This window comes from Paractinoplanes globisporus DSM 43857, from assembly GCF_000379645.1.
Lineage (GTDB): Bacteria > Actinomycetota > Actinomycetes > Mycobacteriales > Micromonosporaceae > Actinoplanes > Actinoplanes globisporus.
In genome coordinates this window covers 54,655-109,344 of the sequence record NZ_KB903309.1, presented here as the reverse complement: position 1 = coordinate 109,344, position 54,690 = coordinate 54,655, and the positions used below count along the sequence as shown (strand labels likewise).

Annotated in this window: 66 protein-coding genes, 1 tRNA gene, 1 pseudogene and 1 riboswitch (2 of these 69 cut by a window edge); of the genes and pseudogenes, 4 read left to right on the top strand and 64 right to left on the bottom strand. The window is 68.9% G+C overall.

What is annotated here, in order from left to right; all coding sequences use genetic code 11:
• The 3 genes in view from A3CQ_RS0124695 to A3CQ_RS0124685 are tightly spaced (at most 32 nt apart) and all read right to left on the bottom strand, a layout consistent with a single transcriptional unit that may run on beyond the window.
• On the bottom strand, positions 1-288 hold the 5' portion of the coding sequence (locus tag A3CQ_RS0124695; protein WP_020513631.1) for a DUF742 domain-containing protein. It extends 75 nt beyond the left edge of the window; the window shows 288 of its 363 coding nt (coding positions 1-288); the start codon lies at positions 286-288; its stop codon lies off the left edge, out of view.
• 32 nt (positions 289-320) lie between these two features.
• Positions 321-728, bottom strand: coding sequence for a roadblock/LC7 domain-containing protein (locus tag A3CQ_RS0124690; RefSeq protein WP_063713601.1), 408 nt, complete (start codon positions 726-728; stop codon positions 321-323).
• On the bottom strand, positions 725-3,625 hold the full coding sequence (locus A3CQ_RS0124685; RefSeq protein WP_020513629.1) for a sensor histidine kinase: 2,901 nt from the start codon (positions 3,623-3,625) through the stop codon (positions 725-727). Before A3CQ_RS0124685 ends, A3CQ_RS0124690 begins: the two co-directional genes overlap by 4 nt.
• A 411-nt stretch (positions 3,626-4,036) precedes the next feature.
• Here A3CQ_RS0124685 and A3CQ_RS0124680 point away from each other — a divergent pair, with 411 nt between their 5' ends.
• From A3CQ_RS0124680 to A3CQ_RS0124670, 3 genes are all read left to right on the top strand, one after another.
• Positions 4,037-5,203 carry an ABC transporter substrate-binding protein gene (locus A3CQ_RS0124680; RefSeq protein WP_026206142.1) on the top strand — a complete coding sequence of 389 codons (1,167 nt, stop codon included), beginning with the start codon at positions 4,037-4,039 and terminating at the stop codon, positions 5,201-5,203.
• A gap of 88 nt (positions 5,204-5,291) precedes the next feature.
• Positions 5,292-6,470 (top strand): hypothetical protein, encoded by a 1,179-nt coding sequence (locus tag A3CQ_RS53880; protein ID WP_051115339.1) that lies wholly within the window; start codon positions 5,292-5,294, stop codon positions 6,468-6,470.
• 98 nt (positions 6,471-6,568) lie between these two features.
• Positions 6,569-7,009, top strand: coding sequence for a ribonuclease domain-containing protein (locus A3CQ_RS0124670; protein WP_020513627.1), 441 nt, complete (start codon positions 6,569-6,571; stop codon positions 7,007-7,009).
• On the opposite strand, the gene thiC is transcribed toward A3CQ_RS0124670, so the two are convergent.
• The 9 genes and pseudogenes from thiC to A3CQ_RS0124625 form a co-directional block, all read right to left on the bottom strand.
• Positions 6,997-8,553, bottom strand: a complete 1,557-nt coding sequence (gene thiC, locus A3CQ_RS53875) for a phosphomethylpyrimidine synthase ThiC (protein WP_020513626.1) — start codon at positions 8,551-8,553, stop codon at positions 6,997-6,999. The genes A3CQ_RS0124670 and thiC overlap by 13 nt on opposite strands.
• A 72-nt stretch (positions 8,554-8,625) precedes the next feature.
• The gene (thiD, locus tag A3CQ_RS0124660) at positions 8,626-9,384 is read right to left on the bottom strand and encodes a bifunctional hydroxymethylpyrimidine kinase/phosphomethylpyrimidine kinase (RefSeq protein ID WP_020513625.1); all 759 of its coding nucleotides are present in this window, start codon (positions 9,382-9,384) and stop codon (positions 8,626-8,628) included.
• A gap of 295 nt (positions 9,385-9,679) precedes the next feature.
• Positions 9,680-10,303: pseudogene (locus A3CQ_RS53870) on the bottom strand (thiamine phosphate synthase); the annotation flags it as partial.
• The gene (locus A3CQ_RS0124650; protein ID WP_020513623.1) at positions 10,297-11,046 is read right to left on the bottom strand and encodes a thiazole synthase; all 750 of its coding nucleotides are present in this window, start codon (positions 11,044-11,046) and stop codon (positions 10,297-10,299) included. The gene A3CQ_RS0124650 and the pseudogene A3CQ_RS53870, both read right to left, overlap by 7 nt.
• On the bottom strand, positions 11,043-11,246 hold the full coding sequence (gene thiS, locus A3CQ_RS0124645) for a sulfur carrier protein ThiS (RefSeq protein ID WP_020513622.1): 204 nt from the start codon (positions 11,244-11,246) through the stop codon (positions 11,043-11,045). The genes A3CQ_RS0124650 and thiS overlap by 4 nt, the downstream gene beginning before the upstream one ends.
• The gene (thiO, locus tag A3CQ_RS0124640) at positions 11,246-12,250 is read right to left on the bottom strand and encodes a glycine oxidase ThiO (RefSeq protein WP_020513621.1); all 1,005 of its coding nucleotides are present in this window, start codon (positions 12,248-12,250) and stop codon (positions 11,246-11,248) included. The genes thiS and thiO overlap by 1 nt, the downstream gene beginning before the upstream one ends.
• Entirely contained in the window at positions 12,247-12,849 is a 603-nt protein-coding gene (locus A3CQ_RS0124635; protein WP_040432770.1) for a thiamine phosphate synthase, read from the bottom strand. The genes thiO and A3CQ_RS0124635 overlap by 4 nt, the downstream gene beginning before the upstream one ends.
• Positions 12,843-12,954: riboswitch (TPP riboswitch) on the bottom strand. It overlaps the preceding gene by 7 nt.
• A 34-nt stretch (positions 12,955-12,988) precedes the next feature.
• Entirely contained in the window at positions 12,989-14,635 is a 1,647-nt protein-coding gene (locus tag A3CQ_RS0124630; protein WP_020513619.1) for an ABC-F family ATP-binding cassette domain-containing protein, read from the bottom strand.
• Between the two features lie 33 nt (positions 14,636-14,668).
• Positions 14,669-15,280, bottom strand: coding sequence for a class I SAM-dependent methyltransferase (locus A3CQ_RS0124625; protein WP_026206141.1), 612 nt, complete (start codon positions 15,278-15,280; stop codon positions 14,669-14,671).
• A gap of 96 nt (positions 15,281-15,376) precedes the next feature.
• Here A3CQ_RS0124625 and A3CQ_RS57680 point away from each other — a divergent pair, with 96 nt between their 5' ends.
• The gene (locus A3CQ_RS57680; RefSeq protein ID WP_157296267.1) at positions 15,377-16,198 is read left to right on the top strand and encodes a hypothetical protein; all 822 of its coding nucleotides are present in this window, start codon (positions 15,377-15,379) and stop codon (positions 16,196-16,198) included.
• Between the two features lie 6 nt (positions 16,199-16,204).
• Here A3CQ_RS57680 and truA read toward each other — a convergent pair whose 3' ends face one another.
• The 52 genes from truA to A3CQ_RS0124355 all read right to left on the bottom strand — a co-directional run.
• Positions 16,205-17,017, bottom strand: a complete 813-nt coding sequence (gene truA, locus A3CQ_RS0124615; RefSeq protein WP_026206140.1) for a tRNA pseudouridine(38-40) synthase TruA — start codon at positions 17,015-17,017, stop codon at positions 16,205-16,207.
• Positions 17,018-17,108: 91 nt separating this feature from the next.
• Positions 17,109-17,627, bottom strand: coding sequence for a 50S ribosomal protein L17 (gene rplQ / locus A3CQ_RS0124610; RefSeq protein ID WP_020513616.1), 519 nt, complete (start codon positions 17,625-17,627; stop codon positions 17,109-17,111).
• Positions 17,628-17,663: 36 nt separating this feature from the next.
• A complete protein-coding gene (locus A3CQ_RS0124600) occupies positions 17,664-18,686 on the bottom strand; it encodes a DNA-directed RNA polymerase subunit alpha (protein ID WP_020513615.1) in 1,023 nt (340 codons plus the stop codon).
• 84 nt (positions 18,687-18,770) lie between these two features.
• The gene (rpsD, locus tag A3CQ_RS0124595) at positions 18,771-19,397 is read right to left on the bottom strand and encodes a 30S ribosomal protein S4 (RefSeq protein ID WP_020513614.1); all 627 of its coding nucleotides are present in this window, start codon (positions 19,395-19,397) and stop codon (positions 18,771-18,773) included.
• A gap of 16 nt (positions 19,398-19,413) precedes the next feature.
• Positions 19,414-19,821, bottom strand: coding sequence for a 30S ribosomal protein S11 (gene rpsK, locus A3CQ_RS0124590; protein ID WP_020513613.1), 408 nt, complete (start codon positions 19,819-19,821; stop codon positions 19,414-19,416).
• Between the two features lie 17 nt (positions 19,822-19,838).
• A complete protein-coding gene (gene rpsM / locus A3CQ_RS0124585) occupies positions 19,839-20,219 on the bottom strand; it encodes a 30S ribosomal protein S13 (RefSeq protein WP_020513612.1) in 381 nt (126 codons plus the stop codon).
• Between the two features lie 149 nt (positions 20,220-20,368).
• The gene (gene rpmJ, locus A3CQ_RS0124580; protein ID WP_020513611.1) at positions 20,369-20,485 is read right to left on the bottom strand and encodes a 50S ribosomal protein L36; all 117 of its coding nucleotides are present in this window, start codon (positions 20,483-20,485) and stop codon (positions 20,369-20,371) included.
• Between the two features lie 45 nt (positions 20,486-20,530).
• Positions 20,531-20,752 carry a translation initiation factor IF-1 gene (infA, locus tag A3CQ_RS0124575; protein ID WP_007073013.1) on the bottom strand — a complete coding sequence of 74 codons (222 nt, stop codon included), beginning with the start codon at positions 20,750-20,752 and terminating at the stop codon, positions 20,531-20,533.
• 240 nt (positions 20,753-20,992) lie between these two features.
• The gene (locus A3CQ_RS53860; protein WP_020513609.1) at positions 20,993-21,634 is read right to left on the bottom strand and encodes a DUF1707 SHOCT-like domain-containing protein; all 642 of its coding nucleotides are present in this window, start codon (positions 21,632-21,634) and stop codon (positions 20,993-20,995) included.
• Positions 21,635-21,645: 11 nt separating this feature from the next.
• Positions 21,646-22,107 (bottom strand): DUF1707 SHOCT-like domain-containing protein, encoded by a 462-nt coding sequence (locus tag A3CQ_RS0124565; RefSeq protein ID WP_026206139.1) that lies wholly within the window; start codon positions 22,105-22,107, stop codon positions 21,646-21,648.
• A gap of 52 nt (positions 22,108-22,159) precedes the next feature.
• A complete protein-coding gene (gene map, locus A3CQ_RS0124560; protein WP_020513607.1) occupies positions 22,160-22,993 on the bottom strand; it encodes a type I methionyl aminopeptidase in 834 nt (277 codons plus the stop codon).
• 1 nt (position 22,994) lies between these two features.
• Positions 22,995-23,648 carry an adenylate kinase gene (locus tag A3CQ_RS0124555; RefSeq protein WP_020513606.1) on the bottom strand — a complete coding sequence of 218 codons (654 nt, stop codon included), beginning with the start codon at positions 23,646-23,648 and terminating at the stop codon, positions 22,995-22,997.
• A 65-nt stretch (positions 23,649-23,713) separates the two neighbouring features.
• A complete protein-coding gene (gene secY, locus A3CQ_RS0124550; protein WP_026206138.1) occupies positions 23,714-25,060 on the bottom strand; it encodes a preprotein translocase subunit SecY in 1,347 nt (448 codons plus the stop codon).
• Between the two features lie 242 nt (positions 25,061-25,302).
• Positions 25,303-25,746, bottom strand: a complete 444-nt coding sequence (gene rplO / locus A3CQ_RS0124545) for a 50S ribosomal protein L15 (RefSeq protein WP_020513604.1) — start codon at positions 25,744-25,746, stop codon at positions 25,303-25,305.
• Positions 25,746-25,928: a 50S ribosomal protein L30 gene (gene rpmD, locus A3CQ_RS0124540; protein WP_026206137.1), complete on the bottom strand. Its 183-nt coding sequence runs from the start codon at positions 25,926-25,928 to the stop codon at positions 25,746-25,748. Before rpmD ends, rplO begins: the two co-directional genes overlap by 1 nt.
• Positions 25,928-26,551, bottom strand: a complete 624-nt coding sequence (rpsE, locus tag A3CQ_RS0124535) for a 30S ribosomal protein S5 (protein ID WP_020513602.1) — start codon at positions 26,549-26,551, stop codon at positions 25,928-25,930. Before rpsE ends, rpmD begins: the two co-directional genes overlap by 1 nt.
• 13 nt (positions 26,552-26,564) lie before the next feature.
• Positions 26,565-26,960 carry a 50S ribosomal protein L18 gene (gene rplR, locus A3CQ_RS0124530; protein WP_020513601.1) on the bottom strand — a complete coding sequence of 132 codons (396 nt, stop codon included), beginning with the start codon at positions 26,958-26,960 and terminating at the stop codon, positions 26,565-26,567.
• Positions 26,957-27,496 (bottom strand): 50S ribosomal protein L6, encoded by a 540-nt coding sequence (gene rplF / locus A3CQ_RS0124525; RefSeq protein WP_020513600.1) that lies wholly within the window; start codon positions 27,494-27,496, stop codon positions 26,957-26,959. Before rplF ends, rplR begins: the two co-directional genes overlap by 4 nt.
• A 14-nt stretch (positions 27,497-27,510) precedes the next feature.
• Positions 27,511-27,918: a 30S ribosomal protein S8 gene (rpsH, locus tag A3CQ_RS0124520; protein WP_020513599.1), complete on the bottom strand. Its 408-nt coding sequence runs from the start codon at positions 27,916-27,918 to the stop codon at positions 27,511-27,513.
• A gap of 80 nt (positions 27,919-27,998) precedes the next feature.
• Positions 27,999-28,184: a type Z 30S ribosomal protein S14 gene (locus A3CQ_RS0124515; RefSeq protein ID WP_020513598.1), complete on the bottom strand. Its 186-nt coding sequence runs from the start codon at positions 28,182-28,184 to the stop codon at positions 27,999-28,001.
• 2 nt (positions 28,185-28,186) lie between these two features.
• Positions 28,187-28,756, bottom strand: coding sequence for a 50S ribosomal protein L5 (gene rplE, locus A3CQ_RS0124510; RefSeq protein ID WP_020513597.1), 570 nt, complete (start codon positions 28,754-28,756; stop codon positions 28,187-28,189).
• A complete protein-coding gene (rplX, locus tag A3CQ_RS0124505) occupies positions 28,756-29,076 on the bottom strand; it encodes a 50S ribosomal protein L24 (RefSeq protein ID WP_026206136.1) in 321 nt (106 codons plus the stop codon). Before rplX ends, rplE begins: the two co-directional genes overlap by 1 nt.
• Positions 29,073-29,441 carry a 50S ribosomal protein L14 gene (gene rplN / locus A3CQ_RS0124500; RefSeq protein WP_014687766.1) on the bottom strand — a complete coding sequence of 123 codons (369 nt, stop codon included), beginning with the start codon at positions 29,439-29,441 and terminating at the stop codon, positions 29,073-29,075. Before rplN ends, rplX begins: the two co-directional genes overlap by 4 nt.
• A 91-nt stretch (positions 29,442-29,532) precedes the next feature.
• Positions 29,533-29,805: a 30S ribosomal protein S17 gene (gene rpsQ, locus A3CQ_RS0124495; RefSeq protein ID WP_020513595.1), complete on the bottom strand. Its 273-nt coding sequence runs from the start codon at positions 29,803-29,805 to the stop codon at positions 29,533-29,535.
• Positions 29,802-30,035, bottom strand: coding sequence for a 50S ribosomal protein L29 (rpmC, locus tag A3CQ_RS0124490; protein WP_020513594.1), 234 nt, complete (start codon positions 30,033-30,035; stop codon positions 29,802-29,804). Before rpmC ends, rpsQ begins: the two co-directional genes overlap by 4 nt.
• Positions 30,035-30,460 carry a 50S ribosomal protein L16 gene (gene rplP, locus A3CQ_RS0124485; RefSeq protein WP_020513593.1) on the bottom strand — a complete coding sequence of 142 codons (426 nt, stop codon included), beginning with the start codon at positions 30,458-30,460 and terminating at the stop codon, positions 30,035-30,037. The genes rpmC and rplP overlap by 1 nt, the downstream gene beginning before the upstream one ends.
• 3 nt (positions 30,461-30,463) lie before the next feature.
• Positions 30,464-31,294, bottom strand: coding sequence for a 30S ribosomal protein S3 (gene rpsC / locus A3CQ_RS0124480; protein ID WP_020513592.1), 831 nt, complete (start codon positions 31,292-31,294; stop codon positions 30,464-30,466).
• The gene (rplV, locus tag A3CQ_RS0124475) at positions 31,294-31,758 is read right to left on the bottom strand and encodes a 50S ribosomal protein L22 (protein WP_020513591.1); all 465 of its coding nucleotides are present in this window, start codon (positions 31,756-31,758) and stop codon (positions 31,294-31,296) included. The genes rpsC and rplV overlap by 1 nt, the downstream gene beginning before the upstream one ends.
• Positions 31,759-31,794: 36 nt before the next feature.
• Positions 31,795-32,076 carry a 30S ribosomal protein S19 gene (rpsS, locus tag A3CQ_RS0124470; RefSeq protein ID WP_020513590.1) on the bottom strand — a complete coding sequence of 94 codons (282 nt, stop codon included), beginning with the start codon at positions 32,074-32,076 and terminating at the stop codon, positions 31,795-31,797.
• 15 nt (positions 32,077-32,091) lie between these two features.
• Complete coding sequence (gene rplB / locus A3CQ_RS0124465) at positions 32,092-32,931, bottom strand: 50S ribosomal protein L2 (protein ID WP_020513589.1); 840 nt, start codon at positions 32,929-32,931, stop codon at positions 32,092-32,094.
• A 14-nt stretch (positions 32,932-32,945) separates the two neighbouring features.
• Positions 32,946-33,248 (bottom strand): 50S ribosomal protein L23, encoded by a 303-nt coding sequence (rplW, locus tag A3CQ_RS0124460; protein WP_020513588.1) that lies wholly within the window; start codon positions 33,246-33,248, stop codon positions 32,946-32,948.
• Positions 33,245-33,895, bottom strand: a complete 651-nt coding sequence (gene rplD / locus A3CQ_RS0124455; protein ID WP_020513587.1) for a 50S ribosomal protein L4 — start codon at positions 33,893-33,895, stop codon at positions 33,245-33,247. The genes rplW and rplD overlap by 4 nt, the downstream gene beginning before the upstream one ends.
• The gene (rplC, locus tag A3CQ_RS0124450) at positions 33,892-34,542 is read right to left on the bottom strand and encodes a 50S ribosomal protein L3 (protein ID WP_020513586.1); all 651 of its coding nucleotides are present in this window, start codon (positions 34,540-34,542) and stop codon (positions 33,892-33,894) included. The genes rplD and rplC overlap by 4 nt, the downstream gene beginning before the upstream one ends.
• A 13-nt stretch (positions 34,543-34,555) precedes the next feature.
• Positions 34,556-34,864: a 30S ribosomal protein S10 gene (rpsJ, locus tag A3CQ_RS0124445; RefSeq protein WP_007073037.1), complete on the bottom strand. Its 309-nt coding sequence runs from the start codon at positions 34,862-34,864 to the stop codon at positions 34,556-34,558.
• Between the two features lie 303 nt (positions 34,865-35,167).
• Positions 35,168-36,361 (bottom strand): elongation factor Tu, encoded by a 1,194-nt coding sequence (tuf, locus tag A3CQ_RS0124440; protein WP_020513585.1) that lies wholly within the window; start codon positions 36,359-36,361, stop codon positions 35,168-35,170.
• Positions 36,362-36,489: 128 nt separating this feature from the next.
• Positions 36,490-38,586 carry an elongation factor G gene (gene fusA, locus A3CQ_RS0124435; protein WP_020513584.1) on the bottom strand — a complete coding sequence of 699 codons (2,097 nt, stop codon included), beginning with the start codon at positions 38,584-38,586 and terminating at the stop codon, positions 36,490-36,492.
• An 87-nt stretch (positions 38,587-38,673) separates the two neighbouring features.
• Positions 38,674-39,144 (bottom strand): 30S ribosomal protein S7, encoded by a 471-nt coding sequence (gene rpsG, locus A3CQ_RS0124430; protein ID WP_020513583.1) that lies wholly within the window; start codon positions 39,142-39,144, stop codon positions 38,674-38,676.
• Between the two features lies 1 nt (position 39,145).
• Entirely contained in the window at positions 39,146-39,520 is a 375-nt protein-coding gene (rpsL, locus tag A3CQ_RS0124425) for a 30S ribosomal protein S12 (protein ID WP_014440718.1), read from the bottom strand.
• A 398-nt stretch (positions 39,521-39,918) separates the two neighbouring features.
• Positions 39,919-40,389 carry a DUF4190 domain-containing protein gene (locus A3CQ_RS0124420; protein WP_020513582.1) on the bottom strand — a complete coding sequence of 157 codons (471 nt, stop codon included), beginning with the start codon at positions 40,387-40,389 and terminating at the stop codon, positions 39,919-39,921.
• Between the two features lie 43 nt (positions 40,390-40,432).
• On the bottom strand, positions 40,433-40,789 hold the full coding sequence (locus A3CQ_RS0124415) for a hypothetical protein (protein ID WP_020513581.1): 357 nt from the start codon (positions 40,787-40,789) through the stop codon (positions 40,433-40,435).
• 76 nt (positions 40,790-40,865) lie between these two features.
• A complete protein-coding gene (locus A3CQ_RS0124410) occupies positions 40,866-44,756 on the bottom strand; it encodes a DNA-directed RNA polymerase subunit beta' (protein WP_020513580.1) in 3,891 nt (1,296 codons plus the stop codon).
• Between the two features lie 84 nt (positions 44,757-44,840).
• Entirely contained in the window at positions 44,841-48,281 is a 3,441-nt protein-coding gene (gene rpoB / locus A3CQ_RS0124405; protein WP_026206134.1) for a DNA-directed RNA polymerase subunit beta, read from the bottom strand.
• A 629-nt stretch (positions 48,282-48,910) separates the two neighbouring features.
• On the bottom strand, positions 48,911-49,297 hold the full coding sequence (gene rplL / locus A3CQ_RS0124400) for a 50S ribosomal protein L7/L12 (protein ID WP_020513578.1): 387 nt from the start codon (positions 49,295-49,297) through the stop codon (positions 48,911-48,913).
• A 55-nt stretch (positions 49,298-49,352) separates the two neighbouring features.
• Positions 49,353-49,898, bottom strand: coding sequence for a 50S ribosomal protein L10 (rplJ, locus tag A3CQ_RS0124395; protein WP_020513577.1), 546 nt, complete (start codon positions 49,896-49,898; stop codon positions 49,353-49,355).
• Positions 49,899-50,485: 587 nt separating this feature from the next.
• Entirely contained in the window at positions 50,486-51,166 is a 681-nt protein-coding gene (locus A3CQ_RS0124390) for a hypothetical protein (RefSeq protein WP_020513576.1), read from the bottom strand.
• Positions 51,163-51,903 (bottom strand): ATP-binding cassette domain-containing protein, encoded by a 741-nt coding sequence (locus A3CQ_RS53855; RefSeq protein ID WP_020513575.1) that lies wholly within the window; start codon positions 51,901-51,903, stop codon positions 51,163-51,165. The genes A3CQ_RS0124390 and A3CQ_RS53855 overlap by 4 nt, the downstream gene beginning before the upstream one ends.
• Before the next feature lie 61 nt (positions 51,904-51,964).
• Entirely contained in the window at positions 51,965-52,672 is a 708-nt protein-coding gene (gene rplA, locus A3CQ_RS0124380; RefSeq protein WP_020513574.1) for a 50S ribosomal protein L1, read from the bottom strand.
• 61 nt (positions 52,673-52,733) lie between these two features.
• Positions 52,734-53,456: a transcription termination/antitermination protein NusG gene (nusG, locus tag A3CQ_RS0124375; protein WP_020513573.1), complete on the bottom strand. Its 723-nt coding sequence runs from the start codon at positions 53,454-53,456 to the stop codon at positions 52,734-52,736.
• A gap of 29 nt (positions 53,457-53,485) precedes the next feature.
• Entirely contained in the window at positions 53,486-53,869 is a 384-nt protein-coding gene (gene secE, locus A3CQ_RS0124370) for a preprotein translocase subunit SecE (protein WP_020513572.1), read from the bottom strand.
• A gap of 108 nt (positions 53,870-53,977) precedes the next feature.
• Positions 53,978-54,050 (bottom strand) — tRNA-Trp (locus tag A3CQ_RS0124365).
• Between the two features lie 103 nt (positions 54,051-54,153).
• A complete protein-coding gene (locus A3CQ_RS0124360; protein ID WP_020513571.1) occupies positions 54,154-54,543 on the bottom strand; it encodes a MaoC family dehydratase in 390 nt (129 codons plus the stop codon).
• A 3-nt stretch (positions 54,544-54,546) separates the two neighbouring features.
• On the bottom strand, positions 54,547-54,690 hold the 3' portion of the coding sequence (locus A3CQ_RS0124355) for a MaoC family dehydratase N-terminal domain-containing protein (RefSeq protein ID WP_020513570.1). 306 nt of this gene lie beyond the right edge of the window; the window shows 144 of its 450 coding nt (coding positions 307-450); its start codon lies beyond the right edge, outside the window — the gene reads right to left on this strand; it ends in the stop codon at positions 54,547-54,549.

Here is a 54,690-nt window from a genome sequence, read left to right as displayed (position 1 = left end):
GCTGTGCAACGACAGCAGTCCGTCGGCGACCATGTCCGCGACCAGCACCCGGGCCACACCCAGCGGCAGCCGGGTGAGGGCCGAGAGCTCGGCCAGGGACTGCGCCTTCGTCTCGCAAAGCATGGCGATGCGGTACTTGTCATGCCCGGCGAACCGGGCCTCTTGCACGGCGGCCTGGCTGGCTACCAGGACCGCCTCGATCGGAATGTCACGGCGTGGCTCGGTCCGTCCGCGGGTGACCGCGTACGGGCGCACCAGGTTGCCCCGAGGGTCCTGCGGCTGCCCCATGACACGATCACCCCCTCTCGGTCGTACGCCGGCTAATGGCTCACGGCCTCACGCGGCGCGGGCGTGAGCGAGGCGCCCACCCGTTCGACCAGCAAGGCCATCTCGTAGCCGACCTGACCGACGTCGCAGCTGCGTGCGGCGAGCACGGCCATCGACGAGCCGTCGCTGACCGACATGAGGAAGAGGTAACCGCTGTCCATCTCGATGATCGTCTGCTGGACGGCGCCGGCGTTGAACATCCGCGACGCGCCCTCGGTGAGGCTGACCACGCCGGAGGAGATCGCGGCGAGCTGGTCGGCCCGATCGGTCGGCAGGTCGCGGGACGAGGCCAGCAGCAGTCCGTCCGCCGACACCGCCACCACATGCGCGATCCCGGCGACGCTGTTGGCGAAGTTGTTGAGCAGCCAGCCCATGTCCTGCATGGTGGGGGGCCTGGTCACTGGTCGTTCTCCTTAGCCTGGAAGGCGGCGGCCTCGGCAGTGCCGTCCGTGCGCCCTCGTTGCACACCGCGGTGGTACGCGGACAGGAGTCCACGGACCTCGTCGGGGCTGCGACGGTTCTGGTTGCGCGGTCCGGCCTGCACACCGCCGGGCACGAGCTGTGCCTGCGGTACACGCTTGGGCAGCCCGGACCGAGTGGTGCCGGCGTCGACCGGTTCCGACGCCGCCATCGCTCGCTTCCATCCGTCGTCGGCCGCCGTCTTCCACCGGTCCTCCGCGGCCGAGCGTGGCCGCGGAACCGATGATCCATTGTGCCCGGTCGCCTCCGGAGCGGGGGCGGGCGGGGGTGGTGGCGGCGGTGGCGGCGCCGCTTCTCGAGCGGGAGCGGGTTCCGGCGCCTGAGCCGGAGCCTGAGTCTGAGTTTGCGTCTGAGCTTGCGTCTGAGTCTGCTTCCCGGCTCCCGAGTTCGGCGGCGGGGCGTACCCGGCGGTCGGCATCCCCCACTCCTCGGTCGCCGCCGTGTCGTGGTTCCGGAACCAGCTCTGCTGCATCTGCACGAAGATCGGCGCCTCGGTGCGCTCCTCGGTCGGAGCGGCCTGCGGCGGCGCGGGCACCGGCGGCATGGCGGCGAGGGCGGCGCCCCAGCTGCCCGAGTCCGGCTGGGCCGGCGCCGGGGTTGGCGCCATCGGGGTCGGCGTGAAGCCGTTCATCGAGGCACTGACCGGCTTGGTGACCCGGGTGGGCAGCGGCGGCCGGTTGGGCGTCGGCGTCGCGGCCGGCCGCTGCGAGGGGAAGGCCGGCAGCTGCGGATGCGACGGCTGATCCTGCCAGGAATCGGGCGAGGAGAGGGCCGGCAGCGTAGCGGTCGCCGCTCGCGTCGCGGACCCGGAATCCCAGCCGCCCGGCGCCGCGCCGAGCTCCGGCGTGTACCCCGGACCGGGCAGAGCGCCGCCGCCGCGGTGCGGGAGGATCACGATGCTGTTCGGCAGGATCACCTGGGCGACGGTGCCGCCCTCGATGTTGGCGCGCAGCTCGACCCGGATCCCGTACCGGCTGGCGAGCCGGCTGACCACGGCCAGACCCATCAGCCGGAACGCGGCCACGTCCACATCGGGCGTCTCGGAGAGCCGGCGGTTGAGCTGGTCCATCTGCTGCTCGGACATGCCCAGGCCGCGGTCCTCCACCTGGATCACCACATAGTCGCGGATGCGGCGGGCGTCGGCGACCACGGTCGTGGTGGGCGGGGAGAACCGGGTCGCGTTGTCGAGCAGCTCGGCGACCAGCCGGACGACGTCGTTGACGGCCAGCGCCGCGATCGCGACGTCGGTGTCGACCGTGCCGAACTCGATCCGGTTGTAGAGCTCGACCTCGGACTGGCTGGCCCGCAGCGCGTCGACCAGCAGCGCGTCCTCGCGGCGCGGGGCGCTGGAGTCGGCGCCGGCCAGCACCAGCAGGTTCTCGTCGTTGCGGCGCATCCGGGTGGCGAGGTGGTCGAGCTCGAAGAGCCGGGCGAGACGCTTCGGGTCCTCCTCGGTGCGCTCGATGCTGTCCAGCTCGCCGATCATCCGGTCGACCAGGGACTGCGAGCGGCGGGCCAGGTTGAGGAACATCGCCGAGACGCTGGTCCGCAGCGCGGCCTGCTCGGCGGCGATGCGGACCGCCTCCCGGTGCACCACGTTGAACGCCTGGGCGACCTGGCCGATCTCGTCCTTGTTGGTGAGCCGGATCGGGTCGCGCAGCTGGCCGACGATCTCGTCGGCGCCGCTCTCGCCGAGCGTCCGGGCGTCGCGCAGCCGCGCCACGGCATCGGGCAGGTCGCGGTTGGCCACCGCGAGCGCGCCCTCCCGGAGGCGGCGCAGCGAGAGGTTGAGCGAGCGGGCCAGGATCACCGCGAGGGCGACCGCGACCACGAGCACGAGCAGCACGAGCGTGGCCTCGAGCGCGGCCTGGCGTACGACCGAGTTCTGCTCGTCGCCGGCGAGCTTGACGTTCTGGGCCTCGAGCTCCTGCTCGGCCCAGCGCATCAGGTCGACGACGGCGCCGAAGGTGTTGATGACCTCGGCGGGCGCGACGGTCACGCCACGGCCGAGCTGGATCGAGACCTGGTCGGCAAGGTTGACCGCGTCGCCCGTGACCACGTTGTCCACGAGGGACTGCTGCGCGGGCGTGGCGAACGAGGCGAAGGTGAGCAGGCCCTCCTGCTGGCTGGTCTGCGCCGCGATGAACGAGGACCGCTGCTCGGTGCTGAGGTCGTTGGAGACCAGCGCCGAGTACGAGATGGACTCGAGCTCGGCGGCGCCGGCCTTGGCCTTGGCGAACGCGCTGGTGGCCCGCAGGCTGTCGCCGACCTTGTCGTCGCCCGCGTACTGGCTGACGGCGTCGCCGTAGCCGAGCAGGTCGCCGAGGACGACGCTGTAGCGGGACATCGTCTCGGCCACGCCGAGACTGTCCCGCTTGCTCACCTGGTTGCGGGTGGCGTCCAGCGTGTTGAGGTCGTCGTCGATCTCGACGAGGCGGCCCTGCACGGCGGCCGGCGGGTCCTCGAGCGCCTGGCGATGAGCCTGGTACGTCTCGATCTGCCCGTCGGTCTTCTTGACGGCGGCATTGAAGGCGTCCGGCTTGCCGTTCGGCACGGCGAGGAACGCGGCAGCCTGCATCCGTTCGTTGTGCAGTAGCTGAGTGAGTGTGGAGACGTCGGTACCGAGCTGGGTGAGCTTCTCGACCTGGCCGGCCGCGGTGGCCTGCTGACTCACGTCGACCAGACGGGCGGTCGCGAGCACGATCACGGCGGCTAGCGGGACGAAGAGAATGAGGGCCAGTTTTGCCCGAATCCTCGCGTCCCGCAGCCGCGGGAAGACACCACGGCGCGTCACCTGGGTCGAAGATCCGGTGCTCACGACTTCTCCTCCGTGGTCATCCCCGTATCTTTCGCCCGCCAGAGGCTGCGGCCCGGCGATTTCATCAGAGACTGTTGCCCTTTGGGAAGTCTGAGTGTGCCCGGAAACAAACTTGTTGTCCGATCAGTAACTACCCTTTCGGTTCCACATTCGACACCATCAGCGCGTTGACGTGCACGAATGTCCCACCGATTACCGAATGTAGTTTTCCGGTTACGGAACACCGTCAAGATTCCAACCAATATGTGAGACGGCCGTCCCGCGGTACCGATCGCGGCCAGCTTGACCAGCCGCCTTCACGTTGGCAAGGTTTGGCGCGATCAGACGGACATGTTGTCCGTATCGGCGCGCCCGTGGACGGTCACCGTTACCGCCCGTGTTCCGCGTTTCGCCCCTCGAGGAGGCACCGCAGTGAGGCTCCCCCGCCTCGCCACGGCATCCGTCGTGGCCTCGACGCTTCTGGTTGCCGGGCTGGCCGGCTGCACATCGGACGACGAGGCCTCGGGCGGTGGCGGCGGCACCATCGTGATCGGCGCCGACCTCGACAACTCGTCCACTGTGGACATCGCTTACGGCCGCGCGCTGCAACTGCGGATCGAGCAACTGAACGCCTCCGGCCGGCTGGGCAAGAAGAAGCTGGTCCTGCGCACCCAGGACAACAAATCCGACTCGACCACGTCGATCCGCAACATCAGCACGTTCGCGAACGACCCGTCGGTCGCCGCGGTGGTGACCGGCTCGTGCGACAAGTGCGTGGTGGACGCGGTCAAGACGATCAACGACAAGAAGCTGCCGACGATCGCCCTGGCTGCCTCCGACGAGGTCACCCAGCCGATCGCCGACCGGCAGTTCGTCTTCAAGCTCGGCCCCAACTCGGCCGACAGCGCCGCCGCGATGGTCGCCGAGCTGCGCCGGGTCAAGGTGAAGAACGTCGGGATCATCTTCTCGGACGACTACTACGGCAACGGCGCCCAGAAGGCCGTGGCCGCCGAGCTCAGCAAGGCCAAGATCGCGTTGCTGTCCTCCCACGACGTGAAGCCCACCGCCACCGACATCTCCCAGGCGGTCGGCACGATCACCGACACCGAGCCCGGCGCGCTGCTCGTGCTGACCGGCCCCGATCAGGCCGCGCTCGCCGCCGAGAGCGCCAGGTCCGCGGGCTTCAAGGGCCACGTGTACTTCGACGCGGCGGCCGCGAGCGACATGTTCATCCCGAGCGCGGCGGCCGCGGCCACGAACAACGCCACGATGGTGTTCACCCAGATCCTGGCGATCGACGACGTGATCGCGACGACACCGGCGAAAGCCTCGCGCAAGCAGTGGTTCCGCGACTACATCTCCCGGTACGGCAGCTACTCCGGGGTGGCCTCGTTCGCGGCCGACGCGGCCGACCTGATCGGCGCCGCGGTCGCCCGGGTGGGTGGCAACCGCGAGCAGATCCGCGCCATCCTCGAGACTTCGCAGACCGACGGCATCTCCGGCCCGATCCGCCTCACCCCGGCCAACCACTCCGGCCTCATGCCGCAGGCCCTGACGTTGCTGGTGGCACGGGCCGGCCGGTGGCGCCTGGCCTCGTAGAAGCTACCAAGAGTGATCGGCCAAAAGGTTTCTTAAGAAACGGGCCCGGAGTGGCGTTGCGGGCACAGGATTCCGTAACGTGCGCGGCATGGCTTTCCGGACCTCCGTCAAACTGGTGGGAGTCGCGCTCGGCGTTGCCGCGCTGGCCGGCGCCAGCCAGCTCGGCCTGGCTTACGGCCTCGGCATAATGTCGCTCACGCGCGCCCTTGACATCACCATGCGTGACCATTGGACCGCCCAATTGGCCTGGGTCGCCTGGTTCGCGATGTCCGCCGCGGTGGTGGGTGGCATGGCCGCCCGCCGCCACCTGCCGAGGGGGTCCGGCGCCGGCACCCGGCTCGTGACGGCGGTCGCCGCCGCCATCGGCTCGGCGGCGATCGTGCCGCTGACCATGCAGCCGGCTCGCAACACCCACGTCGACGGCGTGCAGCCGGTCGTCGTGATCGGCATCTGCGCCGCGCTGGGCGCGGCGGCCGGCATCTTCGCCGCCTACGCGGCTCTGAGCCGGGCCGTCGCCCGCTGGAGCTTCGGCACGGTGGGCATAGCCGTGTGGGTGGTCGCGCTGGTCTCGGTCGCGCCGGCCCTGGCCCCGGGCAAGATCAATCCCTCCGTACGCCTCGGCGTGTTCGAGCCCGACTTCCTCTCCGCCGAGGTCGTCAAGAAGACCGCGCTGTTCACGATGCCGGTCCTGGCCCTGATCTGCGGGATCGCGGTCGGCCTGACGGCGCGCCGCCGCGGCCTGGGCACGCTGGCCATCGCGCTGGCCGGCCTCGCCGGTCCGGCGCTGCTCACGGCGGCCTACCTGATCGCCGGCCCCGGCGCGTCCGGCCAGCAGTACCAGACGGTCCCCTACTGGGCGGCGATGACCGCGGCCGGCGCCGGCGTGCTCGGCTCGGTGCTGGCGGCCGTCCTGCGCCGCACCCCGGCCGGCTCGGCGCCGACTCCGGACCGCCCCGCCCTGCCCAAGCGGGACGCCCAGCCCGACTCGGCGATCGCCCAGGCGGCGGCCTCGGCCGCGCAGCGCCCCGACGACCAGCTCCGCCCGTCGGACACCGGCGTCTTCTCGATGAAGGACCTGCCCTCGTTCGACGGCTTCACCCCGGCGCAGTCGCCGCAGGCCGCCCCGCCGCAGGCCGCCCCGCCGCAGGTCGTGCCGCCGCAGGTCGCCCGCGGCCGGGCCCGCACCCCGCGCCAGCAGCAGCCCCACCAGCAGCAACAACAGTCCGACAACGTGGCCGAGTGGGTCAGCGGGCTGGGTAACGGATAGACGAACATAGATGGAATGACCCGTCGGGTATGTACCGGCGGAGGGGTAATCCGGTCGAGGATGGCGTCACCCAACCCCGACGGCATCGGAGTCCGATCATGACCGTTGACCGGCAACCCCGCACCCGCCTCGGCCGGTTCCTCGCCGGCCTCGCCCTCGTCCTCGGCATCGCCGGCACCGGCCTCGTCGCGCCGGCCGTGGTGGCGCCGACGCACACCGACGCCGCCCAGGCCGCGGTCTACTCGAGCTGCACGATCTCCCGCTGCTCCGCGGCCCGCACGGCGCGTACCGGCTGGTCCTCGCTCGGCTGGCCGACCAGCGCCGGGTGGTACTCGTGGCCGTACGGCCAGTACAACTACACCGGCGGCACCTTCCAGAACCGGGAGGGCGAGCTTCCGCCGGGCGCGAGCTACAACGAGTACGACGTCTACCCGCGCGCCCGCGGCGCCTCGCGCGACGCGTACCGGATCGTGGTGAACCGGTCCACCAAGGAGACCTGGTTCACCCCCGACCACTACGTCACGTTCTACAAGCTCTGAGAAGGGACAGGTGGGGCCTCCGCACGAGGCCCCACCTCGACGTAGACCTTGCCGCCGGAGGCGAGGAACTCGTCCGATTTGTCGGCCATCCCCTTCGCCCGGATCTCGTGCGAGATCTTCATCGAGCAGAACTTCGGCCCGCACATCGAACAGAAGTGCGCGGTCTTGGCGGGCGCCGCGGGCAGCGTCTCGTCGTGATAAGCCCGGGCGGTCCCCGGATCGAGCGCCAGCTCGAACTGGTCCTCCCAGCGGAACTCGAAACGCGCCTTCGACAGCGCGTCGTCCCACTCCTGCGCTCCCCGATGGCCCTTCGCCAGGTCGGCCGCGTGCGCCGCGATCTTGTAGGCGATCATCCCGGCCTTCACGTCGTCCCGGTTCGGCAGCCCGAGGTGCTCCTTGGGCGTCACGTAGCAGAGCATCGCCGTCCCGAACATGCCGATCATCGCGGCCCCGATCGCCGAGGTGATGTGGTCGTACGCCGGAGCGATGTCCGTGGTCAGCGGCCCGAGCGTGTAGAACGGCGCCCCACCGCACAGCGAGACCTGCAGGTCCACGTTCTCCTTGATCTTGTGCATCGGCACGTGGCCCGGCCCCTCGACCATCACCTGCACGTCGTGCTCCCAGGCGAGGTGGGTCAACTCCCCCAGCGTGCGCAGCTCGGCGAACTGCGCCTCGTCGTTGGCGTCCGCGATCGACCCCGGCCGCAGCCCGTCCCCCAGCGAGAACGTGATGTCATATTCCGCAAATATCCGGCAGAGCTCCTCGAAGTTCTCGTAGAGGAAGTTCTCCCGGTGGTACGCGAGGCACCAGGCCGCCATGATCGACCCACCCCGCGACACGATCCCCGTCACGCGAGAGGCGGTCAGCGGCACGTACGGCAGCAAAACCCCCGCGTGGATGGTCATGTAGTCGACGCCCTGCTCGGCCTGCTCGAGGACGGTCTCGCGGAACACCTCCCACGACAACCGCAGCGGATCACCGTTGACCTTCTCCAGGGCCTGGTAGATCGGCACGGTCCCGATCGGCACCGGCGAGTTCCGGATGATCGCCTCCCGGGTCTCGTGGATCCGCGGCCCGGTCGACAGGTCCATGACCGTGTCGGCGCCCCACCGCGTCGCCCAGGTCAGCTTCTCCACCTCCTCGGCGACCGACGAGGTGACCGCCGACGTGCCGATGTTCGCGTTGACCTTCACGAGGAACCGCGACCCGATCACCATCGGCTCGGACTCCGGGTGATTGCGGTTGACCGGCAGCACCGCCCGCCCCGCCGCGATCTCGTCCCGCACCAGCGAGGCGTCGACCCCCTCCCGAATCGCCGCGAACTCCATCTCCGGCGTGATCGCTCCCCCGCGAGCGGCCGCCAGTTGCGTCGAGAACGAACCGTGCCAAGGCGTCCGCAGCGGCGGCAGCCCGACCGCCGGATCGCTGCCCGGCCCCGACGTGTCGTACAGCCGCACGGGCTCGTTCCCGTCACTCAGCACGACCTCGTTGAACGGCACGCGCAGGTCCGGACGGGACCCTTCGACGTAGACCTTCCGTCTCATCTTTCCTCCCCAATCGGTATATAACGGGCGTCCATTGGCGACACGTGTCCCCGGCACCGGACCCGGTCGAGATCAGGCGAAGTGGTTCAGCGGCCCGGGCCCGGCACCCAGCCGCCAGTCACGACCACCTCGCAGCGCGGTCGTCACGTACTTCTTGGCGGCGGCCGCCGCCTCCGGCACCGAGTCGCCGAACGCCAGCCGCACCGCCAGCGCCGACGAGAAGGTGCATCCCGAACCGTGGTTGTTCCTGGTGTCCAGCGGCTCGCCCTCGAGCAGGGTGATCACCCCGTCGTGCCACAGCACATCCACCGCGAGCTCACTGCCGGTCACCACGACCGCGCGCGCTCCACCCGCGGCGAGCCGCACGGCCGCCGAAACCATTTCCTCGGCCGTTTCCACCGAGCTCTCCGTGAGGGCGCCGGCTTCCTGCCGGTTCGGCGTCAAGATGCATCCGTACGAGGTCAGTGGCGCCACAGAAGCAGCGGCCGCGAGCCGGGCTCCCGAGGTGGCCACCAGCACCGGATCGACCACCAGGTTGGGCAGCCGCGCCCCACGTTCCCGAATCAACTCGGCCACCGCCCGCTCCCCGATCATCCCCACCTTGACCGCCGCCACGTCAAAGTCGGAAAGCACCGCATCCAACTGCGCCGCCACCATCTCCACCGGCACCGGATGAACGGCCGTGACCCCCCGAGTGTTCTGCGCCGTGATCGCCGTGATGACCGAAGTCCCATAGGCCCCGAGCGCCGCAAACGTCTTGAGATCCGCCTGAATCCCCGCTCCCCCACCGGAATCCGACCCCGCGATCGTGAGCACCACCGGCGGCGTCATCGCACCCACCCCAACCCACCGCGGTCCCGCTCACGCCGCCCAGCCACCGCGCTCCCCACGGACCCGGTCATCGCCCGCCCGCCGATCCGGCCAGTCATCGCGGGCCCGCCGATCCGCCCGGATGGCGCTCACCCGGCGGCCCCGCGGGTCGCGCCGCGCCCGCCGGCCGCGCCGACCCGATCGGCCGCGCCGACCCGGCCGCACCGGCCGCGACGACCGCACTTGTCCGGCTTGCTGCATTGACTTGACTGCATGGAGTTGACGAATTGACTGCATCAACATTGACGGTCAACGTGTCCGGTCCCGACCCCGAGCCCGAACCCGCCTCGCCGGCGGCGCCGCGGGCGGACCGGGCCGCGCCGAACGCGGTGGCCAGCTCGCGGGCCACCCGCTCGGGATCGGCGGCCCGCATGATCGCACCCATCACCGCTATCCCCTCCGCCCCGGCCGTGGCGCAGGCGCCGGCCCGCGCCCGGGTGTCGATTCCGCCGAGCGCCAGCCACGGCACGCTCCCCGCCAGCTCGGCCGCCGCGGCCGGGGCCAACGCCGGCCCATATCCCGGCTTGGACTCGGTCGGGTAGACCGGCGACAGCGTCACATAGTCCTCGATGGACAGTAGCGGCGTGTCGTGACATGAGCGCCCGACCAGCGCCACCCCGGCCGCGGGCAACGGATCGGCCTCGGCCAGGTGCACGGCGTCCGCGCCCAGCGGGTCCGGCCCCGCCACGATCAACCGCCCAGGAGGCAGCAGGTCCCGCAACGAGACGGCAAGCGCTCTTCTCTCCGCGTACGGCAGATCGCGCTCACGGAGAATGACCCACGCGACGCCGCCGCGGACCGCCGCCGCAACCACCGGAAGGAGCGAGCCGGAGGCGAGCCGCCGGTCCGTGAGCAGCACCAGACCGCTCGGCGTCACCACTGGGCCCGGCCCTCGTCCGATGTGGACGCGAGCGCGTGATGCCGCCGCGGAATCCGCCCCGACGTGTAGGCGAGACGCCCGGCCAGCACGGCATGCCGCATCGCCGACGCCATGCCGCCCGGATCGTCGGCCCGGGTGATCGCGCTCGCGATCAGCACCGCGTCGCACCCCAGCTCCATGGCCAGCGCCGCGTCCGAGGCGGTCCCGATGCCCGCGTCCAGCACCACCGGCACCTCCACCGACTGACGGATCAGCCGGATGTGGTGCGGGTTCGAGATGCCCAGCCCCGAGCCGATCGGCGACCCGGCCGGCATCACCGCGGCGCAGCCCACGTCGGCCAGCCGGCGGGCCAGGATCGGGTCGTCGCTGGTGTACGGAAGCACCGTGAAACCGTCGCCGGCCAGCGTTTCCGCCGCCCGCAGCAGCTCGACGCCGTCGGGCAGCAGGGTGCGCTCGTCGCCGATCACCTCCAGCTTGATCAGATCGGTCTCGAAGGCGTCGCGGGCCAGGTGCGCGGTCTTGATCGCGTCCCCGGCCGTGTAGCAGCCGGCCGTGTTCGGCAGCACCCGCACGCCGAGCCGGTCGAGCATCGGCAGCAGGCCCGGACCGGCCGCGTCGACTCGCCGCAGCGCGACGGTGACCAGCTCCGTACCCGATGCCGTGATCGCCTCCTCGAGCGCGGCGAGACTGTTCGCGCCGCCCGTGCCGAGGACGAGCCGGGACTCCCCGAAGAACATCGTCATCCCCCCTGCGTCGCGGTGAGCACCTCGACCGCGTCCCCGTCGGCGAGCCGGCTCGTCTCCCACGTCGACCGCGGCACCACCGCCCCGTTGACCGCGACCGCCACTCCGCGCCGCGCCTCGGTCAGCCGCGCGACCAGCGCCGCGACCGAGAGCATCTCCCCGCTCTCGACGTGCTCCCGGCCGTTGACCGTCAACCGCATCAGAACCTCCCCGGCCTGAAGTGCTCGAGCAGCGGATCTTGGAAACCGGCGGCCAGCCCGGCGATGAGATCCGCGGTGATCGGGGTGAGCAGCACACCGTTGCGGTGGTGGCCGGCCGCCACGATCACCCGCGAGTCGTCGTCGAGGCGGCCGAGCAGCGGCGCGTTGTCCGGAGTGCCCGGCCGGTGCCCCACGGTCGTCTCGGTCAGCTCCAACTCGGCCAGCCCCGGCACCAGCTCGAGCGCCGCGTGCAGCAGGTCGTGCACGCCGCCCGCGGTGACCGTCGCGTCGGTCCGCTCCTCCTGGGTCGCGCCCACCACGATCTCGCCGTCGGCGCGCGGCACGAGATAGACGTGCCGGCCGTCCACGGTCGCGGCGAGAACGTGCCGCAGCAGGCCCGGCTCGCCGCGCAGCCGCAGCACCTGGCCCTTCACCGGTCGCACCGGCAGCCCGGTCAGCGCCGCCGTGCCGCAGCCGGCCGCGACCACCACGGTCTCGGCGTCCACCTCGGACAGACTCTCGACGCGCTTGACCACGATCCGCCCGGCGAGCCGCTCGCGCAGCGCCGCCACCACCTTCCGCGGGTCGACCTGCCGCTCGGCCGGCGCGTGGACCCCGGCCCGCACCCGCGGCGACAGCGCCGGCTCGCGCTCGCGCAGCTCCGACGGCCGCAGCAGGGGAAGCTTCTGCCTGGTCCAGACCCGCGCCGCGTCGGCGAGGTCGTCCGCGGTCAGCGCGAGGCCGAGCGTGCCGGCGTCGTCGAAGCCCACGTCCACCCCGAGCTCGGCCGCGAAGGCCGGCCAGCGGTCGTTCGACTCCTCCAGCAGACGGGTCAGCGCCGACTGCTCGAAGGCCGACTCGCCGGCCGGCGCGAGCATCCCCGCGGCGACGTGCCAGGCGCCCGGCTCGCCGCTGTCCAGCACGGTGACGTCGATGCCGCGCTCCCGAAGCCGCCACGCGACGGCGAGCCCGATGATCCCGGCGCCGACCACCGCGACGGTCATCGCAGCTCCTCGAGATCGCCGCGCGACGCGAGTGCCTTGAGCAGCGCGATCGTCCCCGCGGCCGGGTCACGGGCGATCGCCGAGATCGCCGCGACGCCATATCCGGGCAGCTCGGGAGCCCGATCGGCGGTGATCCCGCCGATCGCGATCACCGGCGTCCCCGGCACCGCGTCGACCACGGCCCCGATCCCGTCCGGCCCGAGCGGCGGCGGCAGTCCGTCCTTGCTGGACGTGGCGAACGCCGGCCCGACCCCGAGATAGCCGGCGCCGTCGGCGACCGCGGCCCGCCCGCCCTCCGGGGTTCGGCAGGTGGCCCCGACGACCGCACTCGGCCCGAGCACCCGCCGCACCGCCGCGACCGGCAGGTCCTCGGCCCCGACGTGGACGCCGTCGGCTCCGGCGGCCAGCGCCACGCCCACCCGGTCGTCGACCAGGCAGAGCGCACCCGCCGGGCGGCACAGCGCGAGGGCCGCCACGGTCAGCTCGTACGCCGTCCGATCGGAGGTTTTGACTCGCACCTGGATGGCGACCGGCCCGTGCCCGACCGCAGCCCGCACGACATCGAGGGAATCGGTGACGATGTGCAAACGAGGAAACAACGAACGCTCCTCCCTGCGCCGGCATGATCCGGATCAGGTTCGACGGTCGGGGGCCGCATCAGCCCCCCTCTCAGCCCGGTGCACCGGACTCCCGTGGGGTTGTCTTCTCCCGGACCATAACCCGGCCCGGAACAGAAAACTAGCGAACGTCCCAGACCGGCTCCGGGGTCTCGATCACTTCACCGTCGCTCTGGAACAGCACGAAGCGGTCGAAGGATCGGGTGAACCAGCGGTCGTGCGTGACCGCTATCACCGTCCCCTCGAACTGCCGGAGCCCCTCCTCCAGCGCCTCGGCCGAGGCCAGGTCCAAGTTGTCGGTTGGCTCGTCCAGCAGCAGAACCGTCGCCCCGGACAGCTCCAGCAGCAGCACCAGGAACCGCGCCTGCTGCCCGCCGGAGAGCGTCCCGAACCGCTGATCGCCCTGCCCCGCCAGCTCGTACCGGTTGAGGGCCTTCATCGCCCCGGCCCGGTCCATCCCGGACCGATGGTCGTCGCCCCGCCAGAGGATCTCCACCAGCGTCCGCTCGAGCAGTTCGGGCCGGTCGTGCGTCTGCGAGAAGTGCCCCGGCCGCACCCGAGCCCCGAGCCGCGCCACCCCGGTGTGCTTGACGTGCGCGAGCGGCGCCCCGTCGACCGGCTTGTTGTCCGGCTCGGGATCGCTGCCACCGGCCGCCAGCAACCGCAGGAAGTGCGACTTGCCCGTCCCGTTGGCGCCCAGCACGGCGACCCGGTCGCCGTACCAGATCTCCAGGTCGAAGGGGAAGGTCAGGTCCTCCATCTCGAGCTGCTCGCAGATCACCGCCCGCTTGCCGGTGCGCCCGCCGCGCAGGTTCATCCGCAGCGACTGCTCGCGGGGCGGCAGCGGCGGCGGACCCGCCTCCTCGAACTTGCGCAGCCGGGTCTGCGCGGACTGATACCGCGAGGCCATATCGGAGTTGTAGGCGGCCTTCTGCTTGTACATCAGCATGAGCTCGCGCAGCTTCTGGTGCTCCTCGTCCCAGCGCCGGCGGTTCTCCTCGAGCTTCTCGTGCCGGTGCACCCGGGCCTCGTGCCAGGAGGCGAACCCGCCCGGATGCGTCCAGGCGCTGCCACCCTCGACGGCGACCACCCGGTCGGCGGTCTGGGCCAGCAGTTCCCGGTCGTGCGAGACGTAGAGCACCGATTTCGGCGACTCGCGCAGCCGCGCCTCCAGCCAGCGCTTGCCGGGCACGTCGAGGAAGTTGTCGGGCTCGTCGAGCAGCAGCACCTCGTCGCGGCCGCGCAGCAGCAGGTCGAGCGCGAACCGTTTCTGCTGTCCACCGGAGAGGGTGCGTACCGGGCGGTGGCGCACCTCCTCCCAGGTCTTGTCGAGGATGGACACGGCCACGGTGTCGAAGAGCACCTCGGCGTCGTAGCCGCCCACCTCGCCCCAGTGCGCGAGGGCGTTCGCGTAGGCGAGCTGGGTGCGCTCGGTCTCGTCCAGGCCCGCCCCGGCCGCGGCCAGTCGCTCACCGGCCGCGCGCAGGGCCGGTTCGACCAGGGAAAGTGCAAGATTTTCCAGCGTACGGTCGTCGCCGATCATGCCGATGAACTGGCGCATGACGCCGAGACCGCCGGAACGCGCGATGACACCGGTGGGTGTCGGCAGGTCGCCGGCGACCATCCGCAGCAGCGTGGTCTTGCCCGCGCCGTTCGGCCCGACCAGCGCGACCTTGGCGCCCTCGCCGACCCGGAACGACACGTCGGCGAACAGCTCCCGGCCGTCGGGCAGCACGTATCCCACCCCGGCGACATCCACGTAACCCATGGGCCAGCATTCTCCTTGGCGGGAGCCCGGCGGTCAGCCGGTTTTCCGGCTCACCCGCAACACGCGGAACCCTTTCTGACTCGCTATCCGCTCGACCTGCCAGCCCCCAGCGACCAGCCACGCGTGCAGCGAGTCGCCGCCGAGATGCCGGTTGATCACCAGCCAGGCCGTGCCGTCCGGGGCAAGCCGGGGCAGCCAGCGCTCCATCAGCGTGTGCAGCTCGGCCTTGCCCACGTGGGTGGGCGGATTGCTCCAGATCTCGTCGAAGACGACATCGCCGGGCACCTCGTCGGGCGCCGCCACCGTGAGGTTCGCCAGGCCGAGCGTTTCCGCGTTCTCGGCGGTGAGCTCGCGGGCGCGGGAGTTCACGTCGACGGCCCACACGGCCGCCTTGGGCGCCTCACTGGCCAGCACCGCGGCGATCGGGCCGTACCCGCAGCCGAGGTCGAGGAAGACCCCGGCCGCCATGGCCGTGGGCAGGTCACCCTTGCGCAGCAGTACGGCGGTGCCGGGGTCGAGGCGGCCGGCCGAGAAGACGCCGGACGCCACGGCCAGCCGGTAGTCGCGGCCCGCGACGTTGAACTCGATCTCGCCGCGCTGGGCGGGCGTGCTGGGCTCGGCGCTGAAGTAATGCTCGGCGGTCACCCTGCCAGTCTGCCGCCGCCGGAGCGCCGGCCGCGCGCCGGGGTGCCGCACAGTCAGTACGTCCATCGACCACCGTGCGCTTCTAACGTGAAATTCATGCTGTACGGGACCCCTCCCCGCCGCGAGCACCGCACGTCCAGCGGCGCCCTCGCACTGTCCGGCGCCGCCTGGTCGGCCGGACGGCGCGGCGCGGGCGCCGGGCAGCACCGATCCCGCCGGCGCACGGTCCGCGAGCCGCAGCAGACCGCGCAGCTGCTGGTGCGGGGGCTGGCCGCGCTGATCCTGCTGGGCCTGGTCGCGACGACCGCCTTCTTCGTCGTCGCGGGCGAGCAGCACGGCGGCGCGGCCGAAACCGGCCCGGACCTGATCGCGGCCGGCATGCTCGCCTCGCGCACGGTCGACGCCGCGCCGCTGACGGTCGAGGAGGTCTTCCCGGACCGCGGCGCGGTGCAGCCGGCCGCCGCCCGGCCGTACCGGATCACGATGACCCACATCGACAGCGACTGCGGCACGGCGACCACCGGCGAGCTGGGCCTTCTGCTCACCGCGCACGGCTGCAACCAGGTGGTGCGCGCCGGGCTGGACGCACCGTACGGCGACTATCAAGTGACTGCCGGCGTGTTCAACCTGGCCGACGCGGCGGGCGCGGAGGACGTCGACGGCCGGCTGCGGCAGCTGGTGGAGACCGCCGACGGCAGCTTCGCGACCCTGCCCGCGGGCCGCGGCGACCCCGACGATCCGCCCACCTCCCAGGTGGGCTGGCGCACCCGCGGCCACTACCTGCTCTACTGCGTGATCACACGGCCCGGCGGCGAGCTGGTCACGGCCGACGACCCGTACGCGGCCCGGATCACCGACGACCTCGTCGACAGCTACCTGGGCACGACGGTCCTGGGCCGGAGAGCGGCCGGGGTCTAGGCCTCGCTAGGCCCGGAGCCGGCGGGTGGCCTCGGCCCGGAAGGCGTACTCCGCCTCCTCCGGGTAACCCACCGCCACCAGGGTCAGCCCGTGCGCGGGCGCCACGGTCACCTCGCTCGAGCGCTCCCGCAGCGTCAGCAGCGTTCGCGGCCACGACGGCTCGCGCCGCCCGTCCCCCACGGTCAGCATCGCCCCCACCAGGCTGCGCACCATCGACTGGCAGAACGCGTCGGCCTGCACGGTCGCCACGCACACTCCGTCCGGATCCCGCCGCCAGTCGAGCCGGGTGATCGCCCGTACGGTCGTGGCGTGCTCTTTCCGTTTGCAGTAGGCGGCGTAGTCGTGCTCCCCCACCAGCCCCGCTGCCGCGGCGTTGAGCCGGTCCAGGTCGAGCGGCCGCACCCAGCCCAGCGTGTCGTGCCGGCGCAACGGCTCCGGCCCCCACGGCGTGTCCGCGACCCGGTACTCGTACCGCCGGAAGGTCGCCGAGAACCGCGCGTCGAAGCTCGCCGGCACCGGCGTGATCGCCCGCACCCGGGCGTCCGGCGGCATCAGCGCGGCGAGCCTGCGCAGCAGGGACCCCTCCAGATCGGCCCACGCGTCCGCCTGGAGGTCGACGTGGCAGACCTGGCCGGTCGCGTGCACGCCCGCATCGGTCCGGCCCGCGACGGTCAGCCCGAGCGGCGTCCCGGCCCCGACCAGACGTTCAAAAGCCTCGGCCAGTACGCCCGCGACGGTGCGCCGGGCCGGCTGTGCCGCCCAGCCGGAGAAGTCCGCGCCGTCGTACGAGACGTCCAGCCGCAAGCGAACGGATTCCATTCAGTCCTCCCCCTTCGAGCCCCGTCGCGCACGAGAAAGGCCCGGCACCCACAACGGGGCGCCGGGCCTCACCCAGCCGATTCGCGCGGAATCAGGCCTTGTCGTCCTCGACCTTGTCGTCCTCGACGGCCTCGGGCTCGTCGGACTTCGCGGCCGGAGCCTCGTCCTCGCGGGCCAGCGCCTCGACCTTGTCCTGCTGAGCCGCGGCCTTGCGGGCGGCCTTCTTGGCCGGCGCCGTGGTCGCCGCGACCTGCAGCTCCTCGACCAGCTCGATGACGGCCATCGGAGCGGCGTCACCCTTGCGCGGGCCGGTCTTGGTGATGCGGGTGTAGCCGCCCGGCCGGTTGCCGTACCGCGGAGCGATCTGCTCGAACAGGGCGTACACGACGTCCTTGTCCCGCACGACGGTCAGGACCCGGCGACGGGAGTGCAGGTCGCCGCGCTTGGCCTTCGTGATGAGCTGCTCAGCCAGCGGGCGCAGCCGCTTGGCCTTCGTCTCGGTGGTCTTGATCTTCCCGTGCCGGAAGAGCTCCGTGGCCAGGTTGGCCAGGATCAGCTTCTCGTGCGCCGGGCTGCCGCCGAGGCGGGGACCCTTCGTGGGCGTGGGCATTTCCGATGCTCCTTGTGAATGGCAAGGTGGCCGAGCTTACAGCTGCTCGGTCTCGCGGTAGTCGTCGGTGTCGTAGTCCACGTCGCCGAACGAATCCACGACGTGCGCCGGGTCGAAGGACGGCGCGCTGTCCTTGAGGCCCAGGCCCATTCCGGCGAGCTTCATCTTGACCTCGTCGATGGACTTCTGGCCGAAATTCCTTATATCGAGAAGATCGGCTTCCGTACGCCCTATCAACTCGCCCACGCTGTTGATGCCCTCGCGCTTGAGGCAGTTGTACGAGCGGACGGTGAGGTCCAGCTCCTCGATCGGCAGGGCGAGATCGGCAGCGAGCTGCGCGTCCTGCGGCGAGGGGCCGATGTCGATGCCCTCGGCGGTCTCGTCCAGCTCGCGGCAGAGGCCGAACAGCTCGACGAGGGTCGAACCGGCCGACGCCAGCGCGGTGCGGGGCGAGATGGACGCCTTCGACTCGACGTCGATGATCAGGCGGTCGAAGTCGGTGCGCTGCTCGACACGGGTCGCCTCGACGCGGTAGGTCACCTTCATGACCGGCGAGTAGATCGAGTCGACCGGGATACGGCCGATCTCGGCGCCGGTGTTCTTGTTCTGCGCCGCCGTGACGTAGCCACGGCCCCGCTCGACGGTGAGCTCCATGTCGAGCCGGCCCTTGCTGTTGAGCGTGGCCAGCTTCAGGTCGGGGTTGTGCACGGAGACGCCGGCCGGGGGCTGGATGTCACCGGCGGTGACGTCTCCCGGGCCCTGCTTGCGCAGGTACATGCTGACCGGCTCGTCGTGCTCGGAGCTGACGGTGAGCTCCTTGACGTTCATGACCAGCTCGACCACGTCCTCCTTGACACCGGGGATCGTGGTGAACTCGTGCAGGACGCCGTCGATCTTGATGCTGGTCACCGCCGCGCCCGGGATGGACGACAGCAGAGTCCGGCGGAGCGAGTTGCCGAGGGTGTAGCCGAAGCCCGGCTCCAGAGGCTCGATGGTGAACCGGGAGCGGGTCTCGCTGAGCGACTCCTCCGAGAGAGTCGGCCGCTGGCTGATGAGCACGCAATTCTTCTTTCTGTCGGGCCACCCACTATTTGATGGCCGTCCTGAGGCCCGGCGCTTATCAAAAGCGCCGGGCCAAGAGCCTTACTTGGAGTAAAGCTCGACGATCAGCTGCTCCTGGACCTGCGTGTCGATGACAGCGCGGGCCGGGAGCGAGTGAACGAGAATCTTCATCTCGCTCGGGATGGGCTCGAGCCACGCCGGCACCGGCCGCTGACCGGCCTGAGCCTGGGCGACGACGAAGGGGGTCATCTCCTTCGACTTCTCCCGCGTGGTGACGATGTCGTGCTCCTTGACGCGGTAGGACGGAATGTCCACCTTCACGCCGTTGACCAGGAAGTGGCCGTGCTTGACCAGCTGCCGGGCCATGTCCCGGGACTGCGCGAGGCCGGCCCGGTAGACGACGTTGTCGAGACGCGACTCGAGGATCTGCAGCAGCACCTCACCGGTCTTGCCGGGCTTGGTGACAGCCTCCTCGTAGTAACCGCGGAACTGCTTCTCGAGCACGCCGTAGACGCGGCGGGCCTTCTGCTTCTCGCGGTGCTGGAGCAGGTACTCGGTCTCCTTGGTCCGACCGCGGCCGTGCTGGCCGGGCGGGAAGGGACGCGACTCGAACGGGCACTTGGGCCCGTCGCACTTGCTGCCCTTGAGGAACAGCTTCATCTTCTCGCGGCGGCAGCGCTTGCAGTCCGCACCTGTGTAACGAGCCATTGCTTCTAGATCTCCCTCAGACCCGGCGGCGCTTCGGCGGACGGCAACCGTTGTGCGGCTGCGGAGTGACGTCGGCGATCTGCCCGACCTCGAGGCCGGCGGCCTGGAGCGAGCGGATCGCGGTCTCGCGGCCGGAGCCGGGACCCTTCACGAAGACGTCGACCTTGCGCATGCCGTGCTCCATCGCCCGGCGAGCGGCGGCCTCGGCGGCCAGCTGCGCGGCGAACGGGGTCGACTTGCGGGAGCCCTTGAAGCCCACCTGGCCGGACGAGGCCCAGGAGATGACCGCACCGGTCGGGTCGGTGATCGACACGATGGTGTTGTTGAAGGTGCTCTTGATGTGCGCCTGCCCGTGGGCGACGTTCTTGCGTTCCTTGCGCCGGACCTTCTTTACTGCGGCCCCAGCGCGTGCCTTCGGTGGCATAAGTCAGTGCGCTCCTATTACTTCCGACCCGGCTTCTTCTTACCAGCGACCGTGCGCTTCGGACCCTTGCGCGTACGCGCGTTGGTCCGGGTGCGCTGGCCCCGCACGGGGAGGCCCCGGCGGTGGCGGATGCCGGCGTAGCAGCCGATTTCGACCTTGCGTCGGATGTCCGCGGCGACCTCGCGGCGAAGGTCACCTTCAACCTTGAAATTGGCCTCGATGTAGTCGCGGAGCTGAACCAGCTCCTCGTCCGAGAGGTCCTTGGCGCGCTTGTTCAGGTCAATTTCGGTAGCGGTCAGTGCCTCGACGGCACGGGTGCGACCGATCCCGTAGATGTAGGTGAGCGCGATCTCCATCCGCTTGTCGCGGGGCAGATCAACGCCAACGAGTCGTGCCATAAGTGGGCGTACTCCTCGGTTCGTTCGGAGGTCTGTGCCCTTCCCACCCCGTCTGCCCGGACGGGCCCCGGCCTCCGACCGGGGGAAAGCCACTCACGTGGCTGGGACGAGCTTTGTTCGGTGCCGGATCTGGCAGCGAAACCCGGGACTCAGCCCTGGCGCTGCTTGTGGCGCGCGTCGGTCTTGCAGATGACCATGACGCGGCCATGCCGCCGGATGATCCGGCAGTTGTTGCAGATCCGCTTGACGCTCGGCTTGACCTTCACGGTTTGCCTTAACTCTCAGTCGGACGGGACGATCCCCCGCCCCCGTTACTTGTAGCGGTAGACGATTCGTCCCCGGGTCAGGTCGTACGGCGACAGCTCGACGACGACTCGGTCCTCGGGAAGGATGCGGATGTAGTGCTGCCGCATCTTGCCTGAGATATGCGCTAGGACCTTGTGACCATTGGCGAGCTCCACGCGGAACATGGCGTTCGGCAGGGGCTCGATCACCCGGCCCTCGATCTCGATGGCTCCGTCTTTCTTAGGCATGTCCTCCGCTACCTGACACTGGGGTTCGGGGCTAGCATGCAACGTCATACCCGAGTCGGTTGATGGACCCGGACCAGCCGCGGCACCCGCTCGCCCTCGAAGCGCTGAGGGCATGCGGGAGTGGACGCTGCGCGCCAAGGAGCCAGTGTACGCGCGCCCCGGGAGCGACGCCAAACCGAGGTCGCCGTGACCCGGGGTCGGGTGTGTCGTGGGCCCTTCAAACGGACAAATTCCGCTTTATCACCCGTCGGCGGCGGGCTTGCGCGGCTTCGGCGGCAGATCGCCCCGCGCCTTGGCCTCCGCGATGAATGCCTTGCGCTGCTCCTTGCTCGGGTTCAGCGGCAACTCGCCGCTCGCGATCGCCTCGCGGTAGAGCATCTTGCGCTCGCGCCGGTGCTCCCGCAGGCGCTGCCGGTGCTCGCTCTCCAGCGCATGCTTGCGGGGCTCGCCCTGGGTCAGGCCGCCGGCGGTGCGCAGGAGCAGCAGCACGCCCCACGGCCCGACCACCCAGACCGGCCAGTAGTACTCCGGGCCGTCCGAGAAGACCGAGCCGAACGCCCAGATCAGCGTGAGGATGACCAGCGTCTTGACCCACGGCCCCCAGACGTGCCCGAGCCAGGCCCGGGTGAGCCCGTCCGGACGGGCCTTGGCCTCCGGCGGCGCCGGCCGCGGGCTGGGCACGACCGGTGCGGCGTTCGGCAGGTCGGTCAGCAAACGGTCGAGATCGCCATAGGTCTTCGCCGTGTACGCCCGTTGCAGCCGCTCGTCGTACTCGCCGAGGTCGAGGCGGCCCTCCTCGAGCGCCGAGCGCAGCTGGCCGGCGACCTGGTGGCGGTCGGCGTCGGCGGCGCGCATCTGCTCCCGGCCCATGTCCTCCACCATGGCAAACCGCCTCAACGACGGCGGCGGCGATCCCGGCGGCCGCTGTCGCCGCCGAACCACTGGCCGAAGACGCCGAGGAGGAGCGGGATGAGCATCCAGACCGGCCAGAAGTACTGCAGCTGGCCGGAGCTGATGCTGGTGATCAGCCAGATCAGGGTGCAGACCAGGATGACGCCGGCGTACGGACCCACCCAGTGGGCCATCTGACGGCCGCCGGGACGCTGAGGGTGGACGGGTGCACCAGGCGGCGGCACGGGAGCGGCAGGCTGGATCTGAGAGTGCTGAACGGGCACCGTGCCGGGCAGGTCGTCGAGCAGACCGTCCAGATCGGCATAGGTCTTGGCCGCGTACGTCCGCTGGAGCCGCTCGTCGTACTCGCTCAGGTCGAGGCGTCCCTCGTCCAAGGCCGACTTCAGCTGTTCCGCGACGGCCTTGCGATCACTGTCACCGGCCCGCATGTCCTCCCGCCCCATGCGTCAAAGCATGCCTCACGCACACCAGCGCCGGTAGGTCAGGTCCGGACGGTCAGGGCTGGCGAGCCGTGACCAGGTCGCCGAGCCGGGCGCGTCCGCCGTCGACCGCGGTGGTGACCCAGACACCGTCCTCGAGCAGGCACATCGTGTGCTCGACGTGCGCGGCCCGCGAGCTGTCCCGGGTGATCACTGTCCAGCCGTCGTCGAGCTCGACCGTCCGCGGCGAGCCCATGGTGATCATCGGCTCGATCGCGAGGCACATGCCCGGGACCAGGCGCGGGCCCTTGCCCGGCTTGCCGTGGTTGAGCACGTGCGGGTCCTGGTGCATCTCGGTGCCGATGCCGTGCCCGCCGTAACCGTCCACGATGCCGTACCGGCCGGCCTTGCGGACCGCCTTCTCCACGTTGAACGAGATGTCGGTGAGGCGGCCCCGGCCGTTGGCGGCGCCACGCGCGGCCGCGGCTATCCCGGCCCACATCGCGTCCTCGGCCACCCCGGCCATCTTGATCAGGGCCGGGTCGGTCTCGCCGACGCCCACCGTGATCGCCGAGTCGCCGTGCCAGCCCTCGAGGACGGCGCCACAGTCCAGCGAGATCAGGTCGCCCTCGACCAGCACCTGGTCGTTGCGGGGGATGCCGTGCACGACCTGCTCGTTTACCGAGGCGCAGATCGTAGCGGGGAAGCCGTGGTAGCCCTTGAACGAAGGAACCGCGCCGGCGTCGCGGATGACCTTCTCGGCGATCGCGTCCAGATCGCCGGTCGAGACGCCGGGCGCGACCGCCTCGCGCATCGCGTCCAGCGCGGCCGCCACCACGAGGCCGGCGCCCCGCATCAGCTCGATCTGTTCGGGTGTCTTCAGCTGAATGTCCAGCTGCGGGCGGCGCATGTCAGCCCCCGTACGACCGCAGAGCGTCTATGGCGCGCACGGTGACGTCCTCGACCGGGCCGGTCGCGTCGATACCCACCAGCTTGCCCTGCGCGCCGAAGAAGTCGACCAGGGGCGCGGTCTTCTCGGCGTACTCGACCAGGCGGTTGGCGATCGTCTCGGCCTTGTCGTCGTCACGCTGGAACAGCTCCGACCCACAGCGGTCGCAGATGTTCTCCTTGCTGGTCGGGTCGAACTCGACGTGCCAGATCTTGCCGCAGCCGCGACAGGTCCGGCGGCCCGAGAGCCGCCGGATGACCTCGTCGTCGTCGACCACAAGCTCCATCACCAGGTCGAGGGCGGTGCCGAGATCGGCGAGGAGCTTGTCGAGTGCCGACGCCTGCGGGACGGTGCGGGGGAAACCGTCCAGCAGGAAACCGTCGCCGGCGTCCGGCTCCGCGAGCCGGTCCCGGACCATGTTGATGGTCACCTCGTCCGGGACCAGCTGCCCGGCGTCCATGTAGCGCTTGGCCTCCACACCCAGCGGCGTGCCCTGCGACACGTTGGCCCGGAAGATGTCGCCGGTCGAGATCTTCGGTACGGCGAGATGGGCGGCGATGAACTCAGCCTGGGTCCCCTTGCCGGCCCCCGGAGGGCCCACCAGCACCAGCCGCACCTACATCGCCTCGCTTAGGTGAGTTGAGATCCTCGACGCGCGAGCCCCCCGGCTCAGCGTCGCCACTACCGGAGGAACCCTTCGTAGTTGCGCTGCATGAGCTGGCTCTCGATCTGCTTCACGGTCTCCAGGCCCACACCCACCATGATCAGCACCGCCGTACCACCGAACGGGAAGTTCTGGTACTGCTTCTGGTTCAGCCAGATGAAGAAGAAGTTCGGCAGAACCGAGATGATGCCCAGGTAGAGAGCACCCGCGAGGGTGATCCGGCTGAGGATGAAGTCCAGGTACTCGGCGGTCGGCTTACCCGGACGGATACCCGGAACGAAACCGCCGTACTTCTTCATGTTGTCCGCGACCTCGGTCGGGTTGAACGTGATCGAGACGTAGAAGTACGTGAAGAAGATGATCAGCAGGAAGTAGACGCCGATGTAGAGCATGCTCGTCGGGTCGGCCAGCCACTTCTGGATCCAGATCTGGTAGCCCTTGAGGTTGTTCTGGTCGAAGAACTGCAGGTACAGCTGCGGCAGGTAGAGCAGCGACGAGCCGAAGATGACCGGGACGACACCGGCCTGGTTGACCTTCAGCGGGATGTAGGTGGAGGTGCCGCCGTACATGCGCCGGCCGATCATGCGCTTGGCGTACTGCACGGGGATGCGCCGCTGCGCCTGCTCGATGAAGACGACCAGGCAGATGATGACCAGCACCAGGCCGATGACGAGCAGGAACTTGCCGACGCCGCTCGACTCCTTGATCGTCCAACCCTCGCCGGGGAGGCGGGCCGCGATCGAGGTGAAGATCAGGACAGACATGCCGTTGCCGACGCCGCGGTCGGTGACCAGCTCGCCGAACCACATCACCATGCCGGTGCCGGCGGTCATGGTCAGCACCAGGATGCTGAGCGTGAGCCACATCGGCAGGCCGGTGTTCTCCGGGATGATCTGCATCTTGGGGTCGGTCTGGTCACAGGCGTTGCCGAACAGCTGTCCGGTGCGCGCGAGCGCGACGAACGCCGAGGACTGGAGAACGGCCAGACCGAGCGTCAGGTACCGGGTGTACTGCGTGATCTTCGCCTGGCCGGACTGGCCCTCCTTGCGGAGCTGCTCGAGGCGGGGGATCACGACAGTGAGCAGCTGCAAGATGATCGACGCGGTGATGTACGGCATGATGCCGAGCGCGAAGACCGACAAGTGCAGCAGCGCCCCGCCGGAGAACAGGTTCAGCAGGTTGAGTACGCCGCCGCCGGTGCCGGCGTCGTTCACCGCTTTGAGACACGTCTGCACGTTGGTGTAGGACACACCGGGGCTCGGCAAGGTGGCGCCCAACCTGTACAGCGCGATCATCGCTACTGTGAACAGCAGTTTCTTGCGCAGGTCAGGCGTCCGGAACGCACTGGTAAAGGCGGAGAGCAACTTCTTCCTCCTGCGCGAGGTTACCGCCGTGTCCGGCGGGTGGGGGAACGGCATCGGTCCGGACGACCGATATCCCTAGCTGGGAACGGACTCTAACAGTCTTGGAGCGGCGCGGTGAGTCACGGTAGGGCTCACCGCGAGTAGGCGTCTGGCCGTCGGGAGAACTGCCTGGTCAGACGCCACAATGGGGATGCTGCCCGGGCGACGCGTTTTCGGCGCCCGGGCGAGCACCCCCACAAGCCTCACAGCTCGGTGGCGGAACCACCGGCTGCTGCGATCTTCTCCTTGGCCGACTCGCTGAAAGCGTGCGCCGAAATGGTCAGCGACACGCCACCCAGCTCGCCGGAGCCGAGGACCTTGACCAGCCGGCCCTTGCGGACCGCGCCGGCCTCGGCCAGCTCCACCGGACCGACCTCGCCGCCGTTGGGGAACAGCTCGGCGAGACGGTCCAGGTTGACGACCTGGAAGACGACCTTGTTCTTGTTCTTGAAGCCCTTCAGCTTCGGCAGGCGCATGTGAATGGGCATCTGCCCACCCTCGAACCTGGCCGGAACCTGGTAACGGGCCTTCGTACCCTTGGTACCGCGACCGGCGGTCTTGCCCTTGGAGCCCTCACCGCGACCCACACGGGTCTTCGCGGTCTTGGCACCGGGCGCCGGGCGGAGGTGGTGGACCTTGATCGCCATTACTCGACCTCCTCAACACTCACGAGGTGGTTCACGGCGAAGATCATGCCCCGGATCTCGGGACGGTCCTCCTTGACCACCACATCGTTGATCCGCTTCAGCCCGAGCGACCGCAGGGAGTCCCGCTGGTTCTGCTTACGGCCGATCTCGGACCGGATCTGGGTGACCTTCAAGCGCGCCATCAGTGCACCGCCGCTTCCGCACGCGCCGCCAGCATGGCCGCCGGCGCCACGTCCTCGACCGGCAGGCCACGGCGAGCCGCGACCTTCTCCGGCGACTCGAGGCCCTTCAGCGCGGCCACCGTCGCGTGCACGATGTTGATCGGGTTCGACGAGCCGAGGCTCTTCGAGAGCACGTCGTGGATGCCGGCGCACTCCAGCACGGCGCGCACCGGGCCACCGGCGATGACGCCGGTACCGGCGGACGCCGGCTTGAGGAGCACCACACCCGCGGCGGCCTCGCCGGTGATCGGGTGCGGGATGGTCGCACCGATCCGCGGCACCTTGAAGAAGTGCTTCTTGGCCTCCTCGACGCCCTTGGCGATGGCCGCGGGCACCTCCTTGGCCTTTCCGTAGCCGATGCCGACGGTGCCGTCGCCGTCGCCCACGATCACCAGGGCGGTGAAGCTGAAGCGACGACCACCCTTGACGACCTTGGCGACGCGGTTGATCGCGACGACCCGCTCGAGATGCGGGGTCTTCTCGACGGGCGCGTTGCCGCGGCCGCCCTCACGGCGGTTGTCCCGGCGGTTGCCACCCTCGGTGTTACCGCCGGACCCGCCGCCTCGGCGCTGCTGACCAGGCATTGGTCAATTCCTCCTAGAACTCGAGTCCGGCTTCGCGGGCGGCGTCCGCCAGCGCGGCGATCCGCCCCGCGTACTTGTTGCCACCGCGGTCGAAGACGACCTTGGAAACGCCCGCGGCCTTTGCCCGCTCGGCGAGGAGCGCGCCGACCTTGCCGGCCAGGGCGCTCTTGTCACCCTCCGCACCCCGCAGCGAGGTGTCGAGGGTGGAGGCCGAAACCAGCGTGTGGCCCTTGAGGTCGTCGACGATCTGCGCGGAGATGTGCCGCGTGGACCGCGTGACGACCAGGCGGGGACGCTCGGCGGTGCCGCGGAGGTTCTTGCGGACCCGGAAGTGCCGGCGCGCCTTTCCCACGGCACGCTTGGCGGCGGCGCCGCCGCCATTGCGGCGCTTGAGCAGCGTGGCGGTCACTTCTTACCTGCCTTTCCAGCCTTGCGGCGGATGACCTCGCCCTGGTACTTGACGCCCTTGCCCTTGTAGGGCTCCGGCGGGCGGATCTTCCGGATGTTGGCGGCGACCTCGCCGACCAGCTGCTTGTCGATGCCCGCGACCGTGAACTGGGTCGGCCGCTCCACCGAGAAGGTGATGCCGGCCGGCGGGGTCACGTTGACCGGGTGCGAGAAGCCCAGGGCGAACTCGAGGTCCTTGCCCTTGGCGGTCACGCGGTAACCGGTGCCGTTGATCTCGAGCGTCTTCTTGTAGCCCTCGGTGACGCCGACGATCATGTTGGCGACCAGGGTGCGCGACAGGCCGTGGAGCTCCTTGGCCCTGCGCTCGTCGTTGGGGCGGTTGACGTGCAGCTCGCCGCCGTCCTGAGCGACCGTGATCGGCTCGGCGACGGTGTGCGAGAGCTCGCCCTTGGGGCCCTTGACCTTGACGGTCTGGCCCGTGATGGTGACATCGACGCCGGCCGGGACCGGGATCGACTTACGTCCGATTCGCGACATGTCAAAGTCTCCAGTTACCAGACGAAGGCGAGGACTTCCCCGCCAACGCTCCGCTTGCGGGCCTGCTTGTCGGTCAGCAGCCCCTGGGACGTCGAAATGATCGCGACGCCCAGGCCGCCGAGCACCCGGGGGAGCTCGTCGGACTTGGCGTAAACCCGAAGGCCGGGCTTGGAAACGCGCTTGATGCCGGCAAGGCTGCGCTCGCGGTTCTGGCCGTACTTGAGCTCAACGACCAGACGCCTGCCGACTGCGCCTTCCTCGGGCTCCTCAGCCGCCCAGGAGGCGATGTAACCCTCGGCCTTGAGGACCTCGGCGATGTTCGCCTTGATCTTCGAGAAGGGCATGGTCACCTTGTCGTGGTACGCCTGGTTGGCGTTACGCAGACGCGTGAGCATGTCTGCGATCGGGTCCGTCATCGTCATGGGTATTCGTCAACCTTTCTCGCCGGGGTTCCCGATCCTTCGACCAGGCCTACGGCGAAGCGGTATTTCAAAAAGTCGGGTTACCAGGAAGCCTTGGACACGCCGGGCAGCTCACCGCGGTGGGCCATGTCCCGCACGCAAACCCGGCACAGGCCGAACTTGCGGTAGACCGAGTGCGGGCGACCGCACTTCTGGCAGCGGGTGTAGGCACGCACAGCGAACTTCGGCTTCGCGGCAGCCTTCAGGATCAGCGCCTTCTTAGCCATGCTCAGTTCTCCTTGAACGGGAAGCCCAGGAGCTTGAGCAGCGCCCGGCCCTCGTCGTCGGTCTCGGCCGTGGTGACCACCGTGATGTCCATGCCCCGCGTCCGATCGATCCGGTCCTGGTCGATCTCGTGGAACACCGACTGCTCGGTGAGGCCGAAGGTGTAGTTGCCGTGGCCGTCCAGCTTGCGTCCGTCCAGACCGCGGAAGTCGCGGATACGCGGCAGCGCGATGGACAGCAGCCGGTCCAGGAACTCCCACATCCGGTCGCCGCGGAGGGTGACCTTCGCGCCGATCGGCATGCCCTCGCGCAGCTTGAACTGCGCGATGGACTTGGTGGCCCGGCGGACCAGCGGCTTCTGACCGGTGATCGTGGTCAGGTCACGCACCGCGCCGTCGATCAGCTTCGCGTCGCGGGCGGCCTCGCCCACACCCATGTTCACGACGACCTTGACCAGGCCGGGGATCTGCATGGGGTTGCCGTAGTTGTACTGCTCCTTGAGCGCGCCCACGACCTCGTTGCGGTACTTCTGCTTGAGGCGCGGCAGCGTCTTGGCTTCGGTTGCGGCAGTCATCAGAGTTCCTTACCGGTCGTACGCGCGATGCGGACCTTCTGGCCGTTGTCGTCGATCCGGTAGCCGATGCGGGTCGGCTTGCCCTGGTCGTCCACGATCTGCACGTTCGAGATGTGGATGGGGGCTTCCTGGGTCACGATGCCGCCGGTCTTCGAACCACGCTGCGACGTGCGAATGCGTTCGTGCTTCTTGACGCGGTTGACGCCCTCGACCAGGACCTTGTCCTGCCGCGGGTAGGCCTGAATGACCTTGCCCTTGGCACCCTTGTCCTTGCCGGCGATGACGACGACCGTGTCGCCCTTCTTGATCTTCACGGTCAGAGCACCTCCGGCGCCAGGCTGATGATCTTCATGAACCGCTTGTCGCGCAGCTCACGACCCACCGGGCCGAAGATGCGGGTACCGCGGGGGTCGCCACCGTCCTTGATGATGACGGCGGCGTTCTCGTCGAACCGGATGTATGAGCCGTCGGGACGCCGCCGCTCCTTGCTGGTGCGGACGATGACCGCCTTGACGACGTCACCCTTCTTCACACCAGCGCCGGGGATGGCGTCCTTGACCGTGGCCACGATGACGTCGCCGATGCTCGCGTAGCGGCGGCCGGAGCCACCGAGCACGCGGATGCACAGGATCTCGCGCGCACCCGTGTTGTCGGCGACACGCAGTCGCGACTCCTGCTGGATCACTGGGGTCTCCTATGTCTGCCAGTTCTTCGACCGGGGCCGAAGCTTGGCGGAACGCTGGTACGCCGGGCCGGCCGGGGCCGGCCCGACGCACTCACTTGGCCTTTTCGAGGATCTCCACGACCCGCCACCGCTTGGTGGCGGAGAGCGGACGGGTCTCCATGAGGAGCACCCGGTCGCCGATACCGCACGCGTTCTGCTCGTCGTGCACCTTCAGCTTGCGGGTGCGACGCAGAACCTTGCCGTAGAGGGCGTGCTTGACGCGGTCCTCGACCTCGACGACGACGGTCTTGTCCATCTTGTCGCTGACCACCAGGCCCTCGCGAACCTTGCGGGTACTCCGCGCCGGAGCGGTCTCGTCACTCATGCTGTCACCTCATCCGGCGCGACCGAGAGCCCAAGCTCTCGCTCACGCATGATCGTGTAGATCTTCGCGATGTCCTTGCGGACCACTTGCAGACGACGATGATTGTCGAGCTGCCCGGTCGCGCCCTGCACGCGAAGATTGAACAGCTCCGCCTTGGCCTCCTTCAGCCGCGAAACCAGCTCCTCCTCGGAGAGTTCTCGCAGCTCACCGGCCTTAACGCCCGCTGCCATCAGCTTTCACCCACTTCGCGCGTCACGATGCGGCACTTCATCGGGAGCTTGTGGATCGCGCGGCGCATCGCCTCGCGCGCGATCGTCTCGTTCGGGAACGACATCTCGAAGAGAATGCGTCCCGGCTTGACGTTCGCCACCCACCACTCGGGAGAGCCCTTACCGGAACCCATCCGGGTCTCGGCCGGCTTCTTGGTCAGGGCCTGGTCGGGGAAGACCGAGATCCAGACCTTGCCGCCACGCTTGATGTGACGGGTCATCGCGATACGAGCCGACTCGATCTGCCGGTTGGTCACGTACGCGGGCTCCAGCGCCTGAATACCGAACTCGCCGAAGACGACCCGGTTGCCGCCCTTGGACGCGCCGTGGCGGTCCGGGTGGTGCGGCTTGCGGAAGCCCTTCGGGGGCTTACGCGGCATCAGCATGGGTCAGCCCTCCTGCTGCGGTTCGGCCGCGGCCGGAGCAGCGGCGGTGTTCTCGGCGGCGGCGGCCTGAGCCTGAGCCGCACGGCCGGCCTCGGTGCCACCCGCGGTCGTGCCGGACGAACCGGAACGGCCACGGCGCGGACGCTCGGGGCGGTCGGCGCGGTCCCGGCGCGGACGCGCGGGAGCCTCGGTGACGACCTCACGACCCGGCACGGCGTCGCCCTTGTAGATCCAGACCTTCACGCCGATGCGGCCGAACGTCGTACGAGCCTCGAAGAAGCCGTACTCGATGTTGGCCCGCAGCGTGTGCAGCGGAACGCGACCCTCACGGTAGAACTCCGTGCGGCTCATCTCCGCGCCGCCGAGGCGGCCGGAGACCTGCACCCGGATGCCCTTGCAGATCGGGTTCTTCATGGCGGACTGCATGGCCTTGCGCATCGCCCGGCGGAAGCTGACCCGGGAGGACAGCTGCTCGGCGACGCCCTGCGCCACGAGCTGCGCGTCCGACTCGGGGTTCTTCACCTCGAGGATGTTCAGCTGCACCTGCTTGCCGGTGAGCTTCTCGAGGCGGCCACGGATCTTGTCGGCCTCCGCGCCCTTGCGGCCGATGACAATGCCCGGCCGGGCGGTGTGGATGTCGACGCGGACCCGGTCACGGGTGCGCTCGATGTCCACCTTGGAGATGCCGGCGCGCTCGAGGCCCTGGGACATCATCTTGCGAATCTTGACGTCTTCGCCGATGTAGTCCTTGTAGAGCTTGTCGGCGAACCACCGGGACTTCCAGTCGGTCGAAATGCCGAGGCGGAATCCGGTGGGATGAACTTTCTGGCCCATTACTCGGACTCCTCCGTCGTCTGGGTCTCGGCGGCCGGCTCAGCACTCTTGGCCGGCGCGGCCTTCTTCGCCGCGGCGGCCTTCTTGGCCGGCCGGGCGACCTGGACCGCCTCGACGGCGATCGTGATGTGGCAGGTGCGCTTGCGGATCCGGTACGCCCGGCCCTGCGCCCGCGGACGGAAACGCTTGAGGGTCGGACCCTCGTCGACGAACGCCTCGCTCACGAGGAGTGCGTCGGGGTCCAGCCGCTCGTTGTTCTCCGCGTTGGCGATCGCGCTGGCGAGCACCTTGTAGACCTGCTCGCTGGCGGCCTGCGGCGCGAACTGCAGGACGGTCAGCGCCTCCTTCGCGGGCAGACCGCGGACGAGGTTGACCACCCGGCGCGCCTTGTTCGGCGAGATGCGCACGTGCCGCGCAACCGCCCGCGCGCCCGGAAGCACCGGAGCGTCGCCCTTGACTGGCATCGCTGTAGCTCCTTGATCCTCTAATCCGTGTATCTGCTAGCGACGACGGCTCTTGCGGTCGTCCTTCTCGTGACCCTTGAACGTGCGGGTCAGAGCGAACTCGCCGAGCTTGTGCCCGACCATGGCCTCGGTGATGAACACCGGGACATGCTTGCGTCCGTCATGCACGGCGATCGTGTGCCCGAGCATGTCGGGGATGATCGTCGAGCGCCGCGACCAGGTCTTGATGACGTTCTTCGAGTTCTTCTCGTTCTGGACTTCCACCTTCTTGAGCAGGTGGTCGTCGACGAACGGGCCCTTCTTCAGGCTGCGAGGCATCTTCTTCTACTCCCGTTACCCGCGCTTGCGGGTGGCGTAGCGGCGGCGAACGATCAGCTTGTCGCTCTCCTGGCCCTTGCGGCGGGTACGGCCCTCGGGCTTACCAGCCGGGTTGACCGGGTGGCGACCACCGGAGGTCTTACCCTCACCACCACCGTGCGGGTGGTCGATCGGGTTCATGGCGACACCGCGGACGGTCGGGCGCTTGCCCTTCCAGCGCATGCGGCCGGCCTTGCCCCAGTTGATGTTCGACTGTTCGGCATTGCCGATCTCGCCGACTGTGGCACGGCAACGGATGTCGACCCGGCGGATCTCACCGGAGGGCATACGCAGCGTGGCGTACGCGCCCTCACGGCCGAGCAGCTGGATGCCGACACCGGCCGAGCGGGCCAGCTTGGCGCCACCGCCGGGACGAAGCTCCACACCGTGGACCGTCGTACCGACCGGGATGTTGCGCAGGGGCAGGTTGTTCCCCGGCTTGATGTCCGCGCCCGGGCCCGACTCCACCGCGTCGCCTTGGTTGAGGTCCTTCGGCGCCAGGATGTAGCGCTTCTCACCGTCGGCGTAGTGCAGCAGGGCGATGCGGGAGGTGCGGTTCGGGTCGTACTCGATGTGCGCGACCTTGGCCGGCACGCCGTCCTTGTCGACCCGCTTGAAGTCGATCAGCCGGTACTGCCGCTTGTGACCGCCGCCCTGGTGCCGGGTGGTGATCCGGCCGTGAACGTTGCGGCCGCCCTTCTTGGGCAGCGGGACCAGCAGAGACTTCTCCGGGGTGGACCGGGTGATCTCGGCGAAGTCGGCGACGCTCGAGCCGCGACGGCCCGGCGTGGTCGGCTTGTACTTACGGATAGCCATTGTTTTACAACCCCTTAGCTGACCGGGCCGCCGAAGGCCTCGATACGGTCACCGTCAGCCAGCTTGACCATCGCGCGCTTGGTCGCCTTGCGCTGACCGAAGCCCGTCCGGGTGCGCTTGCGCTTGCCCTCGCGGTTCGCGGTGTTCACCGTCAGCACGCGCACGTTGAAGATCTGCTGGATCGCGATCTTGATCTGGGTCTTGTTCGCGTCCGGGTGGACGAGGAACGTGTACCAGTTCTGGTCGAGAACGCTGTAGCTCTTCTCGGAGACGATCGGCGCGACGATGATGTCGCGCGGGTCGGCGATCGTGGTCACTTGTTCCCCTCCTCGGAGGCCTCGGCCGGCACGCCCAGGAACTCGTCGAGAGCGTCCTTGGTGAAGACCACCTCGTCGGCGACCAGCACGTCGTACGTGTTCAGCTGACCCGCCTCGATCAGGTGCACGGTCGCCTCGTTGCGCAGCGAGAGCCAGTTCAGCTCGTCGGTGCTGCTCAGGACGACCAGAACCTTGGTCGACTCGGTCGCCTTGCGCAGGGTCGCGATCGCGGCCTTGGTCGACGGCGTCTCGCCGGTGACGAACGCCTCGACCACGTGCACCCGGCCGTCGCGGGCCCGGTCGGAGAGGGCGCCACGCAGGGCGGCGGCCTTCATCTTCTTGGGAGTCCGCTGGCTGTAGTCGCGCGGCACGGGACCGTGCACGACGCCACCACCGGTGAACTGCGGCGCGCGGATCGAGCCCTGGCGGGCACGACCGGTGCCCTTCTGCTTGTAGGGCTTCTTGCCGCCGCCGGCGACCTCGCCGCGGGTCTTGGCCTTCGCCGTGCCCTGCCGCGCCGCGGCGAGCTGCGCCACGACGACCTGGTGCATCAGCGGGATGTTCGCCTGCACGTCGAAGATGTCGTCCGGCAGCTCGACCGAGCCGGCCTTCACGCCCTCGGCGTTGATCACGTCAACCGAGCTCACTGGGCACCGCCCTTCTTAGCCGCGGTGCGGACCAGGATCAGCGCACCCTTGGGACCGGGTACCGCGCCCTTGACCAGCAGCAGGTTGTTCTCGGTGTCCACCGCCTGCACGGTCAGGTTCTGCACGGTGAAACGACGGCTGCCCATCCGGCCGGCCATCCGGACGCCCTTGAAGACGCGACCAGGGGTCGCGCAGGCGCCGATCGAGCCGGGCGAGCGGTGCTTGCGCTCGACGCCGTGGCTCGACTTGAGGCCGTGGAAGCCGTGCCGCTTCATGACACCGGCGTAGCCCTTGCCCTTGGTCTTGCCGGTGACGTCGATCGGCGAGCCGACCTCGAACGAGTCGACCGTGATCTCCTGGCCGGGCTCGTACTCGCCGGCGTCGGTGGTGCGCAGCTCCACGAGGTGGCGCCGCGGCGACACACCGGCCTTGGCGTAGTGGCCGCTCTTCGGCTTGTTGACCTTGCGCGGGTCGATCGAGCCGAACGCCAGCTGGACGGCCGAGTAGCCGTCCTTGTCATCGGTGCGGACCTGAGTCACGACGCACGGGCCGGCCTGCACCACGGTGACCGGGACGACCTTGTTGTTGTCCCAGACCTGGGTCATGCCGAGCTTGGCGCCCAGGATCCCCTTAACTTGCCTGTCCATTAGTCGCAGATCCCTACAGCTTGATCTCGATGTCGACGCCAGCCGGCAGGTCGAGGCGCATGAGCGAGTCGACCGTCTTCGGAGTCGGGTCGATGATGTCGATCAGACGCTTGTGCGTGCGCATCTCGAAGTGCTCGCGCGAGTCCTTGTACTTGTGCGGCGAACGGATCACGCAGAAACGGTTGATCTCCGTGGGCAGCGGCACCGGGCCAGCAACCTGCGCCCCGGTACGCGTAACCGTCTCGACGATCTTCCGCGCCGAGGAGTCGACGACCTCGTGGTCATAGGCCTTGAGCCGGATGCGGATCTTCTGTCCCGCCATGGTGGCTTCTGTTTCCTTCTCTCGATGCCGCTACGTGCGAGAGCGGTAGCTCTCGCATGCCCGCAGGACCGTTGATCCTGCGTTGTCCGACCCCCGCGGTCGGGCGTGTCGCGCCTGCTGTCGCTATGCAGCCTTGTCAAGCAACTCGATCACGGGGATCTGGAGTGCCGGGCGGGCCCAAAACACACCCGGACACCCGGCGAGGGTGGCTGGCTCCTCAAGAGCAACCAACCACCCCGCGCGGACGCAACCTGACTAGTATGCCGGATTCTCTCCGGCAACGCTAATCGGGGCTACCTTTAACTACTTGTTGATCTTCGTGACCGTTCCGGCGCCGACGGTGCGGCCACCCTCGCGGATCGCGAACTTCAGACCCTGCTCCATGGCGATCGGCTGGATCAGCTTGACCGACATGCTGGTGGAGTCGCCCGGCATGACCATCTCGGTGCCCTCGGGCAGCGTGACGACGCCGGTGACGTCCGTGGTGCGGAAGTAGAACTGCGGGCGGTAGTTCTGGAAGAACGGGGTGTGCCGGCCGCCCTCCTCCTTGGAGAGGATGTAGACCTGGCCCTCGAACTCCGTGTGCGGGGTCGTGGTGCCCGGCTTGATGACAACCATGCCGCGCTCGACGTCCTCGCGCTTGATACCGCGCAGCAGCAGGCCGACGTTCTCACCCGCGCGGGCCTCGTCGAGCAGCTTGCGGAACATCTCGATGCCGGTGCAGACGGTCTTCGTCGACTTCTCGCGGATGCCGACGATCTCGACCTCCTCGTTCGGCTTGAGGATGCCGCGCTCGGCCCGGCCGGTGACGACCGTGCCACGACCGGTGATCGTGAAGACGTCCTCGATGGGCATGAGGAACGGCTTCTCGGTGTCACGCTCGGGCTGCGGGATCGCGGTGTCGACCGCGTTCATCAGCTCGAGGAGCTTCTCGGTCCACTCCGCGTCGCCCTCGAGCGCCTTGAGCGCCGAGACGCGGACGACCGGCAGGTCGTCGCCCGGGAACTCGTAGGTGCTGAGCAGCTCGCGAACCTCGAGCTCGACGAGCTCGAGGAGCTCCTCGTCGTCGACCATGTCCGACTTGTTCAGAGCCACGACGATGTACGGAACGCCGACCTGGCGGGCCAGGAGCACGTGCTCCTTGGTCTGCGGCATCGGGCCGTCGGTCGCGGCGACCACCAGGATCGCGCCGTCCATCTGGGCGGCACCGGTGATCATGTTCTTGATGTAGTCGGCGTGGCCGGGGCAGTCCACGTGCGCGTAGTGACGCGCCGCGGTCTGGTACTCGACGTGCGCGATCGAGATCGTGATGCCGCGGGCCTTCTCCTCCGGCGCCTTGTCGATCTCGTCGAACGGGGTGTACGGGTTGAGGTCCGGGTACTGGTCGTGCAGGACCTTGGTGATGGCCGCAGTCAGCGTCGTCTTACCGTGGTCGATGTGACCAATGGTGCCGATGTTGACGTGCGGCTTAGTCCGCTCGAACTTCGCCTTCGCCACTGGTGTCCTCCTGTGGACTGATCATTACTTTGCCCGGCACGCCCGATAAGGCGACTGGGACTCTGTCGACTGCTCGCGCGCGTGCGGTCCTCGACGGACCGCACGCGCCTCAACGCTTCTGGTACGGACTAGGCGCCCGTAGCCTTGGCGATGATCTCCTTCGCGACGTTCTGCGGAACCTCGGCGTAGGAGTCGAACTGCATGCTGTAGCTGGCCCGGCCCTGGGTCTTCGACCGGAGGTCGCCCACATAGCCGAACATCTCGGAGAGCGGCACCAGGGCCTTGACGACTCGGGCGCCGGAGCGCTCCTCCATCGACTGGATGATGCCACGCCGCGAGTTGAGGTCGCCGATGACGTCGCCCATGTTGTCCTCGGGCGTCGTCACCTCGACGGCCATCATCGGCTCGAGCAGTGCGGGGTCGGCCTTGCGGGCCGCCTCCTTCATCACCATCGAGCCGGCGATCTTGAAGGCCATCTCGGACGAGTCGACCTCGTGGTACTGGCCGTCGAGCAGGGTCAGCTTGACGCCGACCAGCGGGTAGCCGGCGAGAACGCCGTACTGCATGGCGTCCTGCGCGCCCGCGTCCACCGAGGGGATGAACTCCTTGGGGATGCGGCCGCCGGACACGGCGTTGACGAACTCGTAGGTGGGGCCGTCCGCCGCGAGCGGCAGCGGCTCCAGCTTGACGATGACCTTGGCGTACTGGCCCGAGCCACCGGTCTGCTTCTTGTGGACGTAGTCGAGCTTCTCCACGGTGCCGCGGATCGTCTCGCGGTACGCCACCTGCGGCTTACCGATGTTCGCCTCGACGTTGAACTCGCGCCGCATGCGGTCGACGAGGATGTCGAGGTGCAGCTCGCCCATGCCGGCGATGACCGTCTGCCCGGTCTCCTCGTCGTTCCAGACGCGGAAGGTCGGGTCCTCCTCGGCCAGGCGCTGGATCGCGGTGCCCAGCTTCTCCTGGTCCGACTTGGTCTTCGGCTCGATGGCGACCTGGATGACCGGCTCCGGGAAGGTCATCGACTCCAGGATGACCGGGTTCGCCGGGTCGCTGAGCGTGTCGCCGGTCGTGGTCTGCTTGAGACCCTGCACGGCGATGATGTCGCCGGCATGCGCCGTTGGCCGCTCCTCACGCTTGTTCGCGTGCATCTGGTAGATCTTGCCGATCCGCTCCTTGCGGTCCTTGGTGGAGTTGACCACCTGGGAACCGGAATCGAGCGTGCCGGAGTAGACCCGCACGTACGTGAGCTTGCCGAGGTGCTTGTCGGTCTGGATCTTGAAGGCCAGCGCCGAGAACGGCTCGCTGACCGAGGGCTGGCGCTGCAGCGGCGTCTCGCCGTCGGTCGCGGTGCCCTCGATGGCCGGGATGTCCAGCGGCGACGGCAGGTAGTCGACCACGGCGTCGAGCATGGGCTGCACGCCCTTGTTCTTGAACGCCGAGCCGCACAGCACCGGGTTGGCCTTGCTGGCGATCGTGGCGCGCCGGACGGCCGCCTTGATCTCGGCCACCGAGAGCTCCTCGCCCTCGAGGTACTTGAGCATGACGTCGTCGTCGACGTCGGCCAGGGTCTCGATCAGCTTCTCGCGCCACTCGTTCGCGGAGTCCAGCAGGTCGGCCGGGATCTCCTCGATCGCGTAGTCGTCACCCTTCTTGGTCTCGCCACGCCAGGTGAGGGCGCGCATCTCGACCAGGTCCACGACGCCGATGAAGTCGGCCTCGAGCCCGATCGGGATCTGCAGGACAAGCGGGGTCGCGTTGAGCCGGTCGATCATCATCTGCACGCAGCGGAAGAAGTCGGCACCGGTCCGGTCGAGCTTGTTGACGAAGCACATACGCGGGACGTGGTACTTGTCCGCCTGACGCCAGACGTTCTCGGTCTGCGGCTCCACGCCGGCAACACCGTCGTAGACCGCGACCGCTCCGTCGAGCACGCGCAGGGACCGCTCGACCTCGACCGTGAAGTCGACGTGGCCGGGCGTGTCGATGATCTGGATCGTGTGACCCTTCCACTCGGCCTTGGTGGCGGCGGAAGTGATCGTGATACCGCGTTCCTGCTCCTGCTCCATCCAGTCCATGACGGCAGCGCCCTCGTGGACCTCACCGATCTTGTACGTGATGCCGGTGTAGAACAGGATGCGCTCGGTCGTCGTGGTCTTACCAGCGTCGATGTGCGCCATGATGCCGATGTTGCGTACGTTGGCGAGCGCGTCTGCGGCGGCCACTTCAATCCCTACTTTTCTTCGTCGTCGTCTCGTGAACCGGTACGACTTGCCGCGTGGCCCGGCCTGAGTCGGGCCGGCGGCGGTGTCTTACCAGCGGTAGTGCGCGAAGGCCTTGTTGGACTCCGCCATCTTGTGGGTGTCCTCACGCCGCTTGACGGCGGCGCCGAGGCCGTTGCTGGCATCGAGCAGCTCGTTCTGGAGACGCTCGATCATGGTCTTCTCACGGCGGGCCTTGGAGTACTGGACCAGCCAACGCAGACCGAGAGTGGTCTGCCGCGGGGTACGGACCTCGACCGGCACCTGGTAGGTCGCGCCACCGACGCGGCGGCTGCGGACCTCGAGGGTCGGCTTGACGTTGTCCATCGCGCGCTTGAGCGTCACGACGGGGTCGGTGCCGCTCTTCTCCCGGCAACCCTCGAGCGCGCCGTACACGATGCGCTCGGCCAGCTGGCGCTTGCCACCGATCAGGATCTTGTTGATCAGCTGAGTGACCAGCGGGGAGTTGTAAACCGGGTCCGCGACCACTGGGTGGCGCGGAGCGGGGCCCTTACGCGGCATGTCAGCTCTTCTCCTTCTTCGCGCCGTAACGGCTGCGGGCCTGCTTGCGGTTGCGGACACCCTGGGTGTCCAGCGAACCGCGGACGATCTTGTACCGAACGCCGGGGAGGTCCTTCACCCGGCCGCCACGCACGAGCACGATCGAGTGCTCCTGCAGGTTGTGGCCGACACCGGGGATGTACGCCGTGACCTCGATCTGGCTGCTGAGCTTCACACGAGCGACCTTGCGCAGCGCAGAGTTCGGCTTCTTGGGGGTGGTGGTGTACACGCGCGTGCACACGCCGCGCCGCTGAGGACTACCTTTCAGCGCCGGCGTCTTGGTCTTGCTCGTCTTCGCCTGGCGGCCCTTGCGGACCAGCTGCTGGATCGTGGGCACCGGGTTTCTCCGCTCCCTTCGGCCGCGTCCATCCGCGGCCGCACCGTCTCGTTATGCCTGTGTGTGCCGGATGGCTCCGGCACCCGCGGTCGGGCGTGTCGTCCGGCTCACGGTCCCGCCACGCGTGGTCGCGTACCGGGTCTTGTCTGTGTCGTCGCTCCGATCACGTCGGAACGCCGAATCTCGGCGTGCTGATACCCCGTCCTTGTTATTCGACTCGGGCGCACGCACGAGTTGCCCGGGCAAGCCCGGGCACGGAGGGAAAGAGTACCCACCTCGAGCAGCCAGGTCAAAATCGACAGGGCTGGCTCCTTGCGACGGATATCTCCGATACAAGTGTACCGGGTCCCCGAGACAGCTTTACCGCGGTGTCCGGATACCGGATTGGGGAGGTTGCGTCAGGTCCCGGAGGACGACAGCTGTAACACCAAAGCCAACGCCAGGGCGCCCAGCGCAATTCCCGCGCCCGCGGCTCCACACGAGATACCCGCGATCGCGAGGCCGCGGCCGGTGAAGCGCACCTGCCCGCTCGTGCCGGAGCCGCGGATCTGCCGGCGGGCGACCAGACCCACCACGATGGCGCCGACCCCACCGATCACGCTGAGCAGCGTGAAGGCGCCGGCCACCAGAGCACCCCAGCCACCGTCGGCGCCGAGCAGTCCGAAGCAGAGCACCAGAAACGACACCAGGATGGCCGCTATACCGGCCAGCAGCGAGCCGATCGCGAGACCCGAGGTGATCGGCTCGACCCGCAACTGGACCAGGCCGAACTCGGTGCCCGGCACGGGGTCGACCCGCTCGGGCTGCCAGCGTCCCGACGGCGGGGGCGGAGGCACGGGCGCCGAGTACGGATACGGCTGCTGGGTCATGACACGAGGATGTCACCCGTACGGGTCAAGGCGCAGCCCGGCCCTAGTCGGTGCCGGGCGCGAAGTGGGCGCCCGCGGGCGACGACGCCAGATGCAGCAGCCCGGCGATCGTGGCCACCACCAGCGTGGCGATGGCCAGCACGATGCCGGCCCAGGCCAGCCGCCGGCCACGACGGATCCACGCCGAGCCGGTCAGATAACCCTTCGCCGCGTACGCGTCCCGGGCGGTCTGGCGCGCGAGCAGCAACGCCACCGTGGCTGGAATCACACCACCGACGAACGCCCCGGTCAGGAAGCCCACCAGGCCGAGCGCGAAGACGGCCCGTGCCTTCGACGAGCGTGCCGGGTCCGGGTCCAGGGGGTGGCGCGTGGGTGGCGCGGCGGCGGGAAGAGTCACCACCCCATCTTAGGAACGCCGCGCCTGGAGAAGCAGAGGGCGGCCGCGCAGCGCGCGACCGCCCTCCGTCATGCCACTGTCAGCGGTAGGACCCGAAATCGAAGTCGTCCAGCGGCACAGCCTGCCCGCTGGCCGGCCCGAAGCCGTAGTCCGTCTCCGGGTACCCGGTCATCGAGTACACCTTGGCCTTGGCCTCCTCGGTCGGCTCGACCCGGATGTTGCGGTACTTGCTGATGCCCGTACCGGCCGGGATGAGCTTGCCGATGATCACGTTCTCCTTGAGGCCGACGAGCGAGTCGCTGCGCGAGTTGATCGCCGCGTCGGTCAGCACCCGGGTGGTCTCCTGGAAGGAGGCCGCCGAAAGCCAGGAGTCGGTGGCCAGCGAGGCCTTGGTGATACCCATCAGCACCGGACGACCGGCGGCGGGCTCGCCACCCTCGCCGACGAGCCGGCGGTTCTCCGACTCGAACAGCGCCCGGTCGACCAGGACACCCGGAAGGAACTCCGCGGCGCCCGAGTCGATGACCGTCACCCGCTTCAGCATCTGGCGGATGATGATCTCGATGTGCTTGTCGTGGATGAGCACACCCTGCGAGCGGTAGACCTCCTGGACCTCCTGGGTCAGGTGGACCTGGACCGCCCGCGGACCCATGATCCGCAGAAGCTCGTGCGGGTCGATGGTGCCCTCGGTCAGCTTCTCGCCGACCTGGACGTGGTCGCCGTCGTGGGCCCGGAGCTTGACGCGCTTGGAGATCTTGTCGTACACGATCTCCTCGCTGCCGTCGTCCGGCACCACGATGATCTTCCGCGAGCGCTCGCCGTCCTCGATGCGGATGCGTCCCGGGGTGTCGGCGATGGGCGCCTTGCCCTTGGGCACGCGGGCCTCGAAGATCTCCTGCACACGCGGCAGACCCTGGGTGATGTCCTCACCCGCGACACCACCGGTGTGGAAGGTACGCATCGTCAGCTGGGTACCCGGCTCACCGATCGACTGGGCCGCGATGATGCCGACCGCCTCGCCGATGTCGACCGCCTTGCCGGTCGGCAGCGAACGGCCGTAGCAGGCCGCGCACACGCCGAGCTTCGACTCGCAGGTCAGAACGCTGCGCACCCGGACGTGCTCGACGCCGGCCGCGACCAGCTGCTCGACCAGGATCGAGTTGAGGTCGGCGCCGCGAGGCACCACCACGTCGCCGTTGGCGTTCTTGACGTCCTCGGCCAGCGTACGGGCGTGCACGCCGGTCTCGGCGTGGGTGTGCACGACGAGCGTGCCGTCCGCCTCGCGGTCCGCCACCTGCATCGGGATTGCGCGGTCGGTGCCGCAGTCCTCCTCGCGGATGATGACGTCCTGCGAGACGTCCACCAGACGACGGGTCAGGTAACCCGAGTCGGCGGTACGCAGAGCGGTGTCGGCCAGGCCCTTGCGGGCGCCGTGCGTGGAGATGAAGTACTCCAGCACGGTGAGACCCTCGCGGTACGACGACGTGATCGGCCGCGGGATGATCTCGCCCTTGGGGTTGGCCACCAGACCACGGATCGCGGCGATCTGCCGGAGCTGGAGGAGGTTACCGCGAGCGCCGGAGTTGATCATCACCCAGAGCGGGTTCTCCTGCGGCAGCGCCGTCTCCATCTCCTTGGAGATCTCGTTGGTCGCCTTGGTCCAGATCTCGATGAGCTCGCCGCGACGCTCCTCGGCGGTCATCAGACCACGCTGGTACTGCTTGTCGATCCGGTCCGCCTCGACCTGGTAGCGCTGCAGGATCTCCGGCTTGCGCGGGGGGCCGATGACGTCGCCCATGCCGATCGTCACACCGGACCAGGTGGCCCAGTGGAAGCCGGCCTCCTTGAGCGCGTCCAGGGTCGCCGCGAGGGCGACCTTGGGGAAGCGCTCGGCGAGGTCGTTGACGATCGCCGACAGCTGACCCTTGCGGATCTCGTAGTTGACGAAGCGGTACCCCGGGGGCAGCGTCTCGTTGAAGATCACCCGTCCCAGGGTGGTCTCGACGAGCAGGTTCTCGCCCTCGGTCCAGTCCTCGGGTGCGTCCCACTTTGCGCCCTTGGCGCCGTTGTCGACGCCGACGACCTCCCGCAGCCGGATCTTCACCGGAGCCTGCAGGTGGAGCTCGCCGTTGTCGAACGCCATCCGGGCCTCGGCGTCCGAGCTGAACACCCGGCCCTCACCCTTGGCGCCAGGGGTCTGGTGCGTCAGGTAGTACAGGCCGATGACCATGTCCTGGGTAGGCATGGTGACCGGCTTGCCGTCGGCCGGCTTGAGGATGTTGTTCGAGGACAGCATCAGGATCCGCGCCTCGGCCTGCGCCTCGGCGGACAGCGGCACGTGCACCGCCATCTGGTCGCCGTCGAAGTCGGCGTTGAACGCCGTGCAGACCAGCGGGTGGATCTGGATCGCCTTGCCCTCGACCAGCTGCGGCTCGAAGGCCTGGATGCCGAGGCGGTGCAGGGTCGGCGCGCGGTTCAGCAGCACGGGGTGCTCGCTGATGACCTCCTCCAGGACGTCCCACACGACCGGCCGCTGACGCTCGACCATCCGCTTGGCCGACTTGATGTTCTGCGCGTGGTTCAGGTCGACCAGGCGCTTCATCACGAACGGCTTGAACAGCTCCAGCGCCATCTGCTTCGGCAGGCCGCACTGGTGCAGCTTGAGCCGGGGGCCGACGACGATGACGGAGCGGCCGGAGTAGTCGACGCGCTTGCCCAGCAGGTTCTGCCGGAAGCGGCCCTGCTTGCCCTTGAGCATGTCGGACAGCGACTTGAGCGGGCGGTTGCCCGGGCCGGTGACCGGCCGGCCGCGGCGGCCGTTGTCGAACAGCGCGTCGACGGCCTCCTGCAGCATCCGCTTCTCGTTGTTGACGATGATCTCGGGAGCACCCAGGTCGATCAGGCGCTTGAGCCGGTTGTTCCGGTTGATGACCCGGCGGTACAGGTCGTTCAGGTCGCTGGTCGCGAAGCGGCCACCGTCGAGCTGCACCATCGGGCGCAGGTCCGGCGGGATGACCGGGACGCAGTCCAGCACCATGCCGAGCGGCGAGTTGCGGGTGTTCAGGAACGCGGCGACGACCTTGAGCCGCTTGAGGGCACGGATCTTCCGCTGGCCCTTACCGCTGCGGATGATCTCCCGCAGGTTCTCGGCCTCGGCGTCCAGATCCATGTTCTCGAGCAGCGCCTTGATGGCCTCGGCGCCCATGCCGCCGGTGAAGTACTCACCGAAGCGGTCCCGCAGCTCGCGGTAGAGCAGCTCGTCGGTGACCAGCTGCTTGGAGTCGAGCTTGCGGAAGGTGTCGAGCACCTCGTCGAGGCGGTCGATCTCGCGCTGCGCCTTGTCACGGATCTGGCGCATCTCGCGCTCGCCGGCCTCCTTGACCTTGCGGCGCACGTCCGCCTTGGCCCCTTCGGCCTCGAGCTCGGCCAGGTCCTGCTCGAGCTTGGCGGCGCGCTTCTCGATCTCCGAGTCGCGACCGTTCTCGCTCTGGCGCTTCTCGGCGAAGATCTCGTTCTCGATCGTCGACATGTCACGGTGACGCGACTCGGCGTCCACCGACGTGATCACGTACGACGCGAAGTAGATGATCTTCTCGAGATCCTTCGGAGCCAGGTCGAGCAGGTAGCCCAGTCGGCTCGGCACACCCTTGAAGTACCAGATGTGCGTGACCGACGCCGCCAGCTCGATGTGGCCCATGCGCTCACGGCGGACCTTGGACCGGGTCACCTCGACGCCGCAGCGCTCACAGATGATGCCCTTGAACCGGACCCGCTTGTACTTGCCGCAGTAGCACTCCCAGTCCCGCTGCGGACCGAAGATCTTCTCGCAGAAGAGTCCGTCCTTCTCGGGCTTGAGGGTGCGGTAGTTGATCGTCTCGGGCTTCTTGACCTCGCCGTGCGACCACTGCCGGATGTCGTCGGCGGTCGCCAGGCCGATACGCAACTCGTCGAAGAAGTTGACGTCGAGCACTTGGACTATCCCTCGTGTTTCGTTGCTCGGGTGAATTCAAGGCCGGCGGGGGGCGCCCCTCCCCGGAGGAAGGGGCGCCTACCGTCAGATCTCTTCGACGCTGCTGACGCCCTCGTTCGGGCGTCGGGACAGGTCGATACCGAGTTCCTCCGCGGCCCGGAAGACCTCGTCGTCCGTCTCGCGCATCTCCAGGGCCACGCCGTCGCTGGAAAGCACCTCAACGTTCAGGCACAGCGACTGCAGCTCCTTGAGAAGCACCTTGAAGGACTCCGGGATGCCCGGCTCCGGGATGTTCTCGCCCTTGACGATGGCCTCGTAGACCTTCACGCGGCCGAGTACGTCGTCGGACTTGATGGTGAGCAGCTCCTGCAGCGCGTAAGCCGCGCCGTAGGCCTGCATGGCCCAGCACTCCATCTCGCCGAACCGCTGTCCACCGAACTGCGCCTTACCACCCAGCGGCTGCTGCGTGATCATCGAGTACGGGCCGGTCGACCGCGCGTGGATCTTGTCGTCGACCAGGTGGTTCAGCTTCAGGATGTAGACGTAGCCGACCGAGATCGGGTCCGGCAGCGGCTCACCGGAGCGGCCGTCGAACAGCTGCGCCTTGCCGTCGCCGTTGACCAGCCGCTTACCGTCGCGGTTGACCAGCGTCGACTCGAGGAGGCCCTTGATCTCCTCCTCCTGCGCACCGTCGAAGACGGGGGTCGCGACGTTCGAGTCCTTGGGGGACTCGTGCGCCTCGATCGCGCGCAGCTGGCGCTTCCAGTCGGTGTCCTCGCCCTCGACCTCCCAGCCGGTCTTGGCGATCCACCCGAGGTGGGTCTCCAGAACCTGGCCGATGTTCATACGCGAGGGCACACCCAGCGGGTTGAGCACGATGTCGACGGGCGTGCCGTCCTCCAGGAACGGCATGTCCTCGACCGGAAGGATCTTGGAGATGACGCCCTTGTTGCCGTGCCGGCCGGCGAGCTTGTCGCCGTCCTGGATCTTCCGCTTCTGCGCGACGTAGACGCGGACCAGCTCGTTCACGCCCGGGGGCAGCTCGTCGCCGTCCTCGCGGGAGAAGGTGCGAACGCCGATGACCGTGCCGGTCTCGCCGTGCGGCACCTTCAGCGAGGTGTCGCGGACCTCGCGCGCCTTCTCACCGAAGATCGCGCGGAGCAGCCGCTCCTCGGGGGTGAGCTCGGTCTCGCCCTTGGGCGTGACCTTGCCGACCAGGATGTCGCCGGGGACGACCTCGGCGCCGATCCGGATGATGCCCCGCTCGTCCAGGTCCGCCAGCATTTCCTCACTGACGTTGGGGATGTCGCGGGTGATCTCCTCCGGGCCGAGCTTGGTGTCCCGGGCGTCGACCTCGTGCTCCTCGATGTGGATCGAGGTGAGCACGTCCTGCTGCACGAGGCGCTGCGACAGGATGATCGCGTCCTCGTAGTTGTGGCCCTCCCAGCACATGAACGCGACGAGGAGGTTGCGGCCCAGGGCCATCTCTCCCTCGTCGGTGCACGGGCCGTCGGCGATGACCTGGCCGGCCTCGACCCGGTCACCCTCGAACACGACCGGCTTCTGGTTCACGCAGGAGCCGGCGTTCGAGCGGCGGAACTTGTGCAGCAGGTAGGTACGGCGGTGACCGTCGTCCTGGTGAACCGTCACGTAGTCGGCACACAGGTCCTCGACCACGCCACCGACCTCGGCGACGACAACGTCACCGGCGTCGACGGCCGCGCGGTACTCCATGCCGGTGCCGACCAGCGGCGCCTCGGCCTTGACCAGCGGCACGGCCTGACGCTGCATGTTCGCGCCCATGAGGGCACGGTTGGCATCGTCGTGCTCGAGGAACGGGATCATGGCGGTCGCGACCGAGGTCATCTGCCGCGGCGAGACGTCCATGTAGTCGACCTGCGCACCGGGCACGTAGTCGACCTCACCGCCCTTACGGCGGACCAGGACGCGATCCTCGGCGAACGTGCCGTCACTGCTCAGCACGGCGTTCGCCTGGGCCTTGATGTACCTGTCCTCCTCGTCGGCGGTCAGGTAGTGGACCTCGTCGGTGACGGTGCCGTCCTCGACCTTGCGGTACGGCGTCTCGATGAAGCCGAACGGGTTGACCCGCGCGAACGTGGAGAGCGCGCCGATCAGACCGATGTTCGGACCCTCGGGCGTCTCGATCGGGCACATCCGGCCGTAGTGGGACGGGTGCACGTCACGAACCTCGAAGCCCGCCCGCTCACGGGACAGACCACCAGGGCCGAGCGCGCTCAGCCGGCGCCGGTGGGTCAGGCCCGCCAGCGGGTTGGTCTGGTCCATGAACTGCGACAGCTGCGACGTACCGAAGAACTCCTTGATCGCCGCCACGACCGGGCGGATGTTGATCAGGGTCTGCGGCGTGATCGCCTCGACGTCCTGGGTCGTCATGCGCTCGCGGACGACGCGCTCCATCCGGGACAGGCCGACACGGACCTGGTTCTGGATGAGCTCGCCGACGGTGCGCAGGCGACGGTTGCCGAAGTGGTCGATGTCGTCGGCCTCGTAGCCCTCCTCACCGGCGTGCAGCCGGCAGAGGTACTCGACGGTCTTGACGATGTCTTCCTCGGTGAGAACGCCACTGGTGATCGGGACGTCGATCTCGAGCTTCTTGTTGAACTTGTAGCGGCCGACCTTGGCGACGTCGTACCTCTTCGGGTTGAAGAAGAGGTTGTCGAGCAGGGTCTGCGCGTTCTCCCGGGTCGGGGGCTCACCCGGGCGGAGCTTGCGGTAGATGTCGAGCAGGGCCTCGTCCTGCCCGGCGATGTGGTCCTTCTCGAGGGTGGTCATGAGCAGCTCGGACCAGCCGAACCGCTCGCGGATCTGGTCGGCCGACCAGCCGATCGCCTTGAGCAGGACGGTGACGGCCTGCCGGCGCTTGCGGTCGATCCGGACACCCACGGTGTCGCGCTTGTCGATGTCGAACTCCAGCCAGGCGCCCCGGCTGGGGATGACCTTGACACTGGAGAGGTCGCGGTCGGAGGTCTTGTCCGGCTCCTTCGTGAAGTACACGCCCGGCGAGCGGACGAGCTGGCTCACCACGACCCGCTCGGTGCCGTTGATGACGAACGTCCCCTTGGGGGTCATCATCGGGAAGTCGCCCATGAACACGGTCTGGCTCTTGATCTCGCCAGTCGTGTTGTTGGTGAACTCCGCGGTCACGAACAGCGGCGCGCAGTAAGTCAGGTCCTTCTCCTTGCACTCCTCGATCGAGGCCTTGACCTCGTCAAATCGTGGAGACGAGAAGGACAGCGACATAGTGCCGGAGAAGTCCTCAATGGGACTGATCTCTTCGAGGATCTCTGCGAGGCCCGAGTGGGCGTGCGGGTCGTCCGTCGACCGGGCCTGCCAAGCCTCGTTGCCCACCAGCCAGTCGAAGGACTCCGTCTGGAGGGCGAGGAGGTTGGGGACCTCAAGTTGCTCGGTGATCCTGCCGAAAGAGACACGGCGGGGTGCGTAAGCGCTCGACGTACGGCTGGTCTTCGCAGGGCGGGAAGCTGCCAAGATGCGTCCTTCCGAGGACCGGTGCTGCTGATGCGGCTGCAGCTGCGGTATGCAACTGTTTGCGTTGCCCTCGTTTGTAGGCACTGTAACGAGCCCCCAGGAAGTCATCCTCACGGATGTCCTGGCAGGGCTCAAGGCAGAAGGCAGCGCAAACTAGCAGTGTAGCCGCTCGGCTAACCGCTGTCCAGCCCACACCGGAGGGGGCCTGCGGAACGTGTCCCCGCGGCCTCTGACCTGCGCCTCCAGGGGCCAGGGCCAAACGCGGGGCCGCTCGGTACGCGGCATGTCTCCCTCTGGTGCCGTCTGCGAAGGCCCGTTGACTCTGTCATTCCAAATCGCGGGCCACCCCAGGGCGGCTGTCGCAAGCGCGGAGAACTTGCTGATGTCAGCGTGCCTGTCAGCGGACACTCAGTCAAGGGCTGCGCCGCGGGTCGGGCTCGCGCCGCCTCCCGGCGGGCACGTCCTAGCGACCATACTCCAGCTATTGCCCGATTAAACCGACTTTGCCGGTCGGGTGAATGACAGCCGCACGCAAGGCCGCTACCAGGGACAATGCGCGCGAAAACACCGATGGCGAAGACCCGGCACGGGTCTTCGCCATCCGCAAGAGAAAGCTGTGGAGCGTTAGATCACTTGAGGGTGACCTTGGCGCCCTCACCCTCGAGCTTGGCCTTGGCGGCCTCGGCCTTCTCCTTGTTGACACCCTCGAGGATCGCCTTGGGGGCGGCCTCGACGGCGTCCTTGGCCTCCTTGAGGCCCAGGCCGGTCAGCTCGCGCACGACCTTGATGACCTGGATCTTCTTGCCACCGTCGCCCTCGAGGACAACGTCGAACGAGTCCTTCTCCTCCTCGACCGGAGCGGCGGCAGCGCCACCGCCGGCAGCGGCCGCGACGGCGACCGGAGCAGCCGCGGTGACCTCGAAGGTCTCCTCGAACTGCTTCACGAACTCGGACAGCTCGATCAGCGTCATCTCCTTGAACGCGTCGAGCAGCTCGGTGGTGCTGAGCTTCGCCATGTTAGGCAACCTTTCCTAGCTTCTGTGGTGAAATGTCGTGGATTCCGCGCGGCTCTCAGGCCTCGGCGGAACCGTCCTTCTCGCGCTTCTCCTGCAGGGCGGCCGCGAGGCGCGCCACCTGCGACAGCGGGGCCTGGAACAGCCCGGCCGCCTTGGAGAGGTTGCCCTTCATGGCGCCGGCCAGCTTGGCCAGCAGAACCTCACGAGACTCGAGGTCAGCGATCTTGTTGACCTCGTCGGCCGTGATCGCGCGGCCCTCGAAGACACCGCCCTTGATCTTCAGGACGGGGTTGGCCTTGGCGAAATCGCGAAGACCCTTGGCCGCCTCGACCGGGTCGCCACCGATGAAGGCGAGCGCGGTAGGACCGGTGAACAGCGCGTCGAGGCCCTCGATGCCCGCGTCAACGGCCGCCCGCTTCGCGAGCGTGTTCTTCGACACGGAGTACTTGGTCTCCTTGCCGAGCGAACGCCGCAGCTCGGTGAGCTGCTTGACCGTGAGGCCGCGGTACTCGGTCAACACGGTGGCCGCCGAACCACGGAAGTTCTCGGTGAGCTCCGCGACGGCGCTGGCCTTGTCGGCCCGGACCGGCTTGTCCGCCATGTCCCTCCTCTCTCAGTGCTCAAAGCCACTGGTCAGGAGAAGGAACCACGAAATGAGAAACGCCCCGGCGCAAGGGCACGGGGCGGCATCAGGCGCGAGCCTGGAATCGCTGACCGTTCTCCCCTGCGCGGGTCGCCCGCATTCGGCGGGACCTTCGGCCGCGGCCTCCGTCGTGGTGACGGCGACTGCGGCGACCAGCGGTCTATGGGTGGAACTCCGACACGAAACTGTACGCGGTGACGCCGTCACCGCCAAATCGACCCCTCCCGGCCGGAACTGCTTGCTTGGTCGCTCGGCCCGGTATGACCTGATTCCCTGCCTCGATCGGTGCGGGCCGCCCTCACCTGCCTCGCCCACCGTCACCCGCCGATCCACCCCACCCCAGTACTGGGTGGGGCCGAGTGAAGCAGCCGGGTCTGACAGTTTTTGGGGGTTATCCACAGCAGGGGCAGGGCGGGGGCGCCAGGAGCGGGGGCGCCACGAGCGGGGCGCCAGGAGCGGGGGCGCCAGGACGCAGGGTGCGGGGCGCAGGGCGCGGGGCGCCGGGCTCACGCGCACGAGGAGCGCGGGCGTCGGGCGCAGGGGCGTCAGGAGCGGGCGCGGCGCAGCCAGCCGTAGCCGGCGAAGGCGACGGTGCACCACGCGGCCGCCCAGAACACCAGGAGGGCCAGGGTGGCCGCCGGCGGTGCGGCCGGGTCGTTGAGGGCTCGGGCGGTGGCCATCACGGGTGGGACCAGCCAGGGGGCGAACGAGCCGGTCAGGCCCAGCACCACCACCAGCACCGCGGCCACCACCAGCACCGTCACGCCAAGCCGGACGCTGCGGGTGACGGCCCGGCTGGCGAGGGCGCCCAGGGCGATGGCGGGCGGGACGGCCAATAGGTGGGCCAGCACGCCTAGCGCGATGCCGCTGCCGAGCGCGGTGCGGGTGTCGATGCCGTGGAACAGCCAGGGTGCGGCCATGGCGGCCACGCAGACGAGCAGGGAGAGCACCAGGGCGGCCAGGACGCCGGCGGTGGCCTCGCGGGCGGGACCGACCGACAGGCGGGCCAGGCGGCGCTGCACGTCGGGCTCGGTGTCGAGCAGGAGCTTGGTGAGCCAGGCGAGGACCGGGAACAGGGCGGCGGCCGAGTAGCCGTAGGCGACCGCGGCCGGGGAGGCTCCCCCGCCGTAGAGGATCCCGAGTTCGACCAGCACGGCGATCAGCGGGGGCAGGGCGCGGCCGCCGCGCACGAAACCGGCGATCCTCATCCGGACGAGCGCGCTCATTCGCGTACGCCCAGAACGCGGTGACCGGCGGCACGCAGCGCGACCACCGCCCGGTCGGCTTCGGAACGACGGACCGCGACCTCCACGACTACCTCATCCTCCTCCTCGACCGGCGTTGCGGCCGCCGATGGCGGTGGCGCAGAGGTGTGCAGCGTGCCCTCGGCGATCGACCAGTGGATCGCGCCGGGCAGCGCCGTGATCTCGCCCCGATGGTCGCTGACCAGCACGGAGCCGCCCGCCGAGGTCACCTCGGCGACGATGTCCGGGATCAGCGTGCGGGCGACCGAGTCGAGACCCTCCCAGGGCTCGTCGAGCACTAGCAGGCCGGGCGGGACGAGCAGGGCCTGGGCCAGGCCGACCTTTTGCGCGGTGCCCTTCGAGAGGTCGGCCAGGCGGGTGCCGGTGTGCTCGGTGAGCAGCAGGCGCTCGACCCAGCGATCGACAGCCCCTGGGGCCGCGCCCCGCACCGAGGCCATGCGATGCAGGTAGTCGGCCGCGGTGAAGGGCTGGTCGGCCGGGAAGCGCTCGGGGACCCAGCCGACGACCGCGGGACGGTCCCGGACCGCGCCCCGGCCCGGGCGCAGCACGCCGGCGGCCAGTTGGAGCAACGTGGACTTGCCGGCGCCGTTACGGCCGAGCACGACAATCGTGGCGCCCTGCTCGACGGTGGCCGTCACCTCGCGCAGCGTCCAGCCGGCCCTCCGGGCGTACCGGAACCACACCTGCTCGAAACGCACGGCCGCAAGCCTGCCACAAAGAAAGCCCCCGGGATGTCCCGGGGGCTTTCGTGAAAAGCGATCAGGCCTCGGCCTTGAGGCCCTTCACCACGTTCGGGTCGACCGGGACGCCCGGGCCCATGGTCGTGGTGACGGTGACCTTCCTGAGGTACTTGCCCTTGGCCGCGGACGGCTTGACGCGGAGGACCTCGTCGAGCACGGCGGCGTAGTTGTCGATCAGCTGGTCCTCGGAGAACGAGGCCTTGCCGATGATCAGGTGCAGGTTCGAGTGCTTGTCCACCCGGAAGGTGATCTTGCCGCCCTTGATCTCGTTGACCGCCTTGGTCACGTCCATGGTGACCGTGCCGGTCTTCGGGTTCGGCATGAGGCCGCGGGGGCCGAGGATGCGGGCGATCCGACCGATCTTGGCCATCTGGTCGGGGGTGGCGATCGCCGCGTCGAAGTCCAGCCAGCCGCCCTGGATGCGGGCGACGAGCTCGTCGGTGCCGACCTCGTCGGCGCCGGCCGCGACGGCCTCCTCGGCCTTGGCGCCCTGGGCGAAGACGATCACGCGGGCCGTCTTGCCGGTGCCGTGCGGCAGGTTGACCGTGCCGCGGACCATCTGGTCGGCCTTGCGGGGGTCGACGCCGAGACGCATCGCGACCTCGACGGTGGCGTCGAACTTGGTCGGGCTCGAGTCCTTGGCCAGCTTGATCGCGTCGGCCGGCTCGTACAGCTTGGTGTGGTCGATCTGCTCGGCCGCCTTGCGGTAGCCCTTGCTGCGCTGCATTTACTTACTCCTGTGGTTGATGGCGGGGCCTCGGAAAAAGACCCCTCCCACTGACGTGCTGTCAGATCTTGGTGACCTGGTTGAAGTTCAGCTCCACCGGCGTCTCACGGCCGAAGATGGAGACCAGAACCTTCAACTTCTGCTGGTCGGCATTAATTTCACTGATCGAGGCCGGCAGCGAGGCGAACGCGCCGTCGGTGACCGTGACCGAGTCGCCGACCTCGAAGTCGAGGACCTTGATCTCGGGCTTGGCCTTCTTCTCCTCCTGCTCCACGGCCGGGGCGAGCCACTTGAGCACCTCGTCCAGCGAGAGGGGAGCCGGCCGGTCGACCCGGTCGGTGGCGCCCACGAAGCCGGTCACGCCGGGCGTGTTGCGCACGCAGGAGTACGACTCGGGGGTCAGGTCCATCCGGACCAGGATGTAGCCCGGGAAGACCTTGTTGTTGACCTGCTGGCGCTTACCGTTCTTGACCTCGACCTCTTCGCGGGTCGGCACCTCGACCTGGAAGATGAAGTCCTCCATGTCGAGGCTCGTGATCCGGGTCTCGAGGTTGGTCTTGACCTTGTTCTCGTAACCGGCGTAGGAGTGCACCACGTACCACTCGCCGGGGGCGTAGCGCAGCTTCTGCCGCAGCTCCTGCACCGGGTCGAAGTCGTCGTCCTCGTTCTGCGGTTCCGCCTCGTCTGCGGAAACGGCGGCCTCGACCGACTCGTCGGTGTCCGCCGTGGCCACCGACGAGAGCTCGTCGGCGGACCGCGCGGTCTCGTCGTCGTACTCAGGCACGCTCGCTCACTTCCAAATAAGTCTGCTGATCACTTGCCGCCGAAGGCCCACAGAACGGCCTTCCCGAACCCGTAGTCCAGGACACCCACGATGGCGGTCATGACCGTCACGAAGACGATCACGATCGTCGTGTAGGTCAGCAGCTCCTTGCGCGTCGGCCAGATGACCTTACGCAGCTCACTGACCACTTCACGGAAGAAACCACCGATGCGGCCGAAGAAGCCGGTGCGGCGTGCTTCCTTCTTCTTTTTCGGCGCCTCGCCCTTGGTGCGCTCGGCGACGGCGGTGCCGCCACGGCCTACCGGCTCGGCCTCGAGATCGTCATCGGACTCCGCGTCATCGGCGACGGCGTCGTCAAACACCTCGTCGTCGGCCGGGTCGCCGGCGTCACCGGGTCGATTCCTCTCGGCCATGGCGCCCTACTTCCGTGATCGGTGGTGGTGGTCCCCGTCAGCGCCCATTTCCGGGGGCGGGGGTCGTGCGGACCGCTGTCCCGGGCGGGCACGTCTGGGAGAGTTGCGCAGGGGTGACAGGACTTGAACCTGCAGCCTGCGGTTTTGGAGACCGCTGCTCTGCCAATTGAGCTACACCCCTGTGCGAGGTTGATCACCCCATTCCTCGCGCAGGCGAGTTCAGGGGGTCATTGGCCCCACGGCGGACCAGTGTACGGGTAGACCGCGGGTTATCCCAACCCGCCCTACCGCTTCCGTACGACTGCTTGTGCCATCGAGAGAACTTTCTCCCCCTGACACGTCGCGGTGAGCGTCAGCTTGGTGTGCCCCTCCTCGGTCTCGCCCTTCACCGCGACGGAGACCACGACCTCAGTGCCCTCGTCGGTGTCGGGGACCGGGACCGGCCGGGAGAAGCGGACGCTGAACTCGACCACCGCGTCGGGTGCGCCGGCCCAGGCGGTCACGGCCCGGCCCACGAGGGCCATCGTGAACATGCCGTGGGCGATCACGCCCGGCAGGCCGACCGAGGTGGCGAAGCGCTCGCTCCAGTGGATCGGGTTGAAGTCGCCGGAGGCGCCGGCGTAACGGACCAGGTCGGCCCGGGTGACCCGGAAGGTCTGCGTCTCGAGGCTCACGTTTTACTCCTCCCCGCGCTGAACGAGCTTGGCCCAGACGGTGACCACGAGCTCGCCGGCCTCGGTCGAGACGTCGCTGCGGGTGGTCATGAAGTCGTGCCCGCCCCGGGTGGTGATCTCCTCCACCGTGTTCACACAGACCAGGGC

Coding starts and splice junctions, on each gene's coding strand:
- A3CQ_RS53880 (WP_051115339.1), top strand. CDS start 5,292: ATGGCTTTCCGGACCTCCGTCAAACTGGTGGGAGTCGCGCTCGGCGTT.
- A3CQ_RS0124670 (WP_020513627.1), top strand. CDS start 6,569: ATGACCGTTGACCGGCAACCCCGCACCCGCCTCGGCCGGTTCCTCGCC.
- thiC (WP_020513626.1), bottom strand. CDS start 8,553: ATGAGACGGAAGGTCTACGTCGAAGGGTCCCGTCCGGACCTGCGCGTG.
- thiD (WP_020513625.1), bottom strand. CDS start 9,384: ATGACGCCGCCGGTGGTGCTCACGATCGCGGGGTCGGATTCCGGTGGG.
- A3CQ_RS0124650 (WP_020513623.1), bottom strand. CDS start 11,046: ATGACGATGTTCTTCGGGGAGTCCCGGCTCGTCCTCGGCACGGGCGGC.
- thiS (WP_020513622.1), bottom strand. CDS start 11,246: ATGCGGTTGACGGTCAACGGCCGGGAGCACGTCGAGAGCGGGGAGATG.
- thiO (WP_020513621.1), bottom strand. CDS start 12,250: ATGACCGTCGCGGTGGTCGGCGCCGGGATCATCGGGCTCGCCGTCGCG.
- A3CQ_RS0124630 (WP_020513619.1), bottom strand. CDS start 14,635: ATGGGTTACGTGGATGTCGCCGGGGTGGGATACGTGCTGCCCGACGGC.
- A3CQ_RS57680 (WP_157296267.1), top strand. CDS start 15,377: ATGCTGTACGGGACCCCTCCCCGCCGCGAGCACCGCACGTCCAGCGGC.
- truA (WP_026206140.1), bottom strand. CDS start 17,017: ATGGAATCCGTTCGCTTGCGGCTGGACGTCTCGTACGACGGCGCGGAC.
- rplQ (WP_020513616.1), bottom strand. CDS start 17,627: ATGCCCACGCCCACGAAGGGTCCCCGCCTCGGCGGCAGCCCGGCGCAC.
- rpsD (WP_020513614.1), bottom strand. CDS start 19,397: ATGGCTCGTTACACAGGTGCGGACTGCAAGCGCTGCCGCCGCGAGAAG.
- rpsK (WP_020513613.1), bottom strand. CDS start 19,821: ATGCCACCGAAGGCACGCGCTGGGGCCGCAGTAAAGAAGGTCCGGCGC.
- rpsM (WP_020513612.1), bottom strand. CDS start 20,219: ATGGCACGACTCGTTGGCGTTGATCTGCCCCGCGACAAGCGGATGGAG.
- infA (WP_007073013.1), bottom strand. CDS start 20,752: ATGCCTAAGAAAGACGGAGCCATCGAGATCGAGGGCCGGGTGATCGAG.
- A3CQ_RS53860 (WP_020513609.1), bottom strand. CDS start 21,634: ATGGTGGAGGACATGGGCCGGGAGCAGATGCGCGCCGCCGACGCCGAC.
- A3CQ_RS0124565 (WP_026206139.1), bottom strand. CDS start 22,107: ATGGGGCGGGAGGACATGCGGGCCGGTGACAGTGATCGCAAGGCCGTC.
- map (WP_020513607.1), bottom strand. CDS start 22,993: ATGCGCCGCCCGCAGCTGGACATTCAGCTGAAGACACCCGAACAGATC.
- rplO (WP_020513604.1), bottom strand. CDS start 25,746: ATGGCGATCAAGGTCCACCACCTCCGCCCGGCGCCCGGTGCCAAGACC.
- rpmD (WP_026206137.1), bottom strand. CDS start 25,928: ATGGCGCGCTTGAAGGTCACCCAGATCCGGTCCGAGATCGGCCGTAAG.
- rpsE (WP_020513602.1), bottom strand. CDS start 26,551: ATGCCTGGTCAGCAGCGCCGAGGCGGCGGGTCCGGCGGTAACACCGAG.
- rplF (WP_020513600.1), bottom strand. CDS start 27,496: ATGTCGCGAATCGGACGTAAGTCGATCCCGGTCCCGGCCGGCGTCGAT.
- rpsH (WP_020513599.1), bottom strand. CDS start 27,918: ATGACGATGACGGACCCGATCGCAGACATGCTCACGCGTCTGCGTAAC.
- A3CQ_RS0124515 (WP_020513598.1), bottom strand. CDS start 28,184: ATGGCTAAGAAGGCGCTGATCCTGAAGGCTGCCGCGAAGCCGAAGTTC.
- rplE (WP_020513597.1), bottom strand. CDS start 28,756: ATGACTGCCGCAACCGAAGCCAAGACGCTGCCGCGCCTCAAGCAGAAG.
- rpsQ (WP_020513595.1), bottom strand. CDS start 29,805: ATGAGTGACGAGACCGCTCCGGCGCGGAGTACCCGCAAGGTTCGCGAG.
- rpmC (WP_020513594.1), bottom strand. CDS start 30,035: ATGGCAGCGGGCGTTAAGGCCGGTGAGCTGCGAGAACTCTCCGAGGAG.
- rplP (WP_020513593.1), bottom strand. CDS start 30,460: ATGCTGATGCCGCGTAAGCCCCCGAAGGGCTTCCGCAAGCCGCACCAC.
- rpsC (WP_020513592.1), bottom strand. CDS start 31,294: ATGGGCCAGAAAGTTCATCCCACCGGATTCCGCCTCGGCATTTCGACC.
- rplV (WP_020513591.1), bottom strand. CDS start 31,758: ATGCCAGTCAAGGGCGACGCTCCGGTGCTTCCGGGCGCGCGGGCGGTT.
- rpsS (WP_020513590.1), bottom strand. CDS start 32,076: ATGCCTCGCAGCCTGAAGAAGGGCCCGTTCGTCGACGACCACCTGCTC.
- rplB (WP_020513589.1), bottom strand. CDS start 32,931: ATGGCTATCCGTAAGTACAAGCCGACCACGCCGGGCCGTCGCGGCTCG.
- rplC (WP_020513586.1), bottom strand. CDS start 34,542: ATGGACAGGCAAGTTAAGGGGATCCTGGGCGCCAAGCTCGGCATGACC.
- rpsJ (WP_007073037.1), bottom strand. CDS start 34,864: ATGGCGGGACAGAAGATCCGCATCCGGCTCAAGGCCTATGACCACGAG.
- rpsG (WP_020513583.1), bottom strand. CDS start 39,144: ATGCCGCGTAAGGGCCCCGCTCCGCGCCACCCAGTGGTCGCGGACCCG.
- A3CQ_RS0124420 (WP_020513582.1), bottom strand. CDS start 40,389: ATGACCCAGCAGCCGTATCCGTACTCGGCGCCCGTGCCTCCGCCCCCG.
- rplL (WP_020513578.1), bottom strand. CDS start 49,297: ATGGCGAAGCTCAGCACCACCGAGCTGCTCGACGCGTTCAAGGAGATG.
- rplJ (WP_020513577.1), bottom strand. CDS start 49,898: ATGGCGGACAAGCCGGTCCGGGCCGACAAGGCCAGCGCCGTCGCGGAG.
- A3CQ_RS0124390 (WP_020513576.1), bottom strand. CDS start 51,166: ATGAGCGCGCTCGTCCGGATGAGGATCGCCGGTTTCGTGCGCGGCGGC.
- rplA (WP_020513574.1), bottom strand. CDS start 52,672: ATGCAGCGCAGCAAGGGCTACCGCAAGGCGGCCGAGCAGATCGACCAC.
- secE (WP_020513572.1), bottom strand. CDS start 53,869: ATGGCCGAGAGGAATCGACCCGGTGACGCCGGCGACCCGGCCGACGAC.